The organism is Streptomyces sp. NPDC026206 (assembly GCF_040638465.1).
GTDB lineage: Bacteria > Actinomycetota > Actinomycetes > Streptomycetales > Streptomycetaceae > Streptomyces.
This window is the reverse complement of the sequence record NZ_JBEZYL010000025.1, coordinates 1-54,764: the sequence shown is the minus strand read 5'-3', so window position 1 is coordinate 54,764 and position 54,764 is coordinate 1. Positions and strand designations below refer to the sequence as shown.

At 69.8% G+C, this 54,764-nt stretch carries 46 protein-coding genes and 1 pseudogene; 19 read left to right on the top strand and 28 right to left on the bottom strand.

All coding sequences use genetic code 11. The features are described from left to right. The 3 genes from AB0F13_RS25885 to AB0F13_RS25875 form a co-directional block, all read right to left on the bottom strand. Window positions 1-545 (bottom strand): lytic transglycosylase (locus AB0F13_RS25885; RefSeq protein ID WP_362086933.1); only part of this gene is annotated, 545 nt, incomplete at its 3' end. A gap of 312 nt (window positions 546-857) precedes the next feature. Beyond that, window positions 858-1,508, bottom strand: a complete 651-nt coding sequence (locus tag AB0F13_RS25880) for a DUF4360 domain-containing protein (RefSeq protein ID WP_362086930.1) — start codon at window positions 1,506-1,508, stop codon at window positions 858-860. Between the two features lie 289 nt (window positions 1,509-1,797). Continuing rightward, on the bottom strand, window positions 1,798-2,439 hold the full coding sequence (locus AB0F13_RS25875) for a DUF4360 domain-containing protein (protein ID WP_362086927.1): 642 nt from the start codon (window positions 2,437-2,439) through the stop codon (window positions 1,798-1,800). 177 nt (window positions 2,440-2,616) lie between these two features. Here AB0F13_RS25875 and AB0F13_RS25870 point away from each other — a divergent pair, with 177 nt between their 5' ends. Then, window positions 2,617-2,877, top strand: coding sequence for a hypothetical protein (locus AB0F13_RS25870; protein WP_362086924.1), 261 nt, complete (start codon window positions 2,617-2,619; stop codon window positions 2,875-2,877). Between the two features lie 26 nt (window positions 2,878-2,903). On the opposite strand, the gene AB0F13_RS25865 is transcribed toward AB0F13_RS25870, so the two are convergent. The 3 genes from AB0F13_RS25865 to AB0F13_RS25855 form a co-directional block, all read right to left on the bottom strand. After that, window positions 2,904-3,680, bottom strand: coding sequence for an alpha/beta hydrolase (locus AB0F13_RS25865; RefSeq protein WP_362086921.1), 777 nt, complete (start codon window positions 3,678-3,680; stop codon window positions 2,904-2,906). A 133-nt stretch (window positions 3,681-3,813) separates the two neighbouring features. Further along, window positions 3,814-4,077 carry a hypothetical protein gene (locus tag AB0F13_RS25860; protein ID WP_362086918.1) on the bottom strand — a complete coding sequence of 88 codons (264 nt, stop codon included), beginning with the start codon at window positions 4,075-4,077 and terminating at the stop codon, window positions 3,814-3,816. Between the two features lie 77 nt (window positions 4,078-4,154). Further along, a complete protein-coding gene (locus AB0F13_RS25855) occupies window positions 4,155-5,162 on the bottom strand; it encodes a hypothetical protein (RefSeq protein WP_362086915.1) in 1,008 nt (335 codons plus the stop codon). A 238-nt stretch (window positions 5,163-5,400) separates the two neighbouring features. Between AB0F13_RS25855 and AB0F13_RS25850 the strand changes: the two genes are divergently transcribed. Next, window positions 5,401-7,455 (top strand): phosphocholine-specific phospholipase C, encoded by a 2,055-nt coding sequence (locus AB0F13_RS25850; RefSeq protein ID WP_362086912.1) that lies wholly within the window; start codon window positions 5,401-5,403, stop codon window positions 7,453-7,455. A 93-nt stretch (window positions 7,456-7,548) separates the two neighbouring features. On the opposite strand, the gene AB0F13_RS25845 is transcribed toward AB0F13_RS25850, so the two are convergent. After that, window positions 7,549-8,196 (bottom strand): hypothetical protein, encoded by a 648-nt coding sequence (locus AB0F13_RS25845; protein WP_362086909.1) that lies wholly within the window; start codon window positions 8,194-8,196, stop codon window positions 7,549-7,551. A gap of 674 nt (window positions 8,197-8,870) precedes the next feature. Here AB0F13_RS25845 and AB0F13_RS25840 point away from each other — a divergent pair. Beyond that, the gene (locus AB0F13_RS25840; RefSeq protein ID WP_362086906.1) at window positions 8,871-9,812 is read left to right on the top strand and encodes a DUF5996 family protein; all 942 of its coding nucleotides are present in this window, start codon (window positions 8,871-8,873) and stop codon (window positions 9,810-9,812) included. An 81-nt stretch (window positions 9,813-9,893) separates the two neighbouring features. Here AB0F13_RS25840 and AB0F13_RS25835 read toward each other — a convergent pair whose 3' ends face one another. Both AB0F13_RS25835 and asnB read right to left on the bottom strand, forming a co-directional pair. Further along, window positions 9,894-10,820, bottom strand: a complete 927-nt coding sequence (locus tag AB0F13_RS25835) for a hypothetical protein (RefSeq protein ID WP_362086903.1) — start codon at window positions 10,818-10,820, stop codon at window positions 9,894-9,896. 304 nt (window positions 10,821-11,124) lie between these two features. Further along, window positions 11,125-13,026 (bottom strand): asparagine synthase (glutamine-hydrolyzing), encoded by a 1,902-nt coding sequence (gene asnB / locus AB0F13_RS25830; protein ID WP_362086900.1) that lies wholly within the window; start codon window positions 13,024-13,026, stop codon window positions 11,125-11,127. 285 nt (window positions 13,027-13,311) lie between these two features. On the opposite strand from asnB, the gene AB0F13_RS25825 reads away from it, so the two are divergent. From AB0F13_RS25825 to AB0F13_RS25790, 8 genes are all read left to right on the top strand, one after another. Continuing rightward, complete coding sequence (locus AB0F13_RS25825) at window positions 13,312-13,830, top strand: secondary thiamine-phosphate synthase enzyme YjbQ (RefSeq protein WP_362086897.1); 519 nt, start codon at window positions 13,312-13,314, stop codon at window positions 13,828-13,830. A 135-nt stretch (window positions 13,831-13,965) separates the two neighbouring features. Next, window positions 13,966-14,901 carry a hypothetical protein gene (locus tag AB0F13_RS25820; protein ID WP_362086895.1) on the top strand — a complete coding sequence of 312 codons (936 nt, stop codon included), beginning with the start codon at window positions 13,966-13,968 and terminating at the stop codon, window positions 14,899-14,901. A gap of 156 nt (window positions 14,902-15,057) precedes the next feature. Beyond that, on the top strand, window positions 15,058-17,940 hold the full coding sequence (locus AB0F13_RS25815) for an NACHT domain-containing protein (protein WP_362086892.1): 2,883 nt from the start codon (window positions 15,058-15,060) through the stop codon (window positions 17,938-17,940). 142 nt (window positions 17,941-18,082) lie between these two features. Continuing rightward, complete coding sequence (locus tag AB0F13_RS25810; protein WP_362086889.1) at window positions 18,083-19,051, top strand: cyclase family protein; 969 nt, start codon at window positions 18,083-18,085, stop codon at window positions 19,049-19,051. 150 nt (window positions 19,052-19,201) lie between these two features. After that, window positions 19,202-22,090 (top strand): SpoIIE family protein phosphatase, encoded by a 2,889-nt coding sequence (locus AB0F13_RS25805; RefSeq protein WP_362086886.1) that lies wholly within the window; start codon window positions 19,202-19,204, stop codon window positions 22,088-22,090. Window positions 22,091-22,192: 102 nt separating this feature from the next. Continuing rightward, the gene (locus AB0F13_RS25800) at window positions 22,193-23,725 is read left to right on the top strand and encodes a sugar ABC transporter ATP-binding protein (RefSeq protein ID WP_362086883.1); all 1,533 of its coding nucleotides are present in this window, start codon (window positions 22,193-22,195) and stop codon (window positions 23,723-23,725) included. Window positions 23,726-23,727: 2 nt separating this feature from the next. Beyond that, a complete protein-coding gene (locus AB0F13_RS25795) occupies window positions 23,728-24,771 on the top strand; it encodes an ABC transporter permease (RefSeq protein ID WP_362086880.1) in 1,044 nt (347 codons plus the stop codon). Between the two features lie 72 nt (window positions 24,772-24,843). Beyond that, complete coding sequence (locus AB0F13_RS25790) at window positions 24,844-25,971, top strand: substrate-binding domain-containing protein (protein WP_362086936.1); 1,128 nt, start codon at window positions 24,844-24,846, stop codon at window positions 25,969-25,971. A gap of 109 nt (window positions 25,972-26,080) precedes the next feature. Here AB0F13_RS25790 and AB0F13_RS25785 read toward each other — a convergent pair whose 3' ends face one another. Then, complete coding sequence (locus AB0F13_RS25785) at window positions 26,081-26,926, bottom strand: NAD(P)H-binding protein (protein WP_362086877.1); 846 nt, start codon at window positions 26,924-26,926, stop codon at window positions 26,081-26,083. 131 nt (window positions 26,927-27,057) lie between these two features. Between AB0F13_RS25785 and AB0F13_RS25780 the strand changes: the two genes are divergently transcribed. After that, entirely contained in the window at window positions 27,058-27,555 is a 498-nt protein-coding gene (locus AB0F13_RS25780; protein WP_362086874.1) for a MarR family winged helix-turn-helix transcriptional regulator, read from the top strand. Window positions 27,556-28,113: 558 nt separating this feature from the next. Here the strand turns inward: AB0F13_RS25780 and AB0F13_RS25775 are convergent. Together AB0F13_RS25775 and AB0F13_RS25770 are read right to left on the bottom strand one after the other, a co-directional pair. Continuing rightward, window positions 28,114-28,965 carry an NAD(P)H-binding protein gene (locus AB0F13_RS25775; protein ID WP_362086871.1) on the bottom strand — a complete coding sequence of 284 codons (852 nt, stop codon included), beginning with the start codon at window positions 28,963-28,965 and terminating at the stop codon, window positions 28,114-28,116. A gap of 329 nt (window positions 28,966-29,294) precedes the next feature. Continuing rightward, window positions 29,295-32,669, bottom strand: a complete 3,375-nt coding sequence (locus tag AB0F13_RS25770) for a hypothetical protein (RefSeq protein ID WP_362086868.1) — start codon at window positions 32,667-32,669, stop codon at window positions 29,295-29,297. Between the two features lie 457 nt (window positions 32,670-33,126). On the opposite strand from AB0F13_RS25770, the gene AB0F13_RS25765 reads away from it, so the two are divergent. After that, window positions 33,127-33,765, top strand: coding sequence for an NAD(P)H-dependent oxidoreductase (locus tag AB0F13_RS25765; RefSeq protein WP_362086865.1), 639 nt, complete (start codon window positions 33,127-33,129; stop codon window positions 33,763-33,765). Window positions 33,766-34,177: 412 nt separating this feature from the next. Further along, entirely contained in the window at window positions 34,178-34,687 is a 510-nt protein-coding gene (locus tag AB0F13_RS25760) for a hypothetical protein (RefSeq protein WP_362086862.1), read from the top strand. A gap of 132 nt (window positions 34,688-34,819) precedes the next feature. Here AB0F13_RS25760 and AB0F13_RS25755 read toward each other — a convergent pair whose 3' ends face one another. The 3 genes from AB0F13_RS25755 to AB0F13_RS25745 form a co-directional block, all read right to left on the bottom strand. After that, window positions 34,820-35,347: an RICIN domain-containing protein gene (locus AB0F13_RS25755; RefSeq protein ID WP_362086859.1), complete on the bottom strand. Its 528-nt coding sequence runs from the start codon at window positions 35,345-35,347 to the stop codon at window positions 34,820-34,822. A 71-nt stretch (window positions 35,348-35,418) separates the two neighbouring features. Next, window positions 35,419-35,982 carry an RICIN domain-containing protein gene (locus tag AB0F13_RS25750; RefSeq protein ID WP_362086856.1) on the bottom strand — a complete coding sequence of 188 codons (564 nt, stop codon included), beginning with the start codon at window positions 35,980-35,982 and terminating at the stop codon, window positions 35,419-35,421. A 240-nt stretch (window positions 35,983-36,222) separates the two neighbouring features. After that, window positions 36,223-36,474, bottom strand: coding sequence for a hypothetical protein (locus AB0F13_RS25745; protein WP_362086853.1), 252 nt, complete (start codon window positions 36,472-36,474; stop codon window positions 36,223-36,225). A 183-nt stretch (window positions 36,475-36,657) separates the two neighbouring features. On the opposite strand from AB0F13_RS25745, the gene AB0F13_RS25740 reads away from it, so the two are divergent. The 4 genes from AB0F13_RS25740 (at window position 36,658) to AB0F13_RS25725 (ending at window position 40,826) form a co-directional block, all read left to right on the top strand. Beyond that, a complete protein-coding gene (locus tag AB0F13_RS25740) occupies window positions 36,658-38,112 on the top strand; it encodes a glyceraldehyde-3-phosphate dehydrogenase (RefSeq protein WP_362086850.1) in 1,455 nt (484 codons plus the stop codon). 439 nt (window positions 38,113-38,551) lie between these two features. Continuing rightward, window positions 38,552-39,103, top strand: coding sequence for an EF-hand domain-containing protein (locus tag AB0F13_RS25735; RefSeq protein WP_362086847.1), 552 nt, complete (start codon window positions 38,552-38,554; stop codon window positions 39,101-39,103). Window positions 39,104-39,333: 230 nt separating this feature from the next. Further along, complete coding sequence (locus AB0F13_RS25730) at window positions 39,334-40,278, top strand: cytochrome P450 (protein ID WP_362086844.1); 945 nt, start codon at window positions 39,334-39,336, stop codon at window positions 40,276-40,278. After that, window positions 40,275-40,826 carry a hypothetical protein gene (locus AB0F13_RS25725; protein WP_362086841.1) on the top strand — a complete coding sequence of 184 codons (552 nt, stop codon included), beginning with the start codon at window positions 40,275-40,277 and terminating at the stop codon, window positions 40,824-40,826. The genes AB0F13_RS25730 and AB0F13_RS25725 overlap by 4 nt, the downstream gene beginning before the upstream one ends. Before the next feature lie 103 nt (window positions 40,827-40,929). Here the strand turns inward: AB0F13_RS25725 and AB0F13_RS25720 are convergent, their stop codons facing one another. The 12 genes and pseudogenes from AB0F13_RS25720 to AB0F13_RS25665 form a co-directional block, all read right to left on the bottom strand. Continuing rightward, window positions 40,930-41,787: a geranyl diphosphate 2-C-methyltransferase gene (locus AB0F13_RS25720; RefSeq protein ID WP_362086838.1), complete on the bottom strand. Its 858-nt coding sequence runs from the start codon at window positions 41,785-41,787 to the stop codon at window positions 40,930-40,932. 64 nt (window positions 41,788-41,851) lie between these two features. Continuing rightward, window positions 41,852-43,087: a family 2 encapsulin nanocompartment cargo protein terpene cyclase gene (locus tag AB0F13_RS25715; RefSeq protein ID WP_362086835.1), complete on the bottom strand. Its 1,236-nt coding sequence runs from the start codon at window positions 43,085-43,087 to the stop codon at window positions 41,852-41,854. A gap of 36 nt (window positions 43,088-43,123) precedes the next feature. Continuing rightward, window positions 43,124-44,551 (bottom strand): family 2B encapsulin nanocompartment shell protein, encoded by a 1,428-nt coding sequence (locus AB0F13_RS25710; RefSeq protein WP_362086832.1) that lies wholly within the window; start codon window positions 44,549-44,551, stop codon window positions 43,124-43,126. A 380-nt stretch (window positions 44,552-44,931) separates the two neighbouring features. Continuing rightward, window positions 44,932-46,152: a hypothetical protein gene (locus AB0F13_RS25705; protein WP_362086829.1), complete on the bottom strand. Its 1,221-nt coding sequence runs from the start codon at window positions 46,150-46,152 to the stop codon at window positions 44,932-44,934. A 234-nt stretch (window positions 46,153-46,386) separates the two neighbouring features. Continuing rightward, window positions 46,387-46,659: pseudogene (locus AB0F13_RS25700) on the bottom strand (macro domain-containing protein); the annotation flags it as partial. A gap of 73 nt (window positions 46,660-46,732) precedes the next feature. Further along, complete coding sequence (locus AB0F13_RS25695) at window positions 46,733-47,323, bottom strand: ATP/GTP-binding protein (RefSeq protein WP_362086826.1); 591 nt, start codon at window positions 47,321-47,323, stop codon at window positions 46,733-46,735. Continuing rightward, window positions 47,310-47,678 (bottom strand): DUF742 domain-containing protein, encoded by a 369-nt coding sequence (locus AB0F13_RS25690; protein ID WP_362086823.1) that lies wholly within the window; start codon window positions 47,676-47,678, stop codon window positions 47,310-47,312. Before AB0F13_RS25690 ends, AB0F13_RS25695 begins: the two co-directional genes overlap by 14 nt. Further along, on the bottom strand, window positions 47,678-48,082 hold the full coding sequence (locus AB0F13_RS25685) for a roadblock/LC7 domain-containing protein (protein ID WP_362086820.1): 405 nt from the start codon (window positions 48,080-48,082) through the stop codon (window positions 47,678-47,680). The genes AB0F13_RS25690 and AB0F13_RS25685 overlap by 1 nt, the downstream gene beginning before the upstream one ends. Next, complete coding sequence (locus AB0F13_RS25680) at window positions 48,079-50,376, bottom strand: nitrate- and nitrite sensing domain-containing protein (protein ID WP_362086817.1); 2,298 nt, start codon at window positions 50,374-50,376, stop codon at window positions 48,079-48,081. Before AB0F13_RS25680 ends, AB0F13_RS25685 begins: the two co-directional genes overlap by 4 nt. Before the next feature lie 365 nt (window positions 50,377-50,741). Beyond that, entirely contained in the window at window positions 50,742-51,620 is an 879-nt protein-coding gene (locus AB0F13_RS25675) for a methylenetetrahydrofolate reductase (RefSeq protein WP_362086814.1), read from the bottom strand. Between the two features lie 225 nt (window positions 51,621-51,845). After that, entirely contained in the window at window positions 51,846-52,355 is a 510-nt protein-coding gene (locus AB0F13_RS25670) for an O-acetyl-ADP-ribose deacetylase (protein WP_362086811.1), read from the bottom strand. A 156-nt stretch (window positions 52,356-52,511) separates the two neighbouring features. After that, window positions 52,512-53,108: a PepSY domain-containing protein gene (locus AB0F13_RS25665; protein WP_362086808.1), complete on the bottom strand. Its 597-nt coding sequence runs from the start codon at window positions 53,106-53,108 to the stop codon at window positions 52,512-52,514. A gap of 201 nt (window positions 53,109-53,309) precedes the next feature. Between AB0F13_RS25665 and AB0F13_RS25660 the strand changes: the two genes are divergently transcribed. Beyond that, window positions 53,310-54,407, top strand: coding sequence for a M4 family metallopeptidase (locus AB0F13_RS25660; protein WP_362086805.1), 1,098 nt, complete (start codon window positions 53,310-53,312; stop codon window positions 54,405-54,407). Between the two features lie 63 nt (window positions 54,408-54,470). Here the strand turns inward: AB0F13_RS25660 and AB0F13_RS25655 are convergent. Next, window positions 54,471-54,764: transglycosylase SLT domain-containing protein (locus AB0F13_RS25655; protein ID WP_362086802.1), on the bottom strand; the 294-nt coding region annotated here is incomplete at its 5' end.

The window sequence follows — 54,764 nt, the reverse complement described above, 5'->3', positions numbered from 1 at the left end:
GCCCGCGGGTTACCCGTCGACTCACGCATCACATTCTTCTTGATGCCGCCATAGGTACCCGGAATGCCCTTGGCCTTCATGATGTCCAGAGCCTCGTTGATCCAGCCGTCCAGGTTGTCCGCGTACGCCTTCTTCGCGGCAGCGGCAGGCTTGGCAGCGGGCTTGGCGGCAGGCTTGGCGGGGGCGGCCTCGACCGGCTTGCGCTCTGCCGAACGGCTCGCACGCTGCGCATCCGCGTCAGCCTTCGCCTTCGCCTGGGTCTTGGCAGCCGCGTCCGCGTCCGCCTTGACCGCGGCCTTGGCTGCACCCTCGGCCTGCTCGGCGGCCACGGCCGCATTCCGGGCCAGCTCGTCCTGCTGCGTCTCACCGAAAGACTGAGCGCTCCACGCCACCGGCTTCACCGAGGCCGCGTGGTCATCCGCGGCAGCGGCCGGAACCGCGGCGAACGCCACAGCAGCCACACCGGCGGCCGCGATACCAGCGGCAGAGAACTTATGGACCTTGGTCAGACGGGTATAACCAGAAACAGTGGTGGTGGAGCGCATACGAGCTGAACCTCTTCCAATCGCGTACGTCGCAGTGGCCGTCATTGGCGCAAAAAGAGCGCCGCGTCTCGATCGACGGCGCCGTGCGACCCCGTAATTGTTAGCGGCAGCGAAAACTCCTGGCAATTATGTGACCTACGACCCCACGCCGTAAGAATGAAACGCAACCTGACAACCGAATACCCGAAATGGAGGATTCACCCGGCCCGTACTCCACTACACAAGGCCGTAAGTGATCTGGGCCCTATGGGCGGCCTCACACGGCGCGCACATAGGGCCAACACTCGTGTACGGATTGCACACGAAATGCGGTCAGGGCTTGGGGCACTCTTTCCAGGCGAAGTGGTAGAGGGTGTTGATGCTGCCGTCGGTCGAGTCCATGGCCAGGAAGCTGGTCGTCTTGGTGGGGTCCGAGGTGCCGGCGTCCACGCGCAGCTCCGTATTGACGTTGAAGTACCGCATGGCCCCGCACGGGGCGTAGACCAGCGCGTCGATGTCCGTGGTGTCGGTCGTCTGCCAGCTGTCGTTGACCGGGCCGCCGAAACGGTGGTTCACAAAAGCGGTCTGCGACATTCCCTGGAAGTAATAGTTGGCCCGCTCCAGCCCGGTGGCCCCCTTCTCCAGGTGGGCGAAGCCACGGTAGTCCGCCCGGGCGACCGCGTAAGTGAAACCCTGCGGGACGTGGACGTTCAGACTGAGCTGGCAGTTCTTACGGAAGTCGATGGGCTTCGCCCCGACGCCCACCTGGGCGATGTAGTTGCTGTAGGAGACGGTGAAGGCGGTGTTGTCCGGCGAGACGCTCACATTCGCCGTGCCGGCGGGACAGCCCGAACCGTTCACGGACACGACGTCGATCACGATCTTGTCCGGCGGAGGTACTCCATCCGCGGATGCGGTCCCGGGCGAAAATAAAGCGGCGAGGAAAACCGCCGCCGCACCACCGGTTGTCACGGGTCTGAACATGGACATCCCTCCTGCAACCTGGGGCCCACTCGGGCACCTGACGGCTCATGTCACCACCGGCGACGAAACGTGTACAGACCAGGTTGAGCCGATACCGCCGTCCTCCGGCCGCGGCGAACGACCGGCGGCGAACGGCCGGCGGCCGGGCGCGTCCCACCTGTCCGGACCATGCCCGGGCACCCTTGTGATCGCCCTGCCCGCCGCCGCGGTCGACGCGTGCTGCACACCTCCCGCGGCAGCGGTCCCGGACCGCACCTCCCTCAGGCGGGAGTGGGACCAGGGCGGCTGATCAGGGGCATTCCTTCCAGGCGAAGTGGTAGAGGGTGTTGACGCTGCCGTCGGTCGAGTCCATCGCCATGAAGCTGTTGGTCGTCGACGGGTCCGAGGTGCCGGCGCTCACCCTCAGCTCGGTATTGACGTTGAGGATCCGCTGCGCCCCGCACGGGGCGTAGACGAGGGCTTCGACGTCGGTGACGTCGGACGCCTGCCAGTTGTCGCTGGCGGGACCGGCGAAGCGGTGGCTGACCGCGGACGTGTGGGACATGCCCTGGAAGTAGTAGCTGGCCCTCTCCAGGCCCGTGGCACCCCTTTCCAGGTGTGCGAAGCCGCGGTAGTCCGCCCGGGCGATCGCATAGGTGAAGCCCTGCGGGACGTGGACGTTCAAGCCGAGCTGGCAGTTCTTCCGGAAGTCGGTCGGCTTCGACCCGACCCCCACCTGAGCGAGGTAGCTGCTGTAGGACACGGTGAACGCCGTGTTGTCCGCCGCGACCGACACGGCGGCCGTCCCCGCGGGACACCCCGAGCCGTTCACGGACACCACGTCGATCACGACCCTGTCGGGCGGAGGCACCTCCACAGCTGCTGCCTCCGGCGAAAACGAAACGGCCAGGAACGTCATGGCCGCACTACCGATCATCACCGGTCTGAACATGGAGAACCCCTCCCACTGCTCTGCGGACTGACTCCGCGCGGGGTTCATGCCACCACCGGATACGAGGCATGTACAGGTCAGCTTGAGCCGTTCCTGGCCGAGGTGGCTTGTGCTCGACGTTCCCTTGAGGCCCGGTCCCCGGCGGGCCGGGCCGTGCGGACGCGTAGGGTCACGGCCATGGTCGTCCTCGCCGTACTCGCCGTCACCCTTGCCCTGGCCTTCGCGTTCGGGCGTCTCCTGCCGTGGGTGACGCGAGGCCTGCCGCGCCCGGCCGGGGCGGCACTCGATCTCCTGGCGACCTTCCTCTCCGGCTACGGCGTGGCCTGGGCGACGTGGCCCTCCTACGGTGCCGTCGTCTTCATGCTGCTGTGGTGGGCGGGCTCACTGGCGGGCAACGTCGCCGGGTGGCTGTGCCGGACAGCCGGCCGCCACGCGTGACCTGTTCGCGCCCCTCGTGCCTGGTGTCAGCGCACCCTGTCGCACAGCTCCAGCACGAGTCCGGCGACCGTCTCCGGCTCGCGCAGCGTCGGCAGGTGATCGCAGCCCGGCAGCCGCACCAGGCGGCAGCCCGGGATGCGCGCGGCCATCTCCTCATTGCACTGGACCACCTCCGGCTGGTCCCTCTCCCCCAGCGCCAGCACGCACGGCGTGTCCAGCTCCCCGAGCCGCTCGAAGGCGGGCGGGTCCGGGACCTGATGCGGATAGTTGCTGAACCACGCCGGGATCGCCGCACGCAGCTGGGCGGCGGCCTCCGCATCGCCGTCGGCGCCGGCCGCCGCCCAGGTGCGCAGGCCCAGGGCCACCAGGCCGTCCATGTCACCCGCCATGGCCAAGGCCTCGATCTCGGCCATGAGCTCCTGCGAGACGAGCCCGGGGCAGCCGGTGACGCCCGGGCACAGCAGGGCGAGCGCCGCCACCCTCGAAGGGTCGCTGAGCGCAAGGCTCACCGCCGTGGCGGCGCCCATGCTGGAGCCGGCCAGGACCACCCGGCTCAGCTCGAAGTGGTTCAGGACCGCGACCAGGTCCTCCACCAGTGAGTACTGCGCCGTGGGCGCCGGAGATCGCCCGTAGCCGCGTACGTCGTAGCGGATCACCCGCTGCCGCTGTGCCAGGCGCGGGCCGACCGTGTCCCAGATACGGGAGTCGCCGATACCCGGGTGCAGCAGGACCAGCGGCAGTCCGTCACCGCCCGAGTCGTCCGCCCATACTTCTCCGCCTTTGACCGGCACCATGAGTTCCATGGCACAAGTCTGCTCGCGGCGGCCCTCTCACCGCCATGCGGCCGCTCGCCCACAGGAGCCACGTACGAACGCCCGGTCGAGGTGCTCTTGTTGGCGTAGTGACGTCGATACGGACCCGGGCAGCGGCGACGGTTCACTTGCCGTTGTCGGAGACCTGCGCGACCCACCCGTACGGCAGCGCGTGCCCGTCGACCGTCACCGCCTCGACGGCGCCGGTCTCGGGATCGATCTCCGCCTGGACGCCCTCGCCTTCGTACCGGGGGAAGCCGGACACGCCGAGCTCGCCGGTGGCCTCGACATTCGCCGAGCGGAGTGTGGCCCCGTGGCGGGGATGGTCCTCGGCATCGGTGAGCTGCGGCTTGAGGACGACGGTGTAGCGGGGGACTGCAGGGCTCATGCCCGTCAGGCTAGCCGCACAGGGCGGGCCTGCGGTGGGCCGCCATGCCGTCACCGCGCACCCTGGGGACGGGAACGTTACGTGTAGGGATCGGATTCCTGGATCGCCTTCCGGGCGATGTCGAGCAGGTCGTCGTCCTCGTACTCGTCGGGCAGGCGCAGGTCGAGGGCGCGGAAGAGGGCACGGACCTCGTCCGCGCCGGGGCTCTGGGACAGCGGGATGCCCGAGGCCCGTTCCAGCGGGAGCTTGCGGGACTGCTTGAGGCTTTCGTGCAGCTCGGTGTTCCAGGAGTCGTAGTACGACCGGCCGCGCCGTACCACCATCGCCGGGAAGCGCGGGCCCCGCTGGGTGATGACGAGCGAGGTGGAGGAGAGGTCCCAGCGGAAGGTCGTCATCACCGAGGAGAGACCGATCGAGAGGTCCATCGGGCGGTAGCGCTGCTGGTGCCAGCAGGCGGCCAGGATGGTGGCGAACAGTTCCCGGCGGGTGCCGTCGCCCGTCCAGCCGCTCTGCCGGCCGTCGGCTTCGTCCGCCAGGGTGCGGTACAGCTGGGCGTAGTCCTCGCACAGGCGCGCGTCCGTCGGGTCCAGGATCTCCAGCCGGACGTCGAGCTTGCGGCGGGTCCTGCGGGCTTCCTTGACGCACTCGGGCAGGGTCACGGCGCGTACGTAGGTACCGGTGGCGCCCTTGAAGTACCAGCGGTCGGTCTGGGCTCGGGCCTCTTCCAGGGCCCGGGAGATGCCGCTGCCGGTGACGATGGCGACGCCCAGCGTCTCCTCCAGCGTGGTGCGCGTGTCGACCAGTACCCGGTCGATGCCGGACAGCCGGTCGAGCCTGGCGGGAAGGTCGCGAAGGGTCTGCAGGGCCTCCGTCATGGCCTCCTGCCGTACCGCGTTGTCCCGCTCCTCGTGCCATCGATCACGCAGGACGCTGAAGGCCAGCACCGCCAGGGTGAGGGCGATGGTGTTGCCGAGGGCCGAGTCGGACACGCTGTCCGTGAACCCGAGGACGCTCACAAAACCGGCCAGCAGCACGGAGATGACGCCGTCCGCGTTCGAAGCGACCCATAACAGCCGTGCCCGCATGGTGCCCCCCGGCGGCATCTCAGCAACTGCGTCAGTGTACTGACCGGATACCGGGTGTGGCAGGGTTTGCGCGACGGTTCCCGCCTGTACCGCCTCGTTCGCCGCTCACCACGTTCCTCGCGCGTACCGCGTCGCTTCACCTTGACGACATCGCCTCTTCCCTCCCTTCCCCGACGCTCGCTGCACTTGGAACACTTCGCTGGTACCAGCCCTCACACCCCAAGAGGTGCCCAGACTCATGGCTGAATTCAATCGCCGCCGCTTCCTCCGGATCGCCGGTGCGACCGCGGGCTTCGCCGCCCTGTCGGACAGCATCGGCCGCGCCGCCGCCATCCCGGCCAGGCGTCGCTCCGGCACGATCAAGGACGTCGAGCACATCGTCGTGCTGATGCAGGAGAATCGTTCCTTCGATCACTACTTCGGCTCGCTGAAGGGTGTGCGCGGATTCGGTGACCCCCGCCCGGTGACGCTGCCCGGCGGCAAGCCGGTCTGGCACCAGCCGGACGGCAGCAAGGAGGTACTGCCCTTCCGCCCCGATGCCGAGGACCTCGGCATGCAGTTCATCGCCGGTCTCAACCACGACTGGGCAGGCGGCCACAAGGCCTGGAACCACGGCAGGTACGACCAGTGGGTACCCGCGAAGGGTGCGGGCACGATGGCGTACCTCACGCGCGCGGACATACCGTTCCACTACGCGCTCGCCGACGCGTTCACCGTGTGCGACGCCTACCACTGCTCGTTCATCGGGGCCACCGACCCGAACCGCTACTACGTGTGGACGGGGCACACCGGCAACGACGGCAAGGGCGGCGGGCCCGTTCTCGGCAATGAGGAGGCCGGGTACGACTGGACGACGTATCCGGAGCGGCTGGAGAAGGCCGGCGTGTCGTGGAAGATCTACCAGGACGTGGGGGACGGCCTGGACGCGGCCGGCTCCTGGGGCTGGATCGACGACGCCTACCGCGGGAACTACGGCGACAATTCACTGCTGTACTTCAACAAGTACCGCAACGCCAAGCCCGGCGACCCGCTGTACGAGAAGGCGCGTACCGGCACGAACGTGAAGAAGGGGGGCGGCTACTTCGACGTCCTCAAGGCCGATGTGAAGGCCGGGAAGCTTCCCCGGATCTCGTGGATCGCCGCCCCGGAGGCCTTCTCCGAGCACCCCAACTGGCCGGTGAACTACGGAGCCTGGTACATCTCCCAGGTCCTGGACGCGCTCACCTCGAATCCCGAGGTGTGGAGCAGGACGGCCCTGTTCATCACCTACGACGAGAACGACGGCTACTTCGACCACGTCGTCCCGCCCTTCCCGCCCGCCTCCGCGGCTCAGGGCGCCTCCACCGTCGCCACCGGGCTCGACGTCTTCCCCGGCAACAGCCACTACGCGGCCGGCCCCTACGGCCTCGGCCAGCGGGTCCCCATGCTCGTGGTCTCCCCCTGGAGCACCGGCGGCTACGTCTGCTCGGAGGTCTTCGACCACACCTCCGTCCTCCGCTTCATGGAGCGCCGCTTCGGCGTGGGCGAGCCCAACATCTCGCCCTGGCGCCGTGCGATCTGCGGCGACCTCACCTCGGCCTTCGACTTCCGCCTCCGGAACACCGGGCCCGCCCGGCTGCCGCGGACCGACGGCTACCGGCCGCGGGACCACGACCGGCACCCCGACTACGTGCCGAAGCCGCCCGCGAACCCCGCGCTGCCCAAGCAGGAGGCGGGTTCCAGGCCCACGCGCCCGCTGCCGTACGCGCCGCTGGCCGACGGGGCCGCGACGCCTTCGACAGGGCGCTTCACGCTCACCTTCAGCGCCGGCGACGCGGCGGGAGCGTGCTTCACCGTCACGTCCGGCAACCGGACGGACGGGCCGTGGACGTACACCACCGAGGCCGGCAAGAAGCTCTCCGACACCTGGAACTCGGCTTACTCCAAGGGTGCGTACGACCTGTCGGTGTTCGGCCCGAACGGCTTCCTGCGCACCTTCAGGGGCCCGGGTGGCGTCGCGGGCCCCGAGGTCACCGCCCGCCACGCCGACGGCGGCAACATCCAGCTGACCATGACGAACACCGGCGACGCCGACTGCCACCTCACGGTCACCAACGCCTACGGGGCACGCAGCGAAACCTTCGCGGTGCGGGCGGGCGGACGCGTGGTGCACACCGTGGACCTGCGCCGGAGCAAGCGCTGGTACGACCTTTCCGTGGTCTCGGACACACACCCGGAGTTCCTGCGGCGGTTCTCCGGCCACGTCGAGAACGGTGAGAGCGGTGTGAGCGATCCGGCGATCGCCACGGTCTGACCGCGGCCCCGGACGCAGGACGCTCCCCCCGCCGAAACCGGCGGAGGGAGCTCTGTGCCCCGTGCACCGCGGCGGCGCGGACGCCGCCCGCGGTCAGCTCTGGGTGTTGAGGAACCCAATGATCACGGCGCCCCACCAGCAGATCTGGGAGACGAGGGCGGTGGCGCCGCCCCAGGCCAGGAAGCGCGGTGCGGGGTCGGTGGAGCCGTGCTGGGCCATGCGCTTGTTGAGGAGGCCCGCCTGCAGGCCGTTGAGGCTGAGGACCAGCACCATCACCAGCTTGACGCAGGTCAGTGTGGAGGAGGGGTTCGGGTGGAGCATGGTGCCGCTGGCGACGAGACCCGCGAGACCGGCCCAGATGGGGAAGTGCAGGCGGCCGGCGCTGCCGAGTGCGTCCCGGAGGCTGCAGCGGCCCGTGATCCACAGCAGACCGAAGTAGTCGGCCACGAGCACGGCGCCGAAGCCGAGCACGAGGCTGGCGAGGTGGACGAAGAGCGCGACGGTGTGCAGCGTCGCGTCCGCCTGGAGGTGCACGGAGATCCACACGCTCGCCGCCCAGACCGCGCATATGGCCATCGCGGCTCCGCCGAGCGTCCACCAGGAGTCGTACAGGCCCAGCGGCCGTGCGTGCTTGGCTCCCGCCGTCATGGCGGGGACGGGGCGGACGCCCGGCCCCATGGCGGGGACGGGGCGGGGCTGGGGCACGACGGACAACGGCGATTCCGACCACAATGCAGGCATGTGATTATCTCCAGACGCAGACCCTTACGAAGGCCCTTACGAAGGCAAGGCTTATCCAATGGCCGGCCGTGAATCAGTGACCAGGATCTCTGATCACACACTTCGGCCCCGGAATGCGACCGGGTCGTTACCGAGTCGAAACCGGGCGGTTCTCGAACGCGAGAACCGACTCACGCCTTTCCGTCTCTCCGGCCAGGACTTCGGCATCGACGGGGGCGGCCGGCAAACCGGCGCAGCGCCCAATAAACCTGAACACTACCCCGGAGAAATCGCAAGCTTCGCAGGTCACAGGGCGTTTATGACATTGATCCATATCTCTGCCGGGAGTTCCTGGCAGGAAAATGCTCCATGCGGATACAGGCCATTCGGATACTTGCCCAAGGCGACAGGAATGTGATTCTCATCCCTGACCGGCGCCCGAAAGCCGTGTTGCGGGGACCACCCACGAACGGCTCGGCTGACGCATACGGCCCCGCCTTGCGCAGTTCCGTACCCGCCCTCCGGTCCGCCCCCGCGGCCACCGACCCACGGGCCTGCCGCGCCCGCTTCAGGGTGCGGTGCCCGAAGGGGCCGCTTAGCCTCGAAGCCACGGCTGTGCCGGGCCGCGTGAGGTCTCGTCCTTGTGCGGCCCGCCCTTCGGCCCGGCCCGGGTGGGGCACGAGGAGTGACGCGCCATGGAGATGTTTCCCCCGATTCCGCTGTCGGAATGGAAGGCTTCCAAGGAGACGCTGCACCGTTTCGCCCAGGTCGTCGGCAAGATCCGGCTGGCCGGCAGCGTGCGCCGCAACCATTGGTGGAACGTCCCGTACCACCTGACGGGGCAGGGCATCACCACGCGCCCGATGGGCCTGGTGGACGGCAACCCGGTCTTCACCATCGACTTCGACTTCGTCGGTCACCGGCTGATCGTCCGCGCCCTGGACGGAGCCACGGTCTCGTTCCCCCTGGCCGGGCAGTCCGTGTCCTCGTTCCACCGCCGTACGCTCGACGCACTGCGGACCATCGGGGTCGAGGTGGCGGTCGAGCACCCGCATCCCTTCGACCTTCCCGACGCGAAGAGACCGTTCGCCGAGGACACCGAGCACACCTCCTACGATCCGTTCTGGGTGAACCGCTACTGGCAGGTGCTGAGCCAAGTCGCCCTGACGCTGGAGGAGTTCGCCTCGGGCTATTCCGGCAAGATCAGCCCAGTGCATCACTTCTGGCACACCTTCGACATTGCGGTCACCCGCTTCTCGGACCGCAGGATCGATCAGCCGCGGGATGTGGACCCCGTGACTCGCGAGGCCTATTCCCGGGAAGTCATCAGCGCGGGTTTCTGGTTCGGTGACGAGGCGTTCCCCCGGCCGGCCTTCTACTCCTACGCCGCTCCCGAGCCCGGCGGCCTCGCCGGGCAGCCACTGCGCCCCGCCGCCGCGCGCTGGGCCGAGCAGCGCGGCAGCCACCTGGCCGTGCTGGAGTACGACGACGTACGCGGTGAACGGGATGCCCGGGCCCAAGTGATCGACTTCTACGAGAGCGTCTACCGGGCCGCGGCCCGGCTCGCGGGCTGGGACGCCGAACACCTGGCCTGCCCCGGGGGCATCACCGACCCTCACGCCTCCCACGACGGGTGAACGCGGCCGGGCCGGCCGCGTTCTGCGATTGAATGAGCCGGACCCACGTCACGACGCGTGCTCGCCGGAGCGCGGTTGCGCTCAGGGGCTCGAAGAGCCGCTGCCGGTCAGGCGCACCGTGCTGAGGATCTGCCGGACGGTCGCGTCCGGCACCTCCTCCTTCACGCCCTTCACACCGTGGAAGGTCCAGGACACGAAGTCGCCCTTGGCGCTCTTGAAGGCGAAGGCGGTGGCCTTGCCATCGGTGGCGCACTTGCCCTTCTTGCTGACGCCGGAGGACATGGCCGTCGCCACGCTGCCCCTGAGGCCGGACTTGGTGGTGTAGGGCTCCACCGCACCGGTGGTGACCTTCTGCTTGTCCGGCTGGGCGTACGCGCCGTACACCCAGAGGCCGGCGTTCTTGCGGGCCGCCTCCTCGGTGCTCCGGGCGCCGTTCTCGCCCCTGGAGCCGGCGGCCGCCAGGGACGTGTCCTCCTTGGTGCCGTCGTTGTCGTCGTCCGACTGGCACCACTGCTCCTGGAGCACGGCCGGAGCCAGGAAGCCGACGAGAGCGTTGTCGTCCCGGTCCGTCTTCTCGGTGACGTAGCTGGCCCAGTCGGGCGACTTGCGCTCCCATTCCGCGGGCACGTCGAAGGCGATGCCGCGCTGGGCGTTCACCACGACCTTCCAGCCCGGAATAACCGGTTTCGGGTCACTGTCGGTGCCGCGGGCGCCGTCGGTGCCTGTGGGGGCCGGCGCCTGGGACGACGCGGGACCGGTCGGTTCGGGGTCCACCGTCGCGTCGTTCCTGTCGCCTCCCAGCACCAGGAAGCCGGTGACGCCGGCGGCGATGACGACCGCGGCGGCCGCGGCGATGGCGATGACCGTGGTCTTCCTTCCACCGCCCTGTGAGGCCTGCGGCGTTCCCGCCGGAAGGGTCGGGGCCTCCCACGGCGCCTGGCCCGGCTGCCGGTACGGATTCGCCTCGTCGGGCCGCCCATGGGAACCGGGCTGCTGATACGGGTTCACGCGCGGGTCCCGCGGGTCTTGCTCGCCCCGGAGGGCTGCTGTCCTGGCCACATGAGAGGCAACCATAAAGGGGCCACAGGGACGGGATCCGGCCGGGGTCGCGTGAGGTACGGCGACCCGGCATCGCACGGATCTCGGAATGCCCCTTACGGAGGCCGAGGATCTCCCCGGCCCGCGCGGCCGCATCCCGCCCACCTCATGAAGGGGCGGATACCAACGGTTACCCCCAGGTCAGCAACACCCTCACCTTCGGCGAGCAGCCGAGCATCCGCACCCGGACCGCGGACGTCTGCGCGGTCCGCTCCTACCGGGCCGCCGTCGCGGCCGTGGGGTTCGTTGCCTTCACTCCGGTGAACTCGACTCCGTACGTGCGCGTCCAGTCGTCCAGGCGCACGGTGGACTCCACGAGAATCCGCTCGAACTCGGAGAGGCTGCCGGCGGACGTCTTGGCGGTGAGCCGCCGTACCGCGTCGCCGTCGAGGAAGGGGCTCAGCGGTGCGCCGGGGTCACCGGCTGCCGTGCTCAGGCCGTCGATGAGGGCACGGTCGTAGGCCGGATCCTGGATCGAGGGGTATGCGGCCTTGGTGCGGCGCAGCACCGACTCCGGCAGCAGATCGGCCGCGGCCGCCCGCAGCAGCGCCTTCTCCTGGCCGCTGAAGGTCTTCATCGCCCAGGGGATGTTGAAGACGTACTCGACCAGGCGGTGGTCGCAGAACGGCACCCGGCCCTCCAGGCCGTTGGCCATGCCCATCCGGTCCTTCTTGTCCAGCAGGATGGGAAGCCACCGCGTCAGGGTGAGGTGGCTCAGCTCGCGCGTCCGCCGGTCCTCGGCGCTCTCGCCGTCCCCGCCGTCGAGGTGGGGGACCTCGGCCAGCGCGGTGCGGTAGAGATCGGCCTCGTACTCCCCCAGGTCGATGCCGTCGACGAACCAGGGATGGAACAGCGAACGGGGGTCGAGGCCCCGGTGGGCGCCCAGTTTGAGCCAGGGGAAGGTCTCCGCACTCCGCGCGGCCGGGTCGGAGAACCACAGATAGCCGCCGAAGACCTCGTCCGCACCCTCCCCGGACAGCGCCACGGTCGCGTGTTCCCGTACGGCGGCGAAGAGCAGGTAGAGGGAGACGTCCAGGTCCGCGAAGTTGAAGGGCAGGTCCCAGGCGCCGAGGACGCTGCGGCGTACGGCCGGGTCGAGCAGCCCGGCGCGGTCGAGGACGACGGGGTGGTGGTCGCTGCCGACGTGCCGCGCGACTTCGAGGGCGTAGGGGCCGTCCGGGGTGGGGCGGACGGCGTCGGCCCGGAAGTTCTCGGTGTGCCCGGTGAAGTCGACGGAGAAGGTGGAGAGGCTGCCGCCGTCGGCGGCACGGGCCTTCGCCGCCAGGGCGGTCACCGTGCTGGAGTCGAGCCCTCCCGACAGCAGTGAGACCAGCGGCACGTCCGCGACCATCTGTCGCGGGACGATGTCGTCGAGCAGCTCGCGGATGGTGGCGACGGTGGTCGGCAGGTCGTCGGTGTGCGGCCGGGACTCCAGTGCCCAGTAGCGCTCCTCCCTGATCCCCTCGCGGCCGACCCGCAGCAGGTGTCCCGGCTTCAGTTCGCGCATGCCGCGGAAGGGCACGCGTCCGGGGGTGCGCAGGAACAGCAGGGCGTCGCAGAGCTCCTCCGCTCCCGCGACGGCCTCCGCCAGCGGGTTGGCGAGGATGGCCTTGGGCTCGGAGCCGAAGAGCACGCCGTCGGCGGTGGGGTAGTAGAAGAGCGGCTTGACCCCCAGCCGGTCCCGTACGAGCAGCAGTTCGTCGCGGGCGGTGTCCCAGATGGCGATGGAGTACATGCCGTTGAGGCGGTGGACGAAGCCGGTCCCCCACTGCAGGTAGGCGCGCAGCGCCACCTCCGTGTCGCTGCGGGTGGTGAACCGGTGGCCGAGCACGGCGAGCTCGGCACGCAGTTCACGGAAGTTGTAGATTTCGCCTCCGTAGGAGATCACCGCTCGCGGCAGGTCCCCGGGGCCGTGCTCCGGCGTGCGCATCGGCTGCGTACCGTGCTCGAGGTCGATGACGGCCAGGCGCCGGTGTCCCAGCGCGACGTGCGTGTCCAGCCATATGCCCCCGGCGTCCGGTCCTCTGCGGGCCAGGGTCGCGGTCATGGCCTCTATGACCGGGGACCGGTCCGTGAGGTCGCGGGTGAAGTCGACCCATCCGGTGATGCCACACATTGTTCGCTGTGCTCCGTTTCTCGTCGGCGTGTACCAGGTCACGCCACGCCGCGTCGCCCACTTCTGTGCGTCCAGCCTGATCTGCTCACCGCCGAACCCCTATCCGAGTTTACAAAGTTCACAGTGACGTCGAAGTCGGCGGCGGCGCGGTCCTGTTCCCGTAACGGCACGTGCGGGAGTGACCGGAACGGCCGTTACGTGGCCCGGCAAGGGCTGCCACCGTTCATGGGGGAATGGCCCCGGTGAAACGGACCTCGTGAAGAGTCACGCCCCTTGGGAGGCACGATGACCACCGTCTCGGGCACACGGATCGACGTGATCTCGCACGGCGCTCAGTCCCCCGGCAGCTCGATCGCCGTCTCGGCCCGGATCTCCGTCACCATCGGCAACCCTGACGGCATCGTCGATCTGACCGGCGCGTTAAGGCAGTTGGCCGAACGATCAGGCGTCATCGAGGGCACATTGCACCTCTACTGCGGTCACACCACCTGCGGTCTGATCATCAACGAACGCGACAGCGGACTGGAATCCGACCTGCGCGAGATCCTGGAACGCATCGCTCCGCACAGCGACAACCACTACTACGCCCACGACAAGCTGCGCACCCCCGCCGAGAGACGGGTGCACGGCGAACGCGACAACGGCCACTCCCACGCCCGCGCCATTGTGAGCACCCACCCGGAACTGAACATTCCCATCACATCGAGCAGCCTCTACCTCGGCCAGTGGCAGACAGTCCTGCTTGCCGAGTTCGACGGGCCCCGCACACGGGAGCTACTCGCCCGCGTCCACAACGCGATGTGAGACGCCGGATACCACGCACCGTCCCCGCCGGCCCGCACACGCCTTCTCAAAGAGGTGTTCTTTCGGCAAGTGGCCGATGAGCGTTGGCAGGCGGGTGACTGGTGGCAATAGGGGCGGGACGATACAACGGTGGTCATGCGTATACGAGCCGTGGCAGTCGTGGGAAGTCTGGTGGCCGCGCTGGTGGCCGGCGGGTCCGGGATGTCGACGGCGGCATCCGGGCCACCGGTCGCCGCCGCCCTGCGTCCGTGCCCGGAACGTGCGAGCGTGCAGGTGTTCCGCGAGGGCGGCATACCGCTGCTGGACTGGCGGGAGAACCTGGAGTTCGACGGGCGCGGCACGCTCTGGGTCGCCCATGTGACCAAGCACCGGATCGAGGGGTACGCCCCCGACGGGACGCTGAGAACCAGCTTCCCGGTGAGCGGGCCCGGGGGAATCCGGCGCGGCCCGGACGGAATGATGTACGTCAACTTCGGCGTGAACCCGCTGACGCCGGGCGGCGGCATCATGCGGTTCGACCCGGCCGCCGCAGCACCGAAGCCCGAGAAGGTCGTGGCCGGGATATCCGGCATCAACGGCCTCGCCATCGACGCCAACGGCAACTTCTACGTCAGCCGCGAGCTGGCCACCGGCGTCCTCAAGATCCGGCCGGACGGCACCGAGGACGAGGAGTGGACGAAGAAGGCCGATGTCTTCGGCACCAACGGCCTGGAGATCGTCGGCGATCAGCTGTACGCGAGCGTCATCACCGACACCTCCTCCCCGGTCGTACGGATCCCTCTGAAGGACCCGGCGCACCACAGCACGGTCACCAGGCTCAGCCCGAATCCCCTGAAGATCAAGCTCCTCGACGACCTCACCTCCTTCGGCGGCGACCTGGTGGTCGCGAGCTTCCGTGACGGCGAACTGATCCGGGTGAACCCGGCGACCGGCCGGTCCTGCGTCCTGGTGAACGGCCTGCGGATGCCCAGCAGCGTCCGGGTCCCCCGCGCATTCGGCGACCACGACCCACAGCGCGACCTGTTCGTCGTCGAAGCCTCCGGCCGCATCGTCAAGGTGACGGTCGGCTGACGGAGACAGACCGCACCCCGGACCGGGCGTTCACGCGGAAGTGCGCAGGCACAGGCCCGTCGCCGCCGATCCGGCCCCCACTGGTACGTCGCGTTATCCCCGGTCTCTCGTGCAAGTCGAGTGATACGACCGCCCCTTCTGGCCCACAATGCCGTCATGGCCGATGAGTCGCGCATCCACAACGTCATGCAGGGGACGGCGGAGTACGTGCTGCAGATCGGGCACGTCCGGGGAGACGTCACCGTGCATCTGCCGCCCGCCGCGGACCCGGTGGAGCGCGCCGCGTGGTCTCTCGCACGCAGTGTCCGGGCCCAGTGGGCGGCGGAGGTGAACGCCTGGGACCTGGCGTCGGCCGAGCCGTTGTCCGTGCGCTGGCAGGCGAGGTGGCCCGGGAGGACGCGAGACTGCGCCGTGCCGCACGCCGATCAGATCGCGAGGGTGGCGGACGCCTTCCTCGGCCTGGGCCACCGCCGCCTGGTGGTACTGGGCGAGCCGGGCGCGGGCAAGTCGACGCTGGCTGTGCTGTTGGCCCTGGAGCTCGCGGAACGCTGCCTGCCGGCACGACGCACGCGTGACGACGGCACAAGCGGTGACATCCGGCCCGTCCCCGTCGTCCTCACGCTGGAGTCGTGGGACCCGTCCCGGGAACACTTCCGCTCCTGGCTCGCGCGACGCATCGCGGAGGACTATCCGGGCCTGCCGCAGGCCGACGGCAAGCACCCCGCGGCGCGGCTCGTCCAGGACCGGCGGATTCTCCCCGTGCTCGACGGCCTCGACGAGCTTCCCGAGCACCGGCGTCCGGCGGTGGTCCGGGAGATCGACCGGGCACTCGGCGAAAAGGACGCGGTCGTCCTCACGTGCCGCACGCGGGAGTACCGCGCAGGGGAGGAGGCAGGGGCGTCCATCGCGCGGGCCGCGGTGATGGAGGCCCAGCCGGTCGGCCTGCAGGAGGCCACCGCCTATCTGCTGCACTGCGCCGTGCCGCAGGCCCGCCGGAACTGGAAGCTGATGCTCGACGCCGTGGACCAGGAGCCGGACGGGCCGGTCGCACAAGCCCTGACGAGCCCCCTGATGATCTGGCTGGCCCGCCGGGGCTTCCGGACGCCGCCTGCCGACCCCCGGGACCTGGTGCGCCGGCCGTTCGCGTCGCGGGAGGCGGTCGAGAAGCATCTGCTCGACCTGATCATTCCGGCCGTGTTCGCCCAGCAGCCGCACGCCCCGGACCGATTACACGCCCCGAGGCAGTGGAACGAGCAGCGCTCCCGGCACTGGCTCGCCCACCTCGCCGGCCACCTCTCGCACCACCGCACGACCGAGCTGGCCTGGTGGGAACTGCACCGCACCCCGCTGGTGCGCGTCATGATGCTGCCTGCCCTTCTCCTGGCGTGCCTCGCGCTGGCCAAGGTGGCCGCGGTCTCCAGCGACTGGCTTGCCGCCGAGTACACCCGGTCCAGCCCTCTCCTCGGGAAGTTCGGCGAATCCATCACGAGGCTGGGGCTGCAGACCGCCTTGACGGGCGGCCTGGTCCACGCCTCGGCGGTGTGGGTTGCCGTGGAGGCCTGGTTCGGGTACAGACGGGGACAACCACGCCGGCGCGCCAACCCCTTCCGTATCGGCGCCGCCCTGCGCTCGGCCGGCCGGGCCGCGTCCGTCGGCCGGGCGCTGAAGGCCTCGGCAGTGATCATCGTGCCGACCGCGCTGTTCACGTCCCTGGCCCTGGCGACATCCGACCCCCGCCCCTACGTGGTGATGGTGCTCTGCAGCACTGGTCTGGCGCCTCTGCTCATGGTGACCATCGCCGCCCCGTCCGACACCGAGGACGCGAGCACGCCCGACGAGGTGCTGCGCAGCGAGCGCACGGCCGCCTGGCTGTCCGTGTGCACCGTTGCCGTGTTGATCGGTATCGGACAAGGAGCGATCGGCTGGTACAGCGACGAGCCTTCCAAGGGTCTGGCGAAGGCGGCCGCCGGCTGGTTCGGGGCTTCGGCGATGCTTCTGCTGCTGAGCCTGTGGAGCCGCTGGGTGCTGGCCAAGGGCTGCCTGGCGATCGCAGGGCGGGTGCCGTGGTCGCTGATGGAGTTCCTGCGCGACGCACATCACGGCGGCTTGCTGCAGCGCAGTGGCGGCGTCTACCGGTTCCGTCACCTGCGGCTCCAGGAGCACTTGGCTTCCGGCGGGAAGGCCACAAGGCCGGGCGGCCCCGCCCCGCTGCCCCCGCCGCATCCCGCCCCGCTGCTCCCACCGCATCCCGCCCCACCGCCCGGCACCCGGTCGCCCGGGCCCCCCGGGGCCTCCCCGCCCGGCACCCGGTTGCGCGACCTGGTCGCGGAAGCCGAACGGTCTCCGCTCTCCTCCCGCAAGGGCTGGACCGTCCAGGCCGACGAGCACAGCTTCAGAGCAGCGGGCAGACAGCGCCGGTTCCCCCTGGGCCACTGGCCGGGGGTCCTCTTCTTCGCGGCCATCATCTTCATCCGCTCAGGCGTACAGGGCCAGTGGCTGGGAGCGCTGGTGGCGGCGTTCGTGTGGTGCTGCATCGGTGTGCTGATCATGCTGGTCGCCTGGCTCCTGCCGCCTCGGACACAGGAGCTGTGCATGACCGGGGAACACATCGAGTTCGCAGTGGGCCGCCGCCGTGGCCGGCTTGCCTGGACGGATGTGCAGGACGTCGCCGTACGCAAGCTCATCCACCGCAAGAGGGACACCAAGACCTACGCCGTCCATGTGCGTCCCCGGCCCGGCGCACCCCTGCCCGCCCGGTACTTCCGCGGTGGCGACGGATGGTACTTCGTTCTCCCGCTGTCCCCGGTGGCCACGGTCCCGGCGGACCTCGCGGCGGCCCTGCAGGCCTTCGCCGGCACCCGCTGGCGGCCGCCTGTGGGAGACATCGCGCCGCAGGGCGGTCGTGTCACCGTCCACAACGAGGTCTCGGGGCAGGCACGCGCAGGAACAGTTGTCCAGGCCGGAGACGTTCACGGCGACGTCACGCTCGGGAAGCCGGACTCGGACGGCACAGGGGGGTCCGGTCCGCAGGCCCGCTGAGAAAGCGGCTCCCCCGAACAGGTTGAGCCCGCCCCCGGAACCTGCGTCATCGACGACCGACGGCTCATCATTCCTCCACCATGGACATGGCAGACCTCCTCCCGGACAGCGGTCCGGCCGCCCCTGGAGCGCTGAACAGCAGATGAGCAGCAACCCCGCCGACGCGCCGGCTCCCCCGCCGGCCGGTGCCGGTAACGGGCCGGCCGTCTCCCGTCGGGAGTTCGACGCACTCTTCGAGACGGTCCGCACGTGGGGCCGCTGGGCACACGCCGGCCGCGGGGCCTGGAACCGGGTGACCACGGACCACGTCCGGCGGGCTGCCGCCCTGGTCCGGTCCGGAACCGTCGTCCCGATGGCGCGACCGTGGGACACCGCGCCCGGCCCGGACAACAACAAGCCCGCCTTGCATTACATGTCCGATCTCGGCGACGTCGAGCCTCCCGAGCCGTCCACCCACAAGGACTTCATCGGCGTCGACTACCACGGCAAAGGCGTCAGTCATCTGGACGCGCCGGCCCACGTCGCCTACCGCGGGCAGCTCTACGACGGCGGTACGGCGCGGGAACTCGTCGGCGCCGGAGGTGCCCGCTTCGGTGACGTCTCGGCGCTCGGCCCGCTGGTGACCAGGGGGGTGCTCCTCGACCTCCCCGCCGTTGCGGGGAACACCTGGCTGGAACCCGGACAGGCTGTGCACGCTGCGGACGTCCTCGCCGCGGAGACGGCGCTCGATGTGAAGATCGGCGAGGGCGACGCGGTGCTGCTACGGGTCGGTCGTTTCCGCCGCCGCCAGGAACTGGGCGCCTGGGACCTCGACGCCGCCAGTGCGGGCTTCCATGTGGATGCCATGCCGCTGCTGGCCGAGCGCGGCATCGCCCTGCTCGGCGGCGACGGCGACAGCGACGTACGGCCCTCGCCGGTCGAGGGCCTGCATTCCCCGGTCCACGCGCTCGCCGTCGCCGCGATGGGAGTGCCGCTGCTGGACAACCTCGACCTCGAAGCACTCTCCGCCGCGTGCGCCGGGACGGGCCGTCACGAGTTCCTCCTCGTTGTAGCCCCACTGAACATCCCGGGCGGTACGGGCTCGCCTGTCAACCCGGTCGCGGTGCTGTGAGGCGCGTCGGATCGTCACCGACAGCATCGCCGGATCACCGTCCGCGGTAGGCACCGTTATGTCGGCAAAGTTCTAAAATGGAACAACGGTGCAGCCGCTCCCGCGTACGGGTGGCCATGGCTGCGTGTACCGGTGAGGGAAGTGATCGGGATGGGGCTCGCGGCAGAGGACATCGGCCCCGTACGCGCCCGTGAGCAGTTCCTTCGCGGTGGGGCGGTCGAGGGGGGCGTGCGAAGCCCGATCCTGAGTTCGTGGCAGCGCTGCCAGTCCTTGGGGCTCTCACCTGCAGGATGCGAGCTTCCCTTCACCGAGGAGCTCGATCTGGACGGCCGCCTGGTCCGCGCGGCCGGGCCCGTACTGAACCGGCTGCAGTCCCTTTTCGCGGGCAGGAACATGAACGTGGCCCTCGCCGATGAGCGCGGGGCGGTGCTGCAGCGGCGTTTCGGCAAAGCCTCCATGATCAGGAGCCTGGCCCCGATCCAGAGCGTTCCGGGCTTCGTGTTCGACGAGAAGTTCGGCGGGACCAACGGCATCGGTCTGGCACTCGCGGAGCGGCAACTGGTCAGCATCTACGGCGCCGAGCACTTCGCCGAACGCTCTCAGTCAAATGCGTGTTCGGCGATTCCCGTCCGGGACCTGCTCAACGGGCACATAGAGGGGGTCCTCTGCTTCGGCTATCCGCACACCGACGCGGACGCGGCGCTGGACATCGTGATCCGCAGGGCGGCCGGCGCCATCGAACGGCGGCTGCTGGAGCAGAGTTCGGCGCGGGAGCGTGCCTTGCTGCAGGCCTACCTCGACGCCAGGCGCCGCGTACCGGCCGGCAACAGGACCGGCAACGGGCAGCTGGGCGAGCTCGCCGCGAGCGGGCTGGACTGGCGTGACCGGATGATCCTGGAGGAGAAGGCCACCGAGCTGATCTCCTCGGCCCAGCGGGCCGCCGTCGAGGTGTCCCTGCCCGGCGGCCGGCGCGTCACCTTGCTGAGCCGCCCGGTCACCACCGCTTCCGGGGTGGAGGGCGTCGTCATCGAGGCCGTCTTCCCCTCCGGGCACCAGCGCCTCACCCTCCCCACCGAAGCCGACGCGTCACCGGGCCTCCTGGCGGAGCAGGCCCTCCCCCGCGTCGTACCGTTGCCCGGGCACCTTCCCGGCACCGTACCGGGCGGCCGCGCCGCCACGACGGCCCGCAAGCCGGGCGCACCCGGCGGGCCCGGCACGCCCGGCGCCACCGCACGTCCCGCCGGCGGTACGACCAGCGGACTGGTGCTGGTGGGCGAACCGGGGGTGGGGAGGTACGCCGTGGCGGCCCGGCGCCGCCTGGAGCTGCTGTCCGAGGCCAGCACCCGCATCGGCACCACCCTGGACGTGAGCCGCACCGCCCGGGAACTCGCCGAAATGGCCGTCCCGCGCCTGGCCGACTTCGTCACCATCGACCTTCCCGAGGCGGTCCTGCGCGGCGACGAGCCGACCGACCCCCGTAAGGACCTCCACCGCACGGTGGTCCACGGCGTCGACGAGGAGTGCCCCTTCTACCCCGCCGGGGAGCGGGTCGAGCTCCAGCCGACCACACCCCAGCTGCGCTGTCTGACCAGCGGGCAGACCGTACTGGAGCCCGACCTGAACGCTGCCACGGGCTGGATCGCCCAGGATCCCGAGCGCGCCGAGCGCCTCCTCGCCCACGGCGTCCACTCCCTCATCACCGTCCCGCTCGTCGCCCGTGGCATCGTCCTGGGCATAGCGAGCTTCTACCGCGCGCGGGACCCCGCGCCCTTCGGGGACGACGACCGTTCGCTGGCCCGGGAACTCACCACACGGGCCGCCATCTGCATCGACAACGCCCGCCGCTACACCCGCGAACACTCGATGGTTCTCGCCCTGCAGCACAGTCTGCTGCCGCGCGGCTTCCCCGAGCAGAACGCCGTCGATGTCGCACACCTCTATATGCCTGCCGAGTCCGGAGTCGGCGGGGACTGGTTCGACGTCATTCCCCTCTCCGGCACCCGCGTCGCTCTCGTCGTCGGAGACGTCGTCGGCCATGGGCTGCACGCCGCCGCCACCATGGGCCGGCTGCGCACCGCCGCGCGCACCTTCGCCGAGCTGGACCTGCCCCCGGACGAAGTCCTCACACACCTCGACAACCTCGTGGGGCGCCTCGACCGGGAGGAATGCGGCGAGGACCTCTCCGTCGGCATCACCGGCATCATCGGCGCCACCTGCCTGTACGCCATCTACGACCCCACCTCGCAGCAGTGCGTCATGGCGCGGGCCGGCCACTGTCCACCCGCCCTGGTCCACCCCGACGGCACCGTCACCTTCCCCGACCTGCCCGCCGGCCCGCCGCTGGGCCTGGGCGGCCTCCCCTTCGAAACCGCCGAATTCCACCTCCCCGAAGGCAGTCAGCTGGTCCTCTACACCGACGGACTCATCGAAGACCGCGTCCGCGACTTCGATACGGCCGTGGAGCAGCTGCGCCAGGCTCTGGCCCACCCGAACCGCCCGCCCGAGGAAACGTGCCAGGAAGTCCTGCGGAGCGTGGTGCCCGACCACCCCGCCGACGACATCGCCCTGCTCGTCGCCCGCACCCACACCCTGGCCCCGGACCGGATCGCCACCTGGGAGCTGCCCGCCGACCCGGCGCTCGTCTCCTCCGTCCGCGCCGCCGTCACCCGCCGGCTGGCCGAATGGGGGCTGGACCAGATCGGGTTCGCCGTCGAGCTGCTGCTCAGCGAGCTGGTCACCAATGCCGTCCGCTACGGCACCGGCCCCATTGGCGTACGCCTGCTTCACGACCGCATGCTGACGTGCGAGGTCTCCGACACCAGCAGCACCGCCCCGCGCCTGCGCCCCGCGGCCACCACCGACGAGGGCGGCCGCGGCCTGTTCCTCGTCGCACAGCTCTCCCAGTGCTGGGGCACCCGCTACACCGCCGAAGGCAAGGTCATCTGGGCCGAGTGCGCTCTGGAGGTGCCCGCAGGAAAGCCCGGCGCCGCCGGGACGTACGTCGGCTTCGAGAGCCTCGACGACATTCCCGCAATCTGACGGCTCATCCGGCATCGAGGCCGAGGGGGGCCGTAGCATGACGGAAATGCGGTAGTCGGTCCCGACAAGGTGCCGGATCCTGACAGGTCCCGGAGGAGTCCGGTGCGCGACACTCCCGAAATCAGTCCTCGCACGGGCCGTGGCCCAGAGCCTCTCGTCCGCGTACACGGTCTCAGCAAACGGTTCGGCGGCACGCTCGCACTGGACGCGGTCCACCTCGACATCGACTCCGGCAGCATCCTGGCCCTGCTGGGTGCCAACGGTGCCGGGAAGTCCACCCTCATCAAGGTGCTCGCGGGCGTCCACCACGCGGACGAGGGCAAGGTGACGGTCGCCGGGCATCCGCTCGGCACCGAGGCGGCCTCCCGCGCCATGTCCTTCATCCACCAGGACCTGGGCCTGGTGGAGTGGATGACGGTCGCCGAGAACATCGCTCTGGGCACCGGATACGCACGCCGCGCGGGACTGGTGTCCTGGCGGCGGACCCGCCGGCAGTGCGCCGAGGCCCTGGGCATCGTCGCCGCGCACCTCGACCCGGGCGCCGTCGTCGCCGACCTCACACGAGCCGAACGCTCGCTGGTTGCCATCGCCCGCGCGCTGTGCACACAAGCCGGACTCATCGTCCTGGACGAGCCGACCGCCAGCCTCCCGGCGGCGGACTGCGCCCGGCTCTTCGACGTCCTGCACACCCTGCGCGACCACGGCCACGCCATCGTCTTCGTCACCCACCGGCTCGACGAGGTGTACAGGGTCGCCGACGTCTTCGCCGTCCTGCGCGACGGCCGCCTCATCAGCCACGGCCCGCTCGCCGGCTACGACCCCGCCCGGCTGGTGCACGACATCGTGGGCTACGAACCGGGCGGCTACGGGTTCGTCGCCCCCGCCGTGGGCCCGGCCGTCCTGAGCCTCGACAACGTACGCACCGAGCACACAGGACCGGTCAGCCTGCGCCTGCGCGCCGGTGAGGTCCTCGGCATGGTGGGCCTCACCGGCGCGGGCCACATGGAACTGGGCCGTGCCCTCGCCGGCGCCCGGCCGATGCTCGGCGGACGGGCCCTGCTCGACGGACGGCCGTACCGGCCCGGCACGGTCGCGGCCGCCGTCGACGCCGGGGTCGGCTTCGTGACCAGCAACCGCCAGGAGGAAGGCTGTGCCGCGGAGCTGACCGTACGGGAGAACTTCCTGGCCAACCCCCGGGCAGGGGGCCTGCCGGGCGCGCACTGGATCAGCCCCGGGCGCGAGCGGGCCGAGGCCGCTGCACTGATCGAGCGGTTCTCGGTGTACCCCCCGGACAGCGAGGCGCCGATCGCCACCCTGTCCGGGGGGAACCAGCAGAAGATCATGATCGGCCGGTGGCTGAGGCTGAGCCGACGCCTGCTGATCCTGGAGGAGCCGACCGCCGGAGTGGACGTCGGCGCCAAGGCGGCGGTCTACCGTCTGCTCCACGACGCACTGGCCGGAGGTCTCGCCGTCCTGCTCCTCTCCACCGACTTCGAGGAGGTCGCCCACGTGTGCCACCGGGCCCTGGTGTTCGTCCGCGGTGCGGCGACAGTGGAGCTGAGCGGGGAGGCCCTCACCGTCACCGCACTCGCCCGCGCCGCCTCGGCCATGGCCCCCCTCACCGGGACGCCCTGACGATGACCACGTCCTCGCCCCGTCCACCGCTGGGCCGCCGGTTCGGACACCTCATCGGCGCCTACGGCCTGCTGGCCCTCACCGCCCTGCTGTTCCTGGCCTTCTCCCTCGCTCTGCCGCAGACCTTTCCCACTCTGGACAACATCTCCGCCGTCCTGTCCAACCAGTCGATCCCCGCCCTCCTCGCGCTCGGCGCGACGATCCCCCTCGCGACCGGCAAGTTCGACCTGTCCATCGGCTACGGTCTCGGCCTCGCGCACGTCATGACGATGCAGCTCGTCGTCGCCGAAGGGTGGTCCTGGCCACTCGCCTGCCTCGTGGTGGTCCTCGGTGGGGCGGTCGTCGGCGCCGTCAACGGTGCCGTCGTCGAATTCGCGAAGATCGACTCCTTCATCGCCACCCTCGGCACCGGCAGCATCATGTACGCCTTCACCGGCTGGATCACCGACGGGGCCCGTATCGTCCCCGGCCCGCACGGACTGCCGGCCGCCTTCACCGCCCTCTACGACTCCCGGTTCCTCGGCCTGCCGGTATCCGCCTTCTACGTCCTCGCCCTCACCGCCGTACTGTGGCTGCTCCTGGAACGGCTGCCGCTGGGCCGGTACCTGTACGTCATCGGGTCCAACTCCCGCGCCGCCGACCTGGTGGGCATCCCCTCCCGGCGCTACGTCATCCACGCCTTCGTCGGATCGGGCCTGGTCGTCGGCGTCGCCGGTGTCCTGCTCGCCGCGCAGCAGCAGACCGGCAACCCCAGCGTCGGTATGGACCACCTGCTGCCCGCCTTCGTCGGCGCGCTGCTCGGCTCCACCGCGATCAGGCCGGGCCGCGCCAACGCCCTGGGCACCCTCGTCGCCGTCACCGTCCTCGCCATCGGGCTCGCGGGCATCGGTCAGCTCGGCGCCCAGTTCTGGGTCACCCCGCTGTTCAACGGCAGCACCTTGCTCATCGCCGTCGGCCTGGCGGGCTACGCCGCTCGCCGCCAGCTGCGCCAACGCCGGACGGAGCCCTCCCGAACACTCCGTGACCTGCCCCGGGTCACCCCGTGACCTCCGGCCGCAACCCGCTCCGCTGACATCCCTCCGCAAGGAAGACCCGTGCACACGAACCGCAAGACCACACTGGGGGCCGCGGTCGTCCTGGCAGTGGCCGCCGCCGTCACCGTCGGCTGCGAGCGCGGTTCGTCGACCGGCACTGCGCCCCTGCCTCCCGGGCCGGCGAAGGCCGGCTGCCCTGCCACCCTGGCCAAGGCCGAAGCGGCCGTTCAGCAGGCCGAGAAGACCGACTCCGCATGGAACGGCCCCACCAGTGGCCCCCCTGCAGTCCCCGGTAAGACCCTCGTCTATGTCGCACAGACCATGACCAACCCCGGCGTCGCGGGCACCGCCAACGGCGTGCGGGAAGCCGCGAAGTCCATCGGCTGGAACGTCCGGGTCATCGACGGCCAGGGCACCCCCGCCGGCATCCAGGCGGCGTTCAGCCAGGCCGTGGCCCTCCGGCCGTCAGGCATCGTCATCGGCGGCTTCGACCCCCACCTGACGTCCCGCCAGGTCATAAGGGCCAACGCGGAACACATCCCGCTCGTCGGCTGGCACGCGGTCGGCTCCCCCGGCCCGAGCAGGGACCCCGCGCTCTTCAGCAACATCACCACCAGGGTCGAGGACGTCGCAAGGATCAGCGCGGACTGGATCACCGCACACTCCCATGGCAACGCCGGTGTCGTCGTGTTCACCGATGCCTCGATCCCGTTCGCCAGGAACAAGTCCGAGCTGATCAAGAAGCAACTCGCCACCTGTGCCGGGGTGAAGCTCCTGACGGAGGAGAACATCCCGATCCCGGACACGAGCAGCCGGACCCCCCAGGAGGTCTCCGCGCTCCTCTCCCGCTTCCGGGACAAGTGGACCCACTCCGTCGCCATCAACGACGTGTACTTCGCCGACGCCGCCCCGGCCCTGCGCGCAGCACGCAAGAAGGGCGCCGCCGCCCCCTTCAACATCGGCGCCGGCGACGGCGATCCCTCCGCCTTCCAACGCATCAACAGCAGGCAGTTCCAGGCAGCCACCGTTCCCGAGGCACTCGCCGAGCAGGGCTGGCAGATCGTCGACGAGTTCAACCGTGCCTTCTCCGGCAGGCCCGCCAGCGGATACGTCGCCCCCGTGCACGTCGCCACGGCTGCCAACAGCGGCGGGGTCACTGCCTGGGACCCGCCCGGCTATCGCGCGGCCTACCGGAAGATCTGGGGCAAGTAGGGCAACGGCCACGCGGCGCCAACACGCCGTGGCCGGCCTCTCAGTGATGCGGGGCCGACCGTCCTTGATGAACGCGGTCCCGGCCAGGCCCGGCCGGTCCCGGCCAGGCTCAGTTCCGGATGAAGGCGGCGGCGTTCTCGCGGGCCCACTGCTCGAAGGTGCGGGCCGGCCGGCCGAGGAGGGTATGGGTGGTGTCGGCGATGGCGGCCGGACCAGCGGATGCGGCGGCAGCCCAGAGAGCGAGCAGGGAAGCGGCCATCTGAGCGGGCATGTACTGGCTCATCTGCTGCTCGGCCTCGGCGTGAGTGATCGGCACCATGGGGATGTCACGGCCGAGGATCCCCGAGAGCACGGCGAGCTGCTCACGGAAGGTGAGTGACTGGGTGCCGGTGAGGGTGATCGAGCGGCCCTTGAGAGAGTCGCCGGTCAGGGCCTCGGCCGCGATGTCGGCGATGTCGGCGGGGTGGATCGGCGCGATGTGTGCGTCCGGATAGGCGAGCTGAACCGGCATGTTCCGGCCGATGAGGTAGGCCCAGCCGAGGGCGTTGCTGGCGAAGGCGTCCGGGCGCAGGAAGGTGCAGGTGAGGTCCGAGTCGGCGAGGGCACGTTCGACCTTGAGGCTGTGCGAGGCGAGCGGGTCGGTCCCGGCGTCGGGACCGAGGACCGAGGATGAGGACAGCAGGACGACGTGCTCGACACCGGCGGCGTCGGCGGCCTTGATCAGGTCATGGATGCCGCCGGGCTCGGGGTAGAGGAACACCTGGCGGACGCCGCGGAGCGCGGCCGGGAAAGTCTCCGGCCGGTCGAGGAGGAGCTCGGCGACCTCAATGCCGGCCGGAACGGCCAGCTCGGCGGGGTTGGCGCTGGCGGCCCGGACGGACAGGCCCGCGGCGTGGAGGCGGTTGAGGACCGCCTGGCCGACCGTGCCTCGGGCGCCGGTGATGAGGATGGTCATGGTTACTCCCGGAGGTTCAGACACAGGACATTCGCCTGGGCTTGCATGTAGATCTACACATGCATGCAACCATGCACATATTTTCATGTCAACACATGCCTTCTGAATCTCACGGATATAAGGTGGGACACGTGACGACGAACAAGCCAAGAACCCACGACGAGCTGCTGGACGCCGTGGGCCCGGCGTTCTCCAAGCTGCGCCGCACCTCACTTCTGGAGGTCGAGAACCCGATCTCGGCGAAGGACCTGAGCCGAACGCTCGTCCTCAACATCGTTCTGGAGCACACCCAGGGCTCCGGCAAAGAGATCACCGTCGGCGCGGTGGCCGAACTCCTGGGCGTCGACCCCTCGGTCGCCAGCCGCATGGTCACCGACAACATCAAGGCCGGCTATCTGATCCGTGCCGCCTCCCAGCAGGACGGGCGCCGCACCGTCCTCCAGCTCAGCGCCGAGGGCACCGAGCTGATGGCCCGCTTCCGCCGGCATCAGCGCGAGGCATTCGAATACATCACCGCCGGCTGGCCGGACCACGACCGCCTGGAGTTCGCCCGCCTGATGCTGCAATACGTCGACTCCCTATCCGACCTCCGCAACCGAGGCCTGACCACCGGCGCCAAGGACTCCTAGCCGACGCCGGCCGGGTCCGACATCCGCCGCGAGCCAGGCCGGGCCGCGAGAACCACAACTCCTTGTTCAGGCCTCCGGCACGGCCTGGAAGTGCAGCTCGACCCTGATGGTCGTGCCGCCTCGGCACCGGAAACGCCCTGGCCGCAACGCCTTCACTCACCTTCTGCGGAGCTCTCAGGGCGCCGTGAAGATCACGGAGTGCGGAACCGTTGCCCCTCCGAACGAGCCGCTTTCGCCAGGGCCGAGAGATGCCTGGGGGGGAGCAGCTGTCGTCCCGGAACAGGACGGCCACGGCGTCCGTCCTGTTGTCCACCACACTTCCTCCGCCGTCCAGCGGGAGGCACGTATCGTTTTCAGGGTCGCCGATCGTTTCCCTGAATCCGGTGTCCGCTCTCGTGAAGAAGAGGCTTCCCGACGCCGCCTGAGCACTGGTGTGAATCGACGAGGGCCGATGGTCGGCCTGACTCGCGCTCCCGACCGGCTCGACGACCTCGCGGAACGGGGTGGGACTGGGGCAGGGACAGGGCGGGGGCAGGGCGGGACAGGGCAGGGCAGGCGTCAGCGGAAGTCGTCCGCATGGTCGCGAGCCCACTCCTCGAAAGTGCGGGCCGGGCGCCCGGTGATGCGCCCGACCTCGTCGGTGATCAGCGGATCGGTTCCGACGGACGCACCGAAGTAGTCGATGAGCTGGGCGGCAGCTTCCTTCGGGAAGCCCGTGGCGCTCAGTGCTTCGGCAGCCGCCTCCGGGGAGACCGTCTCGAACCGGATCCCGCGACCGATGGCGCGCCCGATCCCGGCCACCTGCCCGGCCACGGTCACCGCCTGGGGGCCGGTGACGTAGGGGGCCTTGCCGAGGAGATCGCCACCGCGGTCCAGCAGGGCGCGGGCGGCCACGGCCGCCAGGTCGTCCTCGTGGACAGGCGCGGCGACCGCCTCCGGGTGCGGGCCGCGGACGACGCCATCGGCCTTGATGTCCTCGGCCCACTGGAGTGCGTTGGTGGCGTACATCCCGCCGCGCACGAAGGTCCACTCCAGGCCGCTGGCGCGGACCGCCTGCTCGGCGGCGGCGTGCATGCGGGCGATGAAGTTCTCGTTGTCGGCGGGCGTGCCGGTCACCGCCAGCGAGGAGTTGAGGACGATGCGACGCACGCCCGCTCTGACGGCGGCGTCGATGACCTGGCCCGCCGCCTCGCCGCCCGCCGCGAGGTTCAGGTAGAGCGACCCGGCACCTCTGAGGGCAGGTTCGAGGGACGCGGGGTCGGTGAGGTCGGCCCGTACGGACTCGGCCGCGGCCGGCAGCCCGGCGCGCTCGGGCTTGCGGCTCAGGGCACGTACGGACGCACCCTCCGCGAGAAGCTGACGGACGAGGCTGCGTCCGATGTTGCCGGTCGCGCCGGTTACTACGATCACACGATCACCCTCCTGATCAGGTCGAGTCATGCACCGCGTGGGCCATGAGCCTTGGCGGCGTGCTCGGCTCCTGCCGGCAGTGGCCTGCCGTACACGCATACAACGAACAGGTCGCTCAGTTGTTCCAGCCACCGAGTGGAGCCGAGGTCGCCTCCCGGCGCGTTTGCGGCACCCGAACTGTCAGTGCCGGGGCCTACCGTGACGCCATGGCTTGCTTGAGCTTTGATCGCTATTGCTCCGAGATCGTCGCCCGGACCGGTCTCCTGAGGTCCTGCGTCGAGGGGAGTCAGGACGCTGATGCGGGCGTCGCCGGACCGTAACGCCCCGCACTACTCGTCGGCGGTGACCAGGGCGAGGGCCGCGTCGCGGATGTCCGGGTGCGGGTGGCGGCGCAGCGCGCGCAGCCGCTCGCGCCAGTGCACCGCCCAGGCTGTGCGGCGGCCGCCGGTGGCGGTGAGGGTGACGGCGAACAGCCCGGCTGCGTGGCCGCCGTCCTCGGCCAGGGTCCGGGCAGCGTGGCCGAACGCCTCCTCGTCGCCGTTCCGGGAGGCACGTAGCCGCTGGTCGAGCGCATCGGCCGTACGGACCGCGAGCGCGGGCCTGCCCTGGTGGAGCCGGGCCAGGCGCGTCAGCTCCGCCGCCAGCGCGTCCGGCGCCGCGTCCAGGTCGAGGGTCCGGGCCGACAGTTCCACCGCGTCGACGATGAAGTCCGGTGAGCCGCCGAGGAGTTCGGTGACCGCGTGTGTGACGGGCAGCGTGGTGCGGTGGTTCCAACGGCTGCCCTGGGCCAGGTCGGCGACGATGTGCCGGACGCGTCGGCGGGCGGGACGGTCGCGGTCCGGTTCCGCGTCGGGTGTCCCGGCGCAGGCGTCGGCGGCGATCAGGGCTGTGAGGGTGCGGGTCAGGGGTGTGACGTCCGGGGTGCCGGACGGGCCGGTGGCGACCACACGGCACAGTGCGGTGGCCGCGGCCCGCCAGCCGGTGCGGTTGTCCAGGTCGGTGACGACGTCCACGAGCGTGCCTGCGGCCTCCGGTACCCAGCGCGACCACTGCCCGAGCGCCCCGTACCCGGCTGCCGCGACCTCGGGATCGTCCGTGCGGCACAGGGCGTGGATCAACTCCGCGTAGCGCGTGCGGTGCCGCTCCGGCAGCTGGTACGGCGAGGTGCCGAGCACCGCCAGCCGCAGCTCTCGCCGCCCCGTCACGGCTGCCTCAAGCGGCGCCCACGACTCCTGGCAGTCCAGCAGGCCCGTCACGACGGCCACACAGGCGGCCTGGACGTCGTGGTGCTGACCGGGGTGCGCGCAGGCCTCGGCGAGCAGGGCGGCCGCCTCCCGCACCGGCAGTGCGCCGGCCACGAGCCGGGCCGCTTCCTTGCGGCTGGTCACCTTCACGCCACTGTCGGCGAGCAGGAGCCCGCGCAACGCCCCGGCCAGACGGGACGGCGCGACGAACCGGCTCACACGGGTCGCGGCGTACACCGCCACCCTGGCGCGGTCCCCGCCGGCGTGGGCGAGCAGCGCCGGCAGGTGGTCCCCCGGGCGGTCCGTGTGCGCCATGGCGGCGAGCGCGGCCTCGGCCAGCGGCACCTCCGCGCTGTCGGCGTACCGCTGCAGGAGCTCGGTCCCGTGCCCGGGGATCCACGCGGCCGACAGGATCGCTTGGACGCGCCGGTGGGTATCGAGCGAGGAGTCGTCCGCGGCGCGAGCGAGCAGCCGCGCGGCGGCGGCCCGCTGACGCGGCGCCCAGCGGACCGTGTGGGGCCCCACGAGCGGCAGCCAGTGGCTGCTCTCGGTCAGGAAACGCCCGTACGGCGGGGTGTCGCCCAGCACGACATCCAGCAGGTCCGTGCGGCGGCTTGTGAGCGTCCGGAGGACGAGGGGCTGCGTGGCGAACGAGACGTCGAGGGCGAGGAGCTCGGTCAGGCGGTCGTCACGGGATTTCGGGTCGTCCAGCCACAGCCACACGGCCTGGGACGCCGTCCGGTCGTCGCCGTGCCGGATCGCCCGCCACAGGAGGTCCTGCAGCTCGGGTACGGCGTGAGCGCGCCGCCCGAGCGCACGGGCCTGGTCGAGCGCCGGCGCGTAGTCGGCCCTGGACGCGGCCGCTTCGATGGAGGGGAGCAACGCGTCGAAGACCTCGCGCTCCTGCCCGCGCCGCAGCCCCACGAGCCGCGGGCAGCTGGCGGGGAACAGTCTGGTGAGCGTGCGCAGCGCCCAATTGGTCAGCTTCTTCTCGCCGGTGTCCGCATGCTCGCGCAGCAGGGCTTCGGCCAGATTGCCCAGGGCGGAGATGCCGTTCCAGGAGAGGTCGCGGGCCGCGAGCGCGTCCGTCGCGATGCGCTCGAGGTGGGGCGCGGCCGCGTCGGTGAACAGCGACGGCTGGATGCGGGCGAGCGTGATCAGCGCCGGGGAGCGCACCGGGTCCTGTTCGTTGCGCAGCCGGCCCAGGCCTTCCGCGAGGAGCTCGGTGACGACGGCCGCATCGCGCGTGCGCGCGGCGTTGCGCAGCAGCAGCCGGTAGGCGTACGCCCGGTCCTCGGGCACGGAACGGCGGGTCGCGGCGAGCAGTTCCGGCCGTGCTTCTGCCACCGGCAGGAACGAGACGGCGGCGAGGATCCTCTGCCAGGAGGCGCCGTACTCGCGGGCCTGCGCGGCCATCCGCCGTGCCTCGGCCTCGCGCCGTGCCCGCGGCAGCACCTCGAGGAGGTCCTCCGACAGCACGGCGTGGCCGGTGGCGCGGCCGGCCATGGCGGCGTCGTAGCAGGCGGCACGCCGGGACGGGGCCATCCTGCGCAGCAGGTGCGTCAGCGCGCGCTCGTCGGCGCCGAGCACGCGGGCCAGTTCGGTGAGTTCGGGTGGATCGTGGCGTACGAACCTGCGCAGCAGGGGTGAGCCGAGCCGGCGGAGTTGCCCTGTGCCGCGTTCGGGATCGAGCAGCAGCCGGATGGTGCGGCCCGGGTCCGCGGCCGCCAGTCTGCCGATCTGCTGCTGGATCCGCCAGGGCAGTTCCTCGTGGCACAGCCGCTCCACCAGATCGAGCACCCGCAGGGGCTCTGCCTCGACTGCGGCCGCCACGCTCGCCCCGTTCGCCTGCCACCAACCGCACCGCGAGGCCTCCGGGACCGCCGTGAGCTGGCTCTCGGCCGCATCGAGGATCGCTGCGGCGTGGTGGCGGGCGAGCCCGGTCCAGCCGGTGACGGCGTGGAAGAGTCCGGGCAGCAGTTCCGCGACGGTGTCGGTGCCGCAGCCGGGCAACAGCCTGGCCGCCTCCGCGTCACCCCAGCGCGCACGGACGGACCGGACGAGGGCATCGGCGAGAGCGGTGCGCCGGCCGGCGACGACGGCGTGCGTCAGCCGGCGCCGTACGACGGCCGGGGCGTCGTCCATCGCCGCCGTCACGGCGGCGTCCGGTATGCGGCCCCGCCGGACGGCGGAGACGGCGTGGTGCCTCACGACCGGGTCGGGGTCGGCAAGGCGGGTCTCCAGCCAGTCGAAGTCATGACCGGCTTCGGCGGCCAGCGCCGCGAGCCCCCGCTCGTATGCCCCGCGCCGCGCCAGCTCGGCCACCACCGCGCCCAGTTCCCCGCTGCCGCTCAGCTCCCTGGCGCGGACGGCCGTGTGGTTCAGGCGTCGGGGGTGCGGCATCGGTTCGATGGCGGCGAGCAGCTCGTCGACGAGCACGACCGCGGACTTCTGGATCATGCCGGGAATTCTCGCCGACGCGTCCCCCTTCGGCCCAATCCTTATTGAGGGGGCTCCCGTCGCCGGATGACCCTGGAGGGTTCATGTCGCAGCAGGCCATGGACATCACGCACCGGCCGGCCTCCAAGCACGGAGACCCGGACTCGTACGGATGGCTCGAACCGGTGGAGGGCAACGCGGCAGTGGTGCACGCCCTGTGCGAGCAGTCCTCGGTTATCGTCGGTCACGACTGGGGGGCGACCGCCACCGCCGACTCCGCCCTGGTCAGGCCGGGCGTCTTCCGTGCGGGCCCGCCCGGACAGCTGGCCGGCCGACCAGCACCTGCGTCTCCGTCACCTGCCGGGAATAGCACCGGGGGTTGGAGAGTTGGAAGCGAGGAACTCACCTACTCCCCCGGGCGGCGGTCGGCGTCACGACCGTTCAGCACCCGCACCCGGGGTCCAAGACCGGAGCAGACATGACCACCGACACGACCCCTGGCACGGACCGCTCGTTCCTCTTCGTCCTCGGCAGCTCCCGCCCCGACGGCAACACCGAGATCCTCGCCCGGGCTGCCGCCGAGCAGTTGCCCACCGGTATACCGCAGCGCTGGGTGGACCTGGCCCGGCTGCCGTTGCCAGACTTCCAGGACGGGCGGCACGAGACCGACACCTGGCCGGCCGGGGAGAACGAGGAGACACTGCGGCAGGCCACCCTGGAGGCCACCGACATCGTGATCGCCTCGCCCCTGTACTGGTACACCCTCTCCGCGCACACCAAGCGCTACCTCGACTACTGGTCGGGCTGGCTGACGGTGCCCGGCTCGGACTTCAAGGAGCGGATGGCGGGCCGGACCCTGTGGGGAGTGACGGTCATGGCGCACGACGCAGAGGTCGTCGCCGACGGCCTGGTGACCAGCCTCAACCACACGGCGGCGTACATGCGGATGCGATTCGGCGGAGTGCTGTTCGGCAACGGTTCCCGGCCCGGCCAGGTCCGGGACGACGAGCGGGCGGCGATCCGCGCCAAGACCTTCTTCGAGCGTGAGGCCCCGCTCGCCCGGTTCCCCTTCGAGCAGCAGGCCGACCGGCCGGCACCAGGCAACATGACCGCATGAACAGAGATCTCCCCTCCCCCGCCAGGTCAAGGTCATCGACACGGACACCCTGCTGACGTTGGAGGCGCGGGCATGGTCGCTGGAGCTGAATCAGAGCGCGACGGAGAACAGGTCGTGAGCATGCTCGATGTCATGCCGGACGACTTCGGACCCCTTCCGGCAGTGTTGACCCGCAGCGAGGGAAGGGGAGTTCGAGAGCTGCTGAACTCGGCGGGAAGTGTCCGAGAACGGGCCGAAGGCGTCACGAGTGGCCGGGGCCGGGGCCGGTGACCGTGGGCTGCCTTCCGGTGCCGGCTTCGGGGCCTGCCGAAGGCAGCGGTGACGAGCGGAGTCCGGGGCGCTCGGCAGATCGGCGAATGGGGCATACGAAACCGCTGGACTCCTGGTCAGGACACCTGTCAGGCTCCGTCTCGTGGAGATACTCGATGTCCTGACCGACGTGGCGAGGACGGGCCGATTGGGCCCGGTGTTCAGCGGCGCCCGCTGGAGCGATGTGACCGCGGCACTCGGAGAACCGTGGGATGTGGGAACGATGGGCCAGTGCGGAGAGTGGCCGCGTCTCTTCGCCTACGGAGACCTTGAGCTGAGCGTCTGCACCTGCCGCAAGGTCTCTCTCATCTGCCTACAGGCCTGGCGGGACACCGTCGAGCTCCCCGCGCCGATCGCCGGTGGGACGAGCGCGTTCCCCGCGGCCATCGGGTACCCGGACGTGGTGTCCGCCCTGGACAAGGCCGGCTGTCCCTGGCAGCCCTACCCTGCGCTGACTTTCGGCGACCAGTGCGCGCTCGTGGCGACGCCGTCAGGAGCGACGTTCACCTTCGAGATCTTCGACGGTGGGGTACCCGAGCTGAACGTCATGGGGCTGCCAGGCGACGGACACGACTGCTCCGGCCATCCCCCACTCCAGCACATCGGTCGGTGAGGCCCACGAGCCACCCATGGTGGGGAAGGGGAAGGTCGATGCGGCGGGCTCGCCCAGCTCGACAAGCCGGTCGGCGTTGGTGAACTGCCGAGGCGCCTGCACAGCAACCGCCGTGTCCGCCGCTGCGCACCGTCATTGATGGATCAGCCACGCTTGTGCGGTGTTGCCGCTGGTGCAGCGGTACGTCTGGATCCGCGCCCCGTCCTCCCACGATCCGGCGGCGACATCGAGGCACCGGCCGCCGATCTTCGAGACCACTCTCACCGGAAGGGGCGTCGGGATTGCACCGGCAACGTTCCATGACATGCCCGAGGTGTTGGTGCAGTCCCATTGCTGGATGGGCGTCCTGTCGGCGTTCCTGCCGTCCGTGACGTCCATGCACTTGCCGCTCCGCGCGTTCAGCCATTGGTAGTTGCCACCGCCGAGAGCGACCGGCGCCCACTGCTGTTCGGGCTGTCCGTTGCAGGTCTGCTGTATGACCCGCGCGCCATTGTTTTCGTACTCGGCGGGAGACAGCCCCGCGCACTTCCCGCTGCCGTAGTTGACGATGGCGAAGTAGTTCGGGCCGGCCGCCTGGGCAGGTTGCCCGGTTGCCGAGAAGGCGGTACCGGACACTGCGACCGCCAGAAGAACACCGGCCACGCTATGCCGCTTGTTCATGTTGTTCCCTCCAGGTGGAGCGAGGATGGTGCCGGGGCGGGCGGTAGCCGCGACCGCTGTTGTGCGGGCTTTCAGGAGAAACCGATGGTCCAGCGTTGCGCGAGGGTCCCGTTGCAGCCGAAGATCTGCACGGCCAGGCCCTCGTCCGACTGCCCGCCTGGCACGTCGATGCAGAGGTTGGTGTCACGATGACCCGCCCTCGACATCAGCGTCACGACGTCGGGCGGCGGTGACGAGCTCTTCCACTCCTCGTTGCTGACCGTGGTGCACTCCACCTGGGCGATGGGTGAGCGGGCGGCGACCGGACCGTTCATGTACATACACAGGCCGCTCAGCTGATTGATGAGGTGGTAGTTGCCGCCCGAGAGCCGGAGGAACTGCCATTGCTGCGCGAGGCTGCCGGTGACGCAGGTCGCTTGCACGATCGCCACCTCGCCCGTGGATCCGCCTGCGGGCTGGAGGCACTTGCTGTTACCGATGTTCTTGATGGGATTGAAGACACCGGCGGAGGGCGTGACGGCTGAGGCCTGCGCTGGTTGCGCATGCGCCGGTGTGGCGGTGGCGGCTGAACCTGCGCCGGCCAGCAGGGTCGCGGCGACGAGAGCACCGAGTCTGTTTCGCGAAGCGACACGCATGATTTCCAGATACTCCTTCGACGAGTCGGCTTGTCGTGCCAAGAACCGTGCGGCTCGGCGCAATACCAGTGGCCCAACAGCCGTCGAAGGATTTGATCGACGATGTTTCCGCATGTCCGAGCCTTCGAAGGCTCGATAAGACAGCGGCATTGCGTCCAGATCTCGACGAACTTTCACAGTCGGGCAGTCGGCCCGGTACCGGGCTGCCCGTGGACAGCATGGTCCTGCGGCAGGCGCCTGTCACGTCCTGTTCAGGTCAGGAGGCCGGACGTACGCGGAGGTCGTCCGTCGGATCCGGTCCGCCTCCAAGGCCGGCTCAGAGCCCGTAGCGGCGGCGGCCACACCATCGCGGCTCGCCCGGTAGACGATCAGGACCGTCGACCAGGTGATCGCCCCGGAGGGGGAGCAGCTCCCGGACTCGTTCCACCGCCTCGCGATGCCGCGGCCACGGTCGACACGGATCACATCGGTGCCGAGGCCGACGAGGGTCACGCATGGGCATATACGGACAAACAAACACAACCTAGTACGCCTTTACGCCGCATATGGGCTTATTTCACTCTCCGGCGCGACCATGGGACCCGATCACGGCATCCCGTTCAGGTGGCACCGGTTGAATGATCAAAATGGCATGGGGTTAGCATATGAGCGCCGCCTAGCTCGAAAGATGGACCTGTGACTGTCAACGAGGACTCGTTCACAAACTGGAAGAACCGCGAAGAGATCGCGGAGTCGATGATCCCGATCATCGGGAAGCTGCACCGGGAGAGGGACGTCACGGTCCTGCTTCACAGCCGCTCCTTGGTGAACAAGTCGGTGGTCAGCATCCTCAAGACCCACCGATTCGCCCGGCAGATCGCCGGTGAGGAACTCTCGGTCACCGAGACGCTGCCGTTCCTGCAGGCTCTCACCACGCTCGATCTCGGCCCTTCCCAGATCGACATAGGCATGCTCGCCGCGACGTACCGGACCGACGACCGCGGTCTCTCGGTGGAGGAGTTCACCGCCGGGGCCGTCGCCGGCGCCACGGGTGCCAACAAGAGCGAGCGCCGCGAGCCGCGCGACGTCGTCCTCTACGGGTTCGGCCGCATCGGCCGCCTCGTCGCCCGCCTGCTCATCGAGAAGTCCGGCTCCGGCAACGGCCTGCGGCTGCGCGCCATCGTCGTCCGCGGGGGCGGCGGCCGGGCCGCCGAGGATCTCGTCAAGCGCGCCTCGCTGCTGCGCCGTGACTCCATCCACGGCCAGTTCCAGGGCACGATCACCGTCGACGAGGCGAACAACACGATCATCGCCAACGGCAACGAGATCAAGGTGATCTACGCCGGTGACCCGTCGGAGGTCGACTACACGGCGTACGGCATCAAGAACGCCATCCTCATCGACAACACCGGCAAGTGGCGCGACCGCGAGGGCCTGTCGAAGCACCTGCGCCCCGGGATCGACAAGGTCGTCCTGACCGCCCCCGGCAAGGGTGACGTCCCCAACATCGTGCACGGCGTCAACCACGACATGATCAAGCCGGACGAGCAGATCCTGTCCTGCGCCTCCTGCACCACCAACGCGATCGTCCCGCCGCTGAAGGCGATGGCGGACGAGTACGGCGTCCTGCGCGGCCACGTGGAGACCGTCCACTCGTTCACCAACGACCAGAACCTGCTGGACAACTACCACGGTTCCGACCGCCGCGGCCGCTCGGCGGCGCTCAACATGGTCATCACCGAGACCGGTGCCGCCTCCGCCGTCGCCAAGGCGCTCCCCGACCTCAAGGCGCCGATCACCGGCAGCTCGATCCGCGTCCCCGTGCCGGACGTCTCGATCGCGATCCTCAGCCTGCGGCTCGGGCGCGAGACCACCCGCGAGGAGGTCCTCGACTACCTCCGCAACGTGTCGCTGACCTCGCCGCTCAAGCGCCAGATCGACTTCATCAGCGCCCCCGACGCGGTCTCGAGCGACTTCATCGGCTCGCGCCACGCGTCGATCGTCGACGCCGGCGCCACGAAGGTCGACGGCGACAACGCGATCCTGTACCTGTGGTACGACAACGAGTTCGGCTACTCCTGCCAGGTCATCCGCGTCGTCCAGCACGTCTCCGGGGTGGAGTACCCGACCTACCCGGTTCCGGTGGCCTGATCTCGGCGGTCCGTCCGGTCCGGTGTCCCGGCCGGCGGGGTGGCAGTGGTGCGGCAACCGATTCCGATCGGCATCCGGTTGCTCTCCCACCGCCCCCGCCGGCCGCCACCGGCAGTGGAATGGCCCGGCTGAATCAGGCCACCGCCGAGGTGTCCGCCTTGCTGTGGAGCCTGCCGTGGCCGGTGGAGCCGACGGGACGGCTGCCCCCCGGCCGAGCACCCGCGCACCCGCACTGGACGTCGTTCGAGCGCCTCACGGCAGCGGGTCGGTGAGCGATGCCCTGCCTCTCTCGAAAATCCTTGCGGCCGACCGCCACGAGCGGGTGGCGTGACTCCATGACGCCACCGCTGCCGGCGTTCGCGTGCTTGTCTCGAGTCAAGCAGGGACTGGTTTCTCGTGAGCGAAACCAGCCCACACCGTGAGACGGGGAGTAGTGCCGATGTCCGCCCAGACGCCCCAGCAGCTCAGCTTTCAGCAGCGCAAAGCCACCGCGCAGTTCCGCGCGCTGGACACCGACAGCAATGGCTTCCTCGAGCGGGACGACTACAACGCCATCGTCGACCGCATGCTCGACGAGTTCCAAGTGGAGCCGGCCAGCCCCTCGGCGCAGAACCTGCGCCACCAGTACCTGAACCTGTTCGACCGGCTGCTGTCCCGTATGGACACAGACGGCGACGGCAGGATCAGTGAGGCCGAGTTCCTCACCTCGGTCGGCTCGAGCGTCACCAAGTCCCAGGGCAGGGCGATGCGGCCGGTGGCCCATGCGGTCTTCTCCAACGCGGACCGTGATCATGACGACCACCTGAGCGCAGCTGATTTCCGTCGCCTCCTGAGAGTCATGGATGCCCCGATGGGTGACGACGTCATCGCTCGGGTGCTGGTGGACGGCCGGCTCTCCAGAGAGGCCTTCGCACGGATCATCGAGGACTACTACGGCAGCGCCGACCCCTCGGCGCCGGGGAGTCAGCTCTTCGGGCCGGTCCGCTCCTAGTGGACCTGGACCTGTCGGATCCGGATTTCCATCGCGATCCCCACCAGGTCTATGGCGGGCTCCGGGCGAACGGTCCGCTCTTTCGCAGCACGCACGGCCCGTGGATTGCCCTGGGGTTCCGGGAAGTCTCCGCACTGCTCCGGGACCCACGAGTATCAGTCGCCTTCCCCGGCGAGCCCGCCTGGCGAGCCCGCCGGGGTGACACAGCGGTCGAGGACGGTGGCAGGTGGATGCTGCTGACCGACGGAGCAGCACACCGGGACCTGCGCCGACCGGCCGCACGATTCCTCGCGCCCAGAGCGGTGACCCTCCACCGGGAGAGGGTGGAGCGGATGGTCGACGCGGCACTGGAGAGGCTGCCCCGAAAGGGAGTCGTCGACTTCGCCTCGCAGGTGGCCGAACCGATCGTCACCGCGGTGGCTCGGACGCTGCTCGGGCTTCCCGCAACGCATGACCGCGACCTTGCCCGGTGGAGTTCGGCGATCATCAGGATGACCGATCCCCTTACCCCCACAACGGTCCGCGCCCGCGTGGAAAACGCCTTGCGTGAATGCCGGGCATTCGTCGACGATGCCCGGCGCGTCGGCGCACTCGAGCCGAGTGGACTCGCCGCGCAGGTTCTGGCGGACAAGGGGTCCCTCAGCCCACAGGACGGCCTGGCCAACGCCGTACTCCTGCTGGTCGCCGCCATCGACACCACTGTCGGCCAGCTCTGTAGCTCGATGTTTCACCTACTGCGGCATCCGGCCGAGTTCGCCCGGCTCAGGGGCGATCCCCCACGCGCCGCCGGCAGCCTGGCCGAACTTGTCCGTTACGACAGCCCCGTCCAGATCCTCACTCGCCGGATCACCGCGGACGTATCCACACCGGTGGGCACCATGCGCACCGGAGAGAAACTCATGCTGCTGCTCGGTGCCGCAAACCGTGACCCTGACCGCTATCGGGACCCGGACCGGCTCTGGCTCATGCGGCCCGATGTGGAGCCGCTGGCCTTCGGTGCGGGTCCGCACTTCTGCGTGGGCGTCCACCTTGCCCAACTCACCATGGGCTCCGTCCTCCGCGGCTTCATCCTGCGCTATCCGCACCCGCGGCTCGCCGATCCCGAGCCGGCCTGGCGCCCCAGCGTGGTGGCCCGGCGCCTGGAGACCCTCCGACTGAATCCGGATTCTCAGTGACACCCAACGATGTGCAGCTCCGCAAGCTCCGCAAACGGTTCCGGCTTCTGGACGTCAACGGCAACGGCGTACTGGAGCTGACCGACTACCAAGCCATCGCCCACCGCTTTCAGCACCAATTCGGCCTCCCGGCGGGTTCGCCCGGAGCGGTGGTCATCCATGAGACCTACACCCGGCTCTTCACCGCCATGCACCGCCACGGCGACGCCAACGGAGACGGTCATGTCGATGAGGGCGAATTCATCGAGACCAGCGTCGGCAGCCTGCTGAAACGGCCCGACGGCTTCGACCACGCCATCGTCCCCGTCCTGCGAGTGATCATGCAGGTGTGCGACAAGGACGGCGATGCCACCCTGGACCGCGACGAGTTCCGCCGCTTCCTCGCCGCCGAAGGTGCCCTCGCCGAAGACACCGCGCAAGCACTGGCCCACCTGTATCCCGGCGACATCCAAGGACTCGACCTCGCCCGGCTCACCGACGCAACCCGCCAGTTCTACTGCTCACCGGACCCCGATGCCCCCGGCAACTGGCTCTTCGGTGCCTTCTGACACGGCCCGAGCCTGTCGGCCGTCGGCCGGGGTCTCCCCAAGCGGCCAAGCGTTCTACGATCGCGCCCGAAGCGCCCGCGCTCGTACGAGCGGGGGCGGGTGGTCAGATGCGGTCGGCGGCGATGAGGAGGTAGTGGAAGCTGCCTTCGCGGTACGCGGTCAGGAACGGGTCCTCGACGCCGGTGGCAAGTGAGGACTGGGCGCGCAGCTCCCAGTACGGGATCGTGGCCGCGGTGAGGTCGACGACGTTGATGGGCACGAGACCGTTGGCGGCCATGGCCTTGAAGTAGGCACTGCGGGGGTGGATGTTGCAGGTGTAGTGCTCGTCGATGCGGCTGACCGCCTTCGAGCGACCCCCCGTGACGTCGTTGTAGCAGCCGGTGATCGTGACGTAGCGGCCGCCGTGGGCCAGCTGACGGGCGTGCTCGGAGAAGAGTTCGGCCAGGTCCACGTACATGGTGGACTCGTTGTTCCAGATTCCCTGGAAGGTACCGGTGGGGAGGCCGGTGTCCAGCATGTTGCGGAAGTGGTAGCGGACCTTGTCGTCCACGCCGCGCTTGCGGGCCTGGCCGTTGGCGAAGTCGACCTGGGACTGGGAGATGGAGATGCCGTCGACCTGGCAGCCGAAGCGTGCGTTGGCCATGATGCTGGTGCCGCCGCGGCCGCAGCCGGCGTCCAGCAGGCGCTGGTCGGGCGCTATGGGGCCCAGGTGGTCGAGGAAGACGTCGGCCTGTGCCGACTCCAGCCGGTGCAGTTCCTCGATGATGCGCTCGTCCCGGGTCTCCCGCGGGCCCTCCAGGACGGAGGGGTCGTAGTCGCCGATCCCGTAGTGATGGTGGTAGAGGCCGTCGACGTCGCCCAGGCGCAGGTTGACCGGGTCCTTCTCATTGTTCCAGTACTCCGCGACGGACTTCTGGTAGGCGGTGCGCAGGACGCCGGCGGGGGCGGGCGTGGTCGTCATGGGATGTGCTCCTTACAGCGTGCGGGTATGTGTGGGGTGACAAAGAAGAGGGGCGACGGCGGGCTCAGGCGCCGTTGTAGCGGGGGCTGCCGCTGTGCCATTCGCGGTTGCCGCCGAGCCAGGCCCACACTCCCCCGAGGAACCGGCGCAGCTGGGGTGAGCCGGTGAGGGCGAGGGCCGCGGCCTCCGTCTCGAAGGCGCGGACCAGCTCGTCGTGGATCTCCGCACTCCGCTCGATCGCCTCGCGCGGCGAGCACCGCTCCTCCTCGGCGATCACGGTGGGCAGGTTGAACTCCACACCCGAGGAGTCGTGCTCCTTCGTCATCGAGTACAGGTCGTTGACGAGCGTGCCGGCCGTGGCAGCCGTCGTCACGGCGCGGCGCACTCGCGGGTCGGCGTACTCGGTGGCGGGCAGCGCGTAGCCGCCCACCACGTCGGTCAGCGCGATGCAGGGCAGGAAGCTGTTGATCTGACGGTGGGCCAGGTATTCGTGGACGCTGGGCATGTGGCCCCGGGACCGCCAGGAGCCTTCCTGGCCGTAGCCCACGAAGAGGACGGCGACCTCGTGCCGCAGCCTGGCCACCTGGGACGGCTCCGCATAACGGGCCAGGTGCTCGAGACCCGAGCGCAGGGCGACCCGGACGGGGTCGTCGCGCATGTCCCTTTCCCATGCGGGCACGTACCGGGCCGGGAGGTGGGCGGGGTCGACGGCCGCGTAGGCGAGCCCGAGGTGCGAGCCGAGGAGGTCGGGCCTGGAGCCCACGGTCTCGTCGTCGCAGTAGTAGTCGTCCGTCGCCCATTCCGCCAGCGCGCACTTCCCTGCCGCCAGCAGCCGGTCCGCGTCGTCGGTATCGGGATGGGCCAGCATCATCAGGCGCCCGAAATCGGCCGCGCGGACGCGGTCGAGCCGTCCGGCGTAGATTCCGATCTCCTCGGCCCACTCCACGAGCCGGTCGTTGACCTCCCGGCCGAGTGCCGGGTCGTCCCGGACCGCGGGCGGGCAGTACAGCTCCGGGACACCGGTACCACCGCGCTCGTCCGGGGCGCCGGGGGTGCGTGGAGTACCGGGGGCGTCGTCGGCCGGTTTCCCGGTTGCTTTTCCGGCCGCAATACGGGCGGCGGAGGTGCCGAGCCCCGTCGGCCCTCCCGGCACGGCTCTGCCCACTGGACCGGGGGTGGTTCCGGGCAGCGCCCTCGGCGCGGAACGGCGCATGCCCTGGTGGTGGGTGAGCAGCGTGGCCACGAGCCGCGCCACGTCGTGACGGGCCGTGGGGGCGGTGATCCGGGACAGCAGTGACACAGGTTCTTCTCTCCGTTCCGGGGGGTGTGGTGCCCGTCAGGACGGGGTGTGGAAGACCTCGACGTTCTCGAGGACGCCGAGCGCGTCGGGGACGAGGACGGCTGCCGAGTAGTAGGTGCTCACCAGGTAGGAGATGTGGGCCTGATCGTTGATGCCCATGAACCGTACGTTCAGGCCCGGTTCGTACTCGTCGGGGATGCCGGTCTGCCGCAGGCCGACCACCCCTTGTTCGGCCTCGCCCACACGCATGGCGAGGATGGCGGAAGTGCCCTCGTCCGAGACGGGGATCTTGCCGCAGGGGAGGATCGGCACGCCCCGCCAGGCGGGAACCGGGTGGCCGCCCACGTCGGCGCTGCCGAAGGACAGACCCCGCTTGTTGCACTCGCGGGCGAGGGCGGAGACGGCCCGGGGGTGGGCGAAGAATGCCTTGGTCCCCCGTCGCATGCTCAGCAGCTCGTCCATGTCGTCGGGGGTGGGCGGGCCGGAGTGGGTGGAAATGCGCTGGCTGTAGTCGGCGTTGTGCAGCAGTCCGAACTCGGGGTTGTTGACGAGCTCGGCCTCCTGACGCTCGCGCAGCGCCTCGATGGTCAGCCGCAGCTGCTGCTCGACCTGATCCATCGGGTCGTTGTAGAGGTCGGCGACCCGGCTGTGCACCCGGAGAACCGTCTGGGCCACGCTCAGTTCGTACTCGCGGGGGGCGAGCTCGTAGTCGACGAAGGTGCCCGGCAGCACCGGCTCGCCGGTGTGGCCGGAGGCGAGGGCGATGTTCGCTTCGCCCTTCTTGTTCTGCGGCCGTGCCTTCTCGGCCTGGCGCCGCCGGACGTGGGCCCGCAGCCGCTCGTTGCGGCCCGCCACCTCCTCGTACGCGGCCCGGGGCAGGGCCAGTACGGTGCACGCCGTCATCGCGCGCGCCGTGAACTCCCACTCGCCCGGCTCCTCGGCCACCGCCTGCGCGCCGAAGAACCCGCCGTCGGCCAGCACGCCGCGCCGGGTCTCGTCGCCGTACTTGCCGGTGCCGGCCTTCTCCACCTTGCCGCGTGCGATCAGATAGACGTGGTCGACGGACCGGCCCCGTTCGACGATCACCTGGCCGGGTTCGTACTCCTGCTGCCGGCACCGCTCGGCCAGCGCCCGCAGCGCCTCGTCGTCGTGGAATCCGCGCAGCAGCGGCAGTTCCCCGAGCTCGGCGGGAACGACCTTGACCGCGGTCCCTTCCTGGACGAAGGTGACCCGGCCGTCACCGACCTCGTACACCAGGCGCCGGTTGACCCGGTACGTGCCACCCTTCACTTCCACCCAGGGCAGCATGCGCAGCAGCCACCGCGAGCTGAGGCCCTGCATCTGCGGGACGCTCTTGGTGGTCGTCGCCAGGTTCCGCGCAGCGGCGACCCCCAGGCTGAGCTGTGCCCGGCCTGCTTGCTGTTCGGGCTGCTCCGGCTGCTGCCGGTGCGCTGCGGTTGGCATCTCGGTCCTTCCATAGGGGCACATGCGTCAAGAGGGAGCCCCTGGAATAGCCCGATCGGGCGATGAGGAGCTCCCGCCGCGCAAGTGAAGCAGCGCGTAATGATGTTGGTCGAGACGGCCGAGGGGGTACCGACGCTTTTGCGCCACTGAAGGAACGCGGGCTCGCACAGCCCACCCCGGGCACCTGGGGAGACCAGTGGCGACCAAGGACGGCGATCGTGTCTGCTATGCCGCGATGACCCGCATTTTGAGCGAGCCGAGTACGTCGATCAAGCTGAGGCAGAGGCACCTGTGCGGGTCCCGGCGCAACCCATTCCATGATCGAGGTGGCCGATAACGTGCTGTCAGGGCGGCAGGACCAACGAGAGGCGCCCCTTGCGTCAGGCGCCCTGACGTGGGTTTCGTCGGCCGCAGTCGCAATCCACCACGCCTGGCGTCGCATCGCTTGATTTGCGGTCTCCGGTGGGACCTTTCCGGAGTGACAGGAAAGGCAGTCCGAGGACGGGAAGCAGCCAGACAGGGAGGATGAGGCGGGTGTACTGGCCGTAGACGGGATGCGCCATCACGGTGAGGACGCCGGTGAGAGCAGCCGCGGCGACGAGGACGGTGACGGTGAAGTCGGTGCGCCGGAGCGCGGCGAGAGACAGGCCGCACAGCGCGAGTGGCAGGAAGGCAGTGGCGTGGCTCTGCCAGGGCACGTACGACCAGAATTGGATGTTGAGCCTGATCAAGTGGTGAACGGGGTCGGCGATGTCCGGTTGCTTGAAGTGGTCGGTGAAGGTGTCCTGCATGGTGCTCGAGGCCCCGGGCCAGCCCATGAGGCGAGCCCCGACGGTGATTCCCACAAGACCGGCGAAGGACACTCCGGCGAGTGCGACAGTTCCGGCATGACGAGAGCGACGCCGCCCCAGGCATACCAGCGAGGCCGCCAGTAGGGCCGCGCTCAGCAGAGTGAAGGCCGAGTAGCGGACGAAGTAGCCGAGCGTGAGAGCACCACAGAGCGTGACCACCCCAGGCAGCAAGGAGCGACGGCAAGCAAGCAGAACCGCGCCGGTCAACGCCGCAAGAGTGATGGTGACGGCAGGACCGTCGGTGAGCCGCTGCACACCCACGCTGCCGGTGGGCAGGGTGAAGAAGAGAATCTCGCCGACCCAGGCGGCACGGGTGCTGCCGCCCGCAAGCCGGATCAGGACGATCACCAGAGCACCGCCCACCAGGGTGAACAAAAGGGAAACAACCCACAGCCCTGCCCACACTCCGGTGAGAGGTGCAATCAGTGAGGCGAGGAACGGATACGCGGGCCGGGCGTAGAAGATCTCCTTGTACCGCTCGGTCGTCCCGTCGTGACGGATCAGCCAATCCAGGCAGTCGCTGTAGAGCTTGGGGTTCGGTTTCGCACCGACGGCACCCTCGACCCGGCGGGAGGCCGTGTCCTGGTCGTACTGTGAGCCACACCAGTCCGCGGCTGCCCTGCGGACTGCTTCAGCGGAACTGACACCAGTTGCACTGTGGGCCTCGACCGTATAGCGATAGACATCGTTGTTTGCCGGGGGAAGCGTATCGCTGTGATAGCCGAGCACTTGGAAGACGGTGAATGCCAACGCAATGAGCATTCCCCCGGCCACGAGCCTGCGCATCACCGGTTGAGGGCTGCCCGTATGGCGAGCGCGCAAGGGAGGTATGTGCAAGCCCTGCTCATGATGAGCACCTGCGCCGAATACATCTCATGTGCTCTGTTTAGCCCACACTCGCGGCCTCCGCGACCTGGCAGTGACCGGGCCGGGGCGCCCGGCCGTACCCGGCCCTCCAGAGCATCTCGACTCTTCCCCAAGGAGTCAGCGCTCCTGCCCGGCGAAGGCTTCGTACGCCCGCTCGTCGAAGAGGACGAACCGCGCCTCCTCCACCACCGTCTCCGCCGTCCGCACCGTCTCGACCGCGATGCGCGCCGCGTCCTCCATCGGCCAGCGGTAGATGCCGGTGGAGATGGCCGGGAAGGCGACCGTGCGGGTGCCCAGTTCGTCCGCCACGCGCAGGGACTCGCGGTAGCAGGAGGCGAGCAGATCCGAGCGGTCCTCCGTCGCACTGTGTACGGGCCCGACCGTGTGGAGCGTTTACCCACCGCCGATCAGACCGCCATCGCTCACCAGAAAATGAGGGTGTGCCGCAACAGGCCGTCCGCGGTCAGACGGGCGCGGTGACGCGCGCCTGGGTGATGAGCCGGTCCAGCAGCGAGAGCAAGCAGCCGCGGACGTCCTCCCGGGAACGGGCGTCGAGCAGGAGGACGGGGGTGTCCGGGTCTCTCAGGTGCAGGGCGGCCTTGATCTCGTCGGCGGTGTACGGCTGCTCGCCGTTGAAGCAGTTCGCACCGACGATGAACGGCAGTCCGCGGTTCTCGAAGAAGTCGACGGCGGCGAAGCTGCGGTCCAGCCTCCGGGTGTCGACCAGGACGATCGCCCCGAGCGCCCCGTTCAGCAGGTCGTCCCACATGAACCAGAAGCGTTCCTGGCCCGGAGTGCCGAAGAGGTACAGGACCACTCCGGCGTCGGTGAGGGTGATGCGGCCGAAGTCCATCGCGACCGTGGTCGCCGTCTTGCTCTCGATGCCGTCGAGGTCGTCGACCCCCACGCCCGCGGACGTCAGCCGCTCCTCGGTGCGCAGCGGATCGATCTCCGAGACCGCTTCGACCAGAGTCGTCTTGCCGACTCCGAAGCCCCCGGCGATGAGGATCTTGACGGGGGACGCTTCCGGTGCGGCGGTGTCATAGTCGGGCAAGGTTGTCCCTGATTTTCATGAGCAGGTGGACGTTGGAGGTCTCGGAGGCGTCCAGCGGCGGCCGGTGGCGGATCAGACCGCGCTCCAGCAGCTCGCCGAGCAGGACCACCATGGGAGTCAGACGCATCCGCATCCGGGCGGCGATCTCGGCGACCGCCCGTCCGTTCGGCGACGGGCACATGGTGAGGATCTCCTGCCACTCCGTGGGCAGGCTGCCGTGACCGTGGCCGGGGTCAGCAGCCGCTGTGATCACGGTGTCCATCGTCAGACCATGGCGGGATGCGGCTGTGCGCCCGTCGGTGAGGGCGTACAGCCGCGTCCGGCGGCGCCGTCCGGGCTGGGGGTCGGCCGCCATTACGACGTGGGCGCCTGTGAGCGTTCGGGGGTGTCCAGCCACTCGCCGAGCGCCTGCGCGGCGCGGACCGTCTCGCCGCCCAGTTCTCCGAGCCGTGCCTTGCGGCAGGCCACCACGATCAGCGTGCTGCCCGATCCGCACCCGACGATGCACAGGTACCGGTCGTCCATCTCGACGAGTTGGCGGATCACTCCGCCGCCGTCGATCTCCCGCGAGATGGCCTTCATGGTGGACGCGATGCCGGAGGCCGCCGCGGCCACCCGTTCGGCCTGGTCCCGTTCCAGCATGTAGGCGCTGAGTTTGATCCCGTCGTTGGCCAGGAGTACGGCTCCCTGGATCCCCGCGATCCTGCTCAGGTTGTTGTCCAGGATGCTGTAGATCGCATCGTTCTGTGTCGTCGTCATGACTGGTCCTGTCGGAGCTCGAGTTCCACTTGCCTGGTGCTGTCTTCGTAGTCCGCCCAGGCGTCGGCCACCTCTTCGGGCGTGGCGGCGTCCCGGCCCACAGGTCCGTCCGCACGCGGCTCGTGGAGCCGCTGGGCCATGTGGGTCTGCGGGACGCGCTCAGGGAGAGCCGGCCGGCCGGGGACGTCCCCGGAGCCGGACCGGGGCGGTGCCTCCGGCGCCGTGTTCCCGGCCTGCCGCACCTGCTCCTTCCGCGGGCGGCGCGGCAGTTCCGACGCCCGGGGAGCGGGGCCGCCCGCCGGATCACCGGTCCGCTTGCGCACGACGAGCTTCGGCCGCCCCTCCTCGGCGGGCTGTGCGGGCTGCGGTACGGGCGCGGCCTCCTTCGCCGGCTCGGGCACCGCGGTGCCCTCCTGGGTCGGCACGAGGTGCTCACTTGGGACGATCACAACGGCGGACGTGCCGCCGAACGCCGACCGGCGCAGCGTGACCGTCGCCCCGAGCTGGTCGGCGAGGTGGCCGACCACGAAGAGGCCGAGCCGGTGCGCGTTCCGGGCCAGCTCGGAGTACGGCGGGGCCGAGTGCAGCCGGCCGTTCATCTCCTCGTACCTCTCGGCGGTCACCCGCGGGCCACGGTCCTCGATCTCGATGCAGAGGCCGTCGCCGACCAGTTCGGACCGGATGGCGACCCTCGCCGTCGGCGGGGAGAAGCGCGTGGCGTTGTCCAGCAGCTCTGCCAGGAGGTGGCTGAGCTGGCTGATCACGCCGGCCTCCACACTGGTCTCGTCCATGGCGTGCCGGTCGATGCGCCGGAAGTCCTCGACCTCGGCGGCCGCCTCCCGCAGCAGGTCGGCGATGCGCATGTGCTCCATGTGCGGGTCGGCGATCTCGCCACCCGCCAGGATGAGCAGGTTCTCGATCTGCCTCCGCATGCCCACCGTGAGCTGATCGGACCTCATGAGGTCGGCGAGGAGTGCCTCGTCCTGACCGAAGGTGTCCTGGATGTGCTCGGTGAGGGCGAGCTGCCGGCTGACCAGGTTCCCGGTCCGTGCGGCGATACCGGAGGCGAACACGCTGAAGCCCTGTCGCTCGTCGGCGAGCTTCCGGTGTCCCTCGACGGATACGGCGACGACGCGGGCGAAGGCGTCGCTGATCCGTCCGACCTCGTCCTGCTCGCCCCGCGGCCGCGGCAGTGCGTCGGTGCCGACGGCCTCTCCGCGCTGGAGGCGGTCCACGACGTCCGGCAGGGTCTCCTCGGCGACCGTCACCGTGCGGTCGTGGAGAGAGCGCAGGCGGCGCAGGACCGAACGCGTGGTGAAGACCACGACGGCGACGACCAGCAGGAGGGCGGCACCACTTGTGGCCACCAGCAGGAGAACCTGGTTCTCCAGCTGCGCCGCCCGGTCGTCGGCGTGGGCGAGCAGCTCCTGCAGCTCGCTCTCGTCGAGGGTGTTCAACTGGTCGGAAAAGGTGCTGTAGGCCGCCCGCCAGTCGCTGGCGTCCGGCGGCAGCACGACGCCGGAAGAGACGTCCCGGTGCTCGGAGACGATCGCGTTCTCGATGCGGGACTTGGTCTGCCAGGCGTTCGAGGTGAGGATCCGCTGGAGGGCGTCCTGATCGTCAAGAGGCAGATCGAGGGCGATCGTGTCGTACAAGTAGTCGCTCGCGCCCACTGCTTCGACGAATTCACGGAACCTGGCGGACGTCAGCTTTCCGGAGGGGCCCGACAGCGCGAGGATGGCATCCTCGCGAGCCACCACCTCCGCTGCCGAGAACAGGGCCACGAGTGATGGCGCCTCCTGCGTCAGCCCGCCGTCGCCGACGTGGTTGAAGTCTCCGAAGCAACGGATCGTTCCGCTGATCACGTCGGTGTAGTAGTCGACGGCGTCGTCCGGGCTGCCGTGGCGTGCGTCGGCGCGTTCGCGCTGGGCGCCCAGGTCGGCCAGTCGCCGCGCGACGTCGCGGAGGCGGTCCTTCACCCGGTCGGAATGGAGCTGATCGGGGTCCGACGACTTCAGGAACACGGCCACGGCCCGGTCGGTGTCGGCCCGACGGTCCCGCAGATCGGCGCCGGACACGGGCGTGCCCGACCACCACGCGGCGGTGATCGCGCGCTCGGACTGCAGTGTGGTCATGAGCCGGTACAGGGGCACGCCGGTCTGCCGGCCGGCCACCACGTCCTTGCGCAGATGCCGGGACTCCTGCACCGAGCGGTCGGAGCTGATGAGAACCTGAGCGCCCATCGCCACGGTGGGCACCACCGCGAGCCAGACGAGCAAGGTACGCAGGCGCACGGCCCGTCGTCGGATTCTTCGTACCGGCTCGCCCGGGCCTTCGGATCCTCTGGGAGTCATCAGTCCTCGTAAAACACAGCCGGCCATCTCGGAGTGGATGCCGATCATAACCAGCCAATTCCAGGAACAGCGGTTGAGGTTGGCGCACAGGACTGATAAGGGCACTCAAGGAGGGGTTCATCGCTGATTGCGGCGATTGTCGACTGTGCCTGGAGATCGAGCGGGTTGCACGCCGAGGTCAGCAGGACACCCGTCAGGGCTTCGGGGGCCGACGCGACGACCTTCTTCGACCCCGTCCGTCAGGGCCCCGGCGGCGGACGGCGCCGTCCGTCACGGACCCGCACCGGACGTGAGGCTGCCACGCGCTATGAGGCCGACGGGCTCGCCTCGCGGAAGCCCGCCGCCCACTCCGCGGTGGCCCGCAGGCCACCGAAGGTGTAGAAGTGCAGCTTGACGGCGCCGTGCCGCTGCGGGTCGTAGCCCTCGGAGAGGGCACGGAGGAACCGGTCGGGGCCGGCCGCCCCCACGAGGTTGGTGAGGGAGAGGCCGTACTTCCGGGCGATGCCCGCGCTGGTCCCGACGCCGAACCGGGCCGCGTACCCCAGCAGCCTGCGCACCCCCGCGGGCCCGGGCACACCGACCCTGACGGGCAGGTGGATGCCGCGGTCACGCACCTCCTCGATCCATCTGAGGACCGGGTCGGGGTCGAAGCCGAACTGCGTGATGATGTGACCGGATATGCCACGCTCGGAGAGCGCGGCGGCCTTCTGCTCCAGCGCCGACCACAGGCGCGGGCCGGTGATGGCCGGGTGCCCCTCCGGGTAACCGCAGACACCGGCCTGCTGGACGCCGTACTGCTCCAGCAGCCCGGACCGGATCAGTGCCAGGGAGTCCTCATACGGCCCCTCCGGCACGGCCGGGTCGCCACCCACCACGAACACCTGTCCGGACGTCCCGTCCGCCCGGAGCCGGCGGAGGAACTCCTCGAACGCCGCGCGAGAGGGCATCCGACGGGCCGACACGTGCGGGACGGGCTCGAAGCCGAGGGCTTTCACCGCACGGGCGGCGGTGAGCCGCGTCGACATCTCCTCGTTGCCCAGGAAGGTCACGTTGACACGCGTACCCGCGGGGAGGAGGTGTCCGGCCTCTTCGACGGCCGGGCCGTCCTTGCCGGTCATTTCGAGGGAGAAGTCCTCGAGCAGCAGGCCGACGGCCCCCCCGGGCGAGGCTGTACGAGAATCCATCGTGCTCCGTAAGACGTGGGACGACCCGACTGTACGAGGGTAGAAGAACCCCCGTACACGCCCGCCCCCGGCCGGTTCACCTGCGCTCCGGGGCCCCGCCGGACGACGGCCCTTCCTGTCCCCGAAAGGCAAAGCCACCGGAATGCCACAGCCTGGTGGCGTGGCGGCGTCCCAGCGGCTCTGCAGGGGCCAGGGCGAGGCAGGCGCTCCCAGCAGGAAGGCAGGTCACCTTACTTGCGCGGCGAATGCCTCGTACGCGCGCTCGTCGAAGAGGACGAAGCGGACCTCCTCCACCGACGTTTCCGTCTCTCGCACCGTCTCGATCGCGATGCGGGCAGCGTCCTCCAGCGGCCAGCGGAAGATGCCGGTGGAGATGGCCGGGAAGGCGACCGTCTTCGCGCCCAGCCCGTCCGCGACCCGCAGCGATTCGCTGTAGCAGGAGGCCAGCAGAGCCGAGTCGGCTGGATCATTCCGCCACACGGGGCCCACGGTGTGGATGACCCACTGGGCGGGGAGCCGGCCTGCGGGCGTGGCCACGGCCTTGCCGGTTGCCAGGCCCTTGCCGTAGTGGGAGGCGCGCAGGTCACGGCAGGCGTCGAGGATTGCGGGGCCGCCTGCTCGGTGGATGGCGCCGTCGACGCCGCCCCCGCCGAGGAGTGAGGAATTGGCCGCGTTGACGATGGCGTCGACGTGCTGTTCGACGATGTTGCCCTGAACGAAGGTGATCGTGACCATGGGCCCATCCTCTGCCGTCGAAGGGTCACGGGGCGAGTCGATATACAAAGGCTGCACGCCGTCAGGGTGCCGGGTGGCGCGGGCGGTCCGTTCGGTGCCTCGGCAGCCTGTGGCCCAAAGCCCTGCTCCCGCCGGGCGCTTGCGGCGTCGGCAAGCTCAGTCGGCGGCCTTGTCGCCGAGCAGCTTTCCGGAACGGGCGTCGAGGATCGTCTCGGTTCCGTTCTGGGCGCCGGGTTTGACGGTGCTCACTTGCCAGACGGTCGCTCCGGTGCTGTTGCGGTCGATCTCGATCGACTTCAGGTCCTCGCCCTGCCGGTGGCCCGCGGCCAGTTTCACCGCTTCCTGGGCCGGGATCCGTACGTCCTTGAGCTTGGCGACGTCGTCGTCCGGCGTCATGTCCTGGCGCTTGTTCACCACCTTCGCGCCGTCTTCGGAGACGGAAAGGTTGTACTGGTCCTTGCCGTTCGACGCAGTCTTGATGTCCCAGACAGGACTACCACCCGTGCCGGTCTCCTTCTCCAGGTCGAAGGACTGCCCTCCCGGTACGTCCCGGTCGGCGGTGTCCAGGGCCTTGAGCGCGCCGCGCACGGAGGCCGTGAGAGCGGAGGCCCCTGCGGAGGCGCTGCCCGAGGGGCTGTGCGTGCCGGTGGCGCCGCTGCTCTTCGTACCGGAGTCCGAGCCGGAACAGGCAGTCAGGCCGAGCGTGGCGGATGCTGCGACGAAGAGGACGCATTTCGCGGTGTTACGTACCATGCGCAAATAGTGACACCTCCCACTTGAACATCAGAGGTGCCACACACCCCCGTGAGCGTGAGTTACGCACCGCGTCGGCGGCCATAGACCCGGCCGCCGCACGACGCCTCCGGTCATTGTCGCGCTCCTGACAATCTCGGCGGTTGCTGGCACGCTCGACTGCGGCACGTTTCCCGCAACCGATGCCTGAAGGAGCCGGAAATGGCCCTCCTCCGTTCCCGCCACCGCGCCGTGACCGGCGGTCTGCTCGCCGCGGCCGCCGTCCTCGCCTCAGGTCTGCAGGGCGCTCCCGCCGGTGCCCGGCCGGCCGCCGGGGCCGCGGGCGAACCCGCGGTCGGTGCCGGCTGCGGGAGCACCGTAGGGAAGGTCACGCTCGACACCACCTACAACCCCCGCACCGGGCGGTACGAGCTCGACGATCCCGAGCGGGGCAATCACCGGACCTATGACATGAATCAGAGCACCACGGGGGCCGGCGTCCTGGTCACCGACGACGACAATGTCTGGTGCGACGGTGGCCGGCAGTCGGATGCCGTGGCCGCTCATTACATCCACGCGGTGTTCTGGGATTACTACCTCGACGTCCACGGCCGCAAAGGCGCTTCCGGCGACGGCAGGGCCGGCTGCAGCCGGGTCCACTACGGCAGCAATTACCTGAACGCCTTCTACGGGACCTGCATGACGTACGGCGACGCCGTGACTCCCTACGGGCCCCTCACCAGAATCGACATCGGCACCCACGAGATGACCCATCGCGTCACCGCGGCCACCGCCAACCTCTCGTTCAGCGGGGAATCCGCAGGCCTGAACGAAGCGACGAGCGACATCTTCGCCGTGGCGGCGGAGTTCCACGCCGACAACCCGGCCGACCCCGGCGACTACCTCATCGCGGAGGACACGTACCTCAACGGAGACAGCGCCCTGCGCCACTTCGACAAACCGTCCAAGGACGGCCAATCCAAGGATTATTGGTACTCCGGCATCAGCCGGATCCTCCCGCAGTACGCCTCCGGCCCCGCCAATCACTTCTTCTACCTGCTCGCCGAGGGCAGTGGCCCCAAGGTCGTCAACGGCGTCTCCTATGACAGCCCGACGTATGACGGGAAGCCGGTCACCGGCATCGGACGGGCCGCTGCGGAGAAGATCTGGTTCAAGGCACTCACACAGCGCATGACCTCGAACACCGATTATCACGGCGCCCGCTCGGCAACCCTGCGGGCCGCCGCCGATCTCTACGGGGCGGGCAGTGGCCAGTACCGGGCGGTCGGCGCCGCGTGGGCAGCGGTCAACGTCACGTGAATACGCGAGAGGGCGGCAGCACTCTCGCAGAGTGCTGCCGCCCTTTCGGTATTTGGCTCCGGCTCAGTAGGCGGAGTTGACGTTGTCCATCGAGCCGTACTTGCCGGCCGCGTAGTTACACGACGCGGTGATGTTGGCAACCGGGTCGAACGGGTCCCACGAGGTGCCCTCGACATGGAACGCCTTGAACGTCGGGTCGATGATCTGCAGCAGACCCTTCGACGGAACACCGGCCTTCGCGTTGACATCCCAGTCGTTGATCGCCCGCGGGTTACCCGTCGACTCACGCATCACATTCTTCTTGATGCCGCCATAGGTACCCGGAATGCCCTTGGCCTTCATGATGTCCAGAGCCTC

Coding starts and splice junctions, on each gene's coding strand:
- AB0F13_RS25730 (WP_362086844.1), top strand. CDS start 39,334: ATGCTGCTGACCGACGGAGCAGCACACCGGGACCTGCGCCGACCGGCC.
- AB0F13_RS25815 (WP_362086892.1), top strand. CDS start 15,058: ATGGCCGATGAGTCGCGCATCCACAACGTCATGCAGGGGACGGCGGAG.
- AB0F13_RS25850 (WP_362086912.1), top strand. CDS start 5,401: ATGGCTGAATTCAATCGCCGCCGCTTCCTCCGGATCGCCGGTGCGACC.
- AB0F13_RS25690 (WP_362086823.1), bottom strand. CDS start 47,678: ATGGCGGCCGACCCCCAGCCCGGACGGCGCCGCCGGACGCGGCTGTAC.
- AB0F13_RS25860 (WP_362086918.1), bottom strand. CDS start 4,077: ATGAGCCCTGCAGTCCCCCGCTACACCGTCGTCCTCAAGCCGCAGCTC.
- AB0F13_RS25875 (WP_362086927.1), bottom strand. CDS start 2,439: ATGTTCAGACCGGTGATGATCGGTAGTGCGGCCATGACGTTCCTGGCC.
- AB0F13_RS25870 (WP_362086924.1), top strand. CDS start 2,617: ATGGTCGTCCTCGCCGTACTCGCCGTCACCCTTGCCCTGGCCTTCGCG.
- AB0F13_RS25660 (WP_362086805.1), top strand. CDS start 53,310: ATGGCCCTCCTCCGTTCCCGCCACCGCGCCGTGACCGGCGGTCTGCTC.
- AB0F13_RS25795 (WP_362086880.1), top strand. CDS start 23,728: ATGACCACGTCCTCGCCCCGTCCACCGCTGGGCCGCCGGTTCGGACAC.
- AB0F13_RS25810 (WP_362086889.1), top strand. CDS start 18,083: ATGAGCAGCAACCCCGCCGACGCGCCGGCTCCCCCGCCGGCCGGTGCC.
- AB0F13_RS25825 (WP_362086897.1), top strand. CDS start 13,312: ATGACCACCGTCTCGGGCACACGGATCGACGTGATCTCGCACGGCGCT.
- AB0F13_RS25755 (WP_362086859.1), bottom strand. CDS start 35,347: ATGAACAAGCGGCATAGCGTGGCCGGTGTTCTTCTGGCGGTCGCAGTG.
- AB0F13_RS25855 (WP_362086915.1), bottom strand. CDS start 5,162: ATGCGGGCACGGCTGTTATGGGTCGCTTCGAACGCGGACGGCGTCATC.
- AB0F13_RS25785 (WP_362086877.1), bottom strand. CDS start 26,926: ATGACCATCCTCATCACCGGCGCCCGAGGCACGGTCGGCCAGGCGGTC.
- AB0F13_RS25820 (WP_362086895.1), top strand. CDS start 13,966: ATGCGTATACGAGCCGTGGCAGTCGTGGGAAGTCTGGTGGCCGCGCTG.
- AB0F13_RS25765 (WP_362086865.1), top strand. CDS start 33,127: ATGACCACCGACACGACCCCTGGCACGGACCGCTCGTTCCTCTTCGTC.
- AB0F13_RS25845 (WP_362086909.1), bottom strand. CDS start 8,196: ATGCCTGCATTGTGGTCGGAATCGCCGTTGTCCGTCGTGCCCCAGCCC.
- AB0F13_RS25675 (WP_362086814.1), bottom strand. CDS start 51,620: ATGGATTCTCGTACAGCCTCGCCCGGGGGGGCCGTCGGCCTGCTGCTC.
- AB0F13_RS25670 (WP_362086811.1), bottom strand. CDS start 52,355: ATGGTCACGATCACCTTCGTTCAGGGCAACATCGTCGAACAGCACGTC.
- AB0F13_RS25840 (WP_362086906.1), top strand. CDS start 8,871: ATGGAGATGTTTCCCCCGATTCCGCTGTCGGAATGGAAGGCTTCCAAG.
- asnB (WP_362086900.1), bottom strand. CDS start 13,026: ATGTGTGGCATCACCGGATGGGTCGACTTCACCCGCGACCTCACGGAC.
- AB0F13_RS25770 (WP_362086868.1), bottom strand. CDS start 32,669: ATGATCCAGAAGTCCGCGGTCGTGCTCGTCGACGAGCTGCTCGCCGCC.
- AB0F13_RS25665 (WP_362086808.1), bottom strand. CDS start 53,108: ATGGTACGTAACACCGCGAAATGCGTCCTCTTCGTCGCAGCATCCGCC.
- AB0F13_RS25865 (WP_362086921.1), bottom strand. CDS start 3,680: ATGGAACTCATGGTGCCGGTCAAAGGCGGAGAAGTATGGGCGGACGAC.
- AB0F13_RS25720 (WP_362086838.1), bottom strand. CDS start 41,787: ATGACGACCACGCCCGCCCCCGCCGGCGTCCTGCGCACCGCCTACCAG.
- AB0F13_RS25735 (WP_362086847.1), top strand. CDS start 38,552: ATGTCCGCCCAGACGCCCCAGCAGCTCAGCTTTCAGCAGCGCAAAGCC.
- AB0F13_RS25805 (WP_362086886.1), top strand. CDS start 19,202: ATGGGGCTCGCGGCAGAGGACATCGGCCCCGTACGCGCCCGTGAGCAG.
- AB0F13_RS25710 (WP_362086832.1), bottom strand. CDS start 44,551: ATGCCAACCGCAGCGCACCGGCAGCAGCCGGAGCAGCCCGAACAGCAA.
- AB0F13_RS25750 (WP_362086856.1), bottom strand. CDS start 35,982: ATGCGTGTCGCTTCGCGAAACAGACTCGGTGCTCTCGTCGCCGCGACC.
- AB0F13_RS25880 (WP_362086930.1), bottom strand. CDS start 1,508: ATGTTCAGACCCGTGACAACCGGTGGTGCGGCGGCGGTTTTCCTCGCC.
- AB0F13_RS25685 (WP_362086820.1), bottom strand. CDS start 48,082: ATGACGACGACACAGAACGATGCGATCTACAGCATCCTGGACAACAAC.